This is a genomic window from Lyngbya sp. PCC 8106, assembly GCF_000169095.1.
In the GTDB taxonomy this organism is placed as follows: Bacteria; Cyanobacteriota; Cyanobacteriia; order Cyanobacteriales; family Microcoleaceae; genus Capilliphycus.
In genome coordinates this window covers 57,672-115,342 of record NZ_AAVU01000013.1, presented here as the reverse complement: position 1 = coordinate 115,342, position 57,671 = coordinate 57,672, and the positions used below count along the sequence as shown (strand labels likewise).

Here is a 57,671-nt window from a genome sequence, read left to right as displayed (position 1 = left end):
CATTTAATACCATCCGGACTGGACGGGCAAATACTTCTTTGCTGGATCGGGTGATGGTAGAGTATTACGGGACTCCCACTTCTCTGAAGTCTCTGGCGACGATCAACACCCCGGACTCATCGACGATCATGATTCAACCCTTTGATCGCAAGACGCTGGATATCATTGAAAAAGCAATTTCTTTGTCTGATGTGGGACTGACTCCTAATAACGATGGATCGATTATTCGGTTGAATATTCCTCCGTTGACCAGTGAACGTCGTCAGGAATTTGTGAAGTTAGCCTCTAAATATGCTGAAGAGGGTAAGGTTTCTGTGCGAAATGTGCGTCGGGATGCGGTTGATTCAGTTCGTAAGCAAGAAAAAAGTAAGGATCTCTCTGAAGATGAAGCCCGAGATTTACAAGATCAAATTCAAAAGCTGACGGATAAATACACCGCCAAAATTGATGAAATGTTTGAGGCGAAGGACAAAGATATTACGACCCTTTAAATACGTTCAGACTTCGGGATGAGGTAGACGCTGAAAACATCGATCTTTGCCCATAAAAACCGGAGTTTCATCCCGCCGCACTCATTCATCCGGAAAGCGGCAAGGTTTTGTGAATAAGATCATGTTCTGTTCTGCCTCATCCTTTTTTGAATAAAATTAGATTTGATAATTATTTGAGAAAACTTGATATAAATTTTAAATACAAATCAAAGATTACAGAGAATAGAAAAGTTGACAAATCTCAAATTCATCTGAGATCAAGGATCTAATGTTGATCTAATAAATTATGAAAATTGATAAAAATATAAAAATTTAGACTTGGCAACCCCCTGATTAAGCGTGTTAGACTAGACACAAATAGAGCAGTTAAAGATTTACCTCCGGGTGAAAACTGCTCTAAATTAAGGCATTTGACCGGTTTTCAAGGGGTGCTGTTTTAATCCTTAAAAGGCAATAATTTGTAAATGCCGGGGTTGGAAATAAATTGGTTAGCGAATACGATTAAACAACAAGTAAAAACTGATAATTAACCTATGACAACCATGTTTGACTGCATTATTGTTGGTGCGGGTCCGGCGGGAGGCGCAGCAGCTTATCACTTAGCGAAACGGGGGCATTCTGTTTTGGTGCTCGAAAAAGATACCTGGCCTCGCCAAAAGCCCTGTGGTGGTGGAGTATCTCCCGCGATCGCTCAATGGTTTGACTTTGATTTTACACCCGCCATTTCTACCACCGTCAAGAAAATTCGCTACACCTGGAAATTGAGTGATCCCGTGGAAACAGAGATCGTTAAACCGATGTGGATGGTGCGTCGGGATGTCTTTGATCAATTTTTGATGCAGCAAGCAGTAGACGTTGGGGCAAAACTGCAAACTCAAACAGAAGTTACTGGGATTAAGTTTAAAAGCGATCGCTGGCAAGTCAATACAAACGCCGAACCCCTAGAAGCTAAATACCTGATTGCAGCCGATGGTACAAAAGGGCCAATGGCGAAATGGTTGGGGTTGAAACAGTCAAAACTCCGTCAGAGTCTGATCGCTGAATTCCCTGTATCGGGTCAAATCCCTACCTTTGAATTTGGAATGGTCAAAAATGGCAGTATTTGGGGATTTCCCAAAGCGGATAGCTATTCGATTAGTATTGCCACCTTCCGGGGCAGTGAACCCAAGGATCTGAGCAAAGATTTAACGCAGTACGCCAATAAAATGGGGATGGCGGCAAGCAATTCAATGGTTGATCATCCGATCTGTTTGTGGGATGGAGACAAAACACTACATACCCAAAACGCCCTGATTGCTGGAGATGCTGCCAGTTTAGCTGATCCTCTCTCGGCGGAAGGTATTCGTCCCTCAATTTTGAGTGGAGTTAAAGCCGCAGAAGCCATCGATCAAGCTTTGGGTGGCGCGAGTAATGCCCTCGAAAAATACACTCAGATCATCCAAAAAGAGTGGGGCGCTGATATGGTTTGGGCGGGAAATTTAGCAGGTTTATTCTACCGTTTCCCTGGCATCGGTTACAAAGTGGGTGTCAAAGTTCCCGTTGCCACTCAACTAATCAGTAAGATTCTCTGCGGTGAACTGCGTTATGCAGATGTGATCGACAAAGCCAAGAAAAGTCTGTCTCCTTTTTAATTCAGTTTAATTGATCATCTCAAGGTAGGTAGGTAGGTAGGTAGATACCGCGTTCTAAGTCGGAACCTCTGCCTACCCTTTTTGTTTGGGGCTGATCGAACCTGAGCAGAATTGACACTCCCACGCCGTAAACGGCGGGGATTCTTGGTTCAGCGAGTCCACTTAATACAGATAGGGCGACCTATCTATACCAGAGATGGACTCTCCTCAAGCGTTTTGCTCCATTTCAGAAACCTGTTTGGGTATGCCCTACCCTACAGTTCAAAACCTAAAATCTTGGTTTCTCTGTACTTGTTGCGTTGCGCGCTAATAAGCGTACAAGCTTTCCTGTACGGAACCCCATAACTTCAGTGCGTCAAGGTGCGTTGCCTTTCGGTGACTGGGTTTTTAGTGTGGTTGATTACCCTTTCCACAAAAGAAAGTTTAACATAAAGCCGTCAATCACGGACGGGGCTTGTATCCCAATTTTTTCGGTCAAAAGTCAAGATCTCCCTGCCTCTACAGGAATCATCTAATCGCGGTATCAAAACTAACTCTTATTTTACCAAAAATCTATAAAATCACTTAATTATCTCAAAACCTCAGCAACATTCTCCGAAAAATCACTGAGTACCGCCCTTACAATCAGAACCAAAACAATCCGATATCCCCCTGAAGATTCAATACAAATAGAAGGGAATACTCCATGAGAACCTACTTAAACTTTGGAGTCACCTGCTCAAAACTACATCCAGAAAATATTAAGTTTATTTAAGATCAGTATTTACTGCACCTTTAGTCCTGATATTTTTTAAGAAATATATAATTATAATAAACAGAGTTAAATGGATATCAATCCAGTCACTACAATATCATACAGGAGATTATACCCGATTTATGGAAAATATACACAGTTCTACAACAAAAATTGATGAACAACATCTACTCTACCGAATCACAAAGCGCATTAGTCAATCCTTAGAACTTGAAGAAATTTTAACAGCAACCGTTGCTGAAGTTCGAGCCTTTTTGGAAACGGATCGCGTGATGATTTATCAGTTTAGCGCTGATGATAGCGGTCAAGTTATGGCTGAATCAATTGATGAGAATCACTTATCTTCCCTAAAAGGATTGCATTTTCCAGCAGATGACATTCCGACCACCGCCCGGGAAATGTTTCGCACTCTAGGTCAACGCAGTATTGTCAATATTGCCACCGGACAAATTGGTTGGAGTCCGATCAAAACTGACGAAACCGAAAACTTTTCTATCTCTGAAGAAATTAACTATCGTTCCGTTGATCCTTGCCATATTGCCTATCTCAAAGCAATGGGAGTTCAATCCTCATTAGTGATTCCGATTTTTCATCAAGAAAGTCTAGAATCAAATCGTCAACTTTGGGGACTTTTGGTGTCTCATCATGCTGAACCCTGGGAAATTTCCGAATCTCAATTGCAACTAATTCAGATGATTGTTGATCAGCTTTCTATTGCGATTAAACAGTCTACATTACTCAGTCATACCCGTCAACAGGCCAGGCGAGAAGCCACAATTAATCAGGTTGCCTCTCTATTACATCAACAACCGACGATTCAACTCCAAGAGGCTTTAGAAGCCACCGTTAAAGCCTTAGAAGGGATTGGCGGTAGACTCTATATTTGTGCCAGTGAAGCGCAAACTTCAGAAGTCTGGAGTTGTGGTGAACAACCGACAATGCCGGAATGGGAATCTAGTCCTATTTTAGAAGAACATCCCCTTTGGCAACACTGGATTAAAACCCGATTTCATCAACCAAAAGCATCCCAAAAAAACTTACATACTGATACAGAAGTTTGGGCAATTACTGACTTATATAAAGAATCTTTGTTTAGAGTTTTATGTCCAGCATTTGTTTCAACAAAAATCAGAGGAATACTGATTGTTAGCATTCAGTATCGACAGAAAATGTTGGCAATATTAAGTATTTTTAGAAATGAAATTGATACCGAAATATTGTGGGCTGGACGTTTTGAATCTAATCTTCAACAAATTTTACCGAGACAATCTTTTGAAACATGGCGAGAACTAAAAAAAGGTCAAGCTCAACCTTGGATAGAAGAAGAAATTTCTTTGGCTGAAGGTTTAGCCGCGCAGTTAGCAATGGCAATTGAACAATATCTACTCTACAAAAAAATTCAAGATCTCAATATTAATTTAGAACAACAAGTTCAAGAACGTACCAGTCAACTCCAAAGAACCCTCAATTTTGCTAAAGCTTTAGAACGAGTAACTGATCAAATCCGCAGTACCTTAGATTTGAGAATTACAATGTTTACAATTGTTCGGGAAGTGCGAGCATTAATAAAAACGGATCGTGTTTTGATTTATAAGTTAATTGATGAGCAAGAAGGAGAAGTTATTGTAGAAGCCGTGGGTCAAGATATTTCTTCTGTTCTGGGGATAAAAACACCAAGCGGATGTTTCCCCAATAACTGTGCAAATCAATATCGAGAAGGTAGATTTGGAGCAATCGGTGATATTTATGAAGCCGATTTAATGCCTTGTCATCAGGAGTTTTTAGAAAGTGTTCAGGTTCGAGCTAATTTAATTGTTCCAATTGGAGTCAATCATCAACTTTGGGGATTATTGATTGCTCACGAATGTCATAAGCCTCGCCATTGGCAAACGGAAGAAATTGATTTAATTAGTCAGCTTGCTGATCAAGTCGGGATTGCGATTACTCAAGCAGAACTCTATGAAAAAACTTGTGTGGCGGCTGAAAATGAAAAAGCAAAGGCTCAACAACTCTCTCAAACTTTAGAGGAATTACGTCAGACTCAAACTCAACTTATTCAAACAGAGAAAATGTCAGGATTAGGACGATTAGTTGCTGGAATTGCTCACGAAATTAATAATCCTGTCAGTTTTATCTATGGGAATTTAGCTTATACCAGTGAATACAGTGAAAACTTGCTCAATTTACTCGATCTTTATCAGAAACATTATCCTCAGCCTCCTGCTGAAATTCAAGAGTATGCTGAATCTATTGAGTTAGATTTTATGGTTTCTGATTTACCTAAAATCGTTTCATCGATGCGAATAGGAGCAGATCGAATTCGTCAGTTAGTTTTATCTCTACGCAACTTTTCTCGATTAGATGAAGCTCAAATTAAAGCCGTTAATCTACACGAAGGAATTGACAACACATTAATGATTTTACAACACCGCTTTAGAGGGAATTCAAATTTTCCCGAAATTCAAGTGGTTAAAAACTATGGGGATTTACCTAAAGTTGAATGCTATGCAAGCTTACTCAATCAAGTTTTTATGAATATCATTAGTAATGCTCTTGATTCTCTAGAAGACCATTATAATAAATTGAAAAATAGAAACTTGCCGACTTCAGCTTATTCGCCTAAAGTGTGGATTGAAACTTCGATTATTAGAGAAACTTCTCCCATCAAAGATTGGGTTAAAATTTCTATTCTTGATAACGGAATAGGAGTTGCACCTGAACATTTTCATCATATTTTCGATCCCTTTTTTACCACTAAACCAATTGGTCAAGGCACAGGTTTAGGGCTTTCAATTAGCTATCAAATTATTGTGGAGAAGCATCAAGGTCGGCTTGAGTGTATTTCCCAAACTGAAAAGATAACAGAGTTTATAATCTCTATTCCCATTTACCAATCTTAAATTCTTCTTTGAGATCAGATCTTCGATCTCAGGTTGATTTTAGATTATACTCAATATAGAGGAAATTAATTGATCTTGTGTTGCTTCCTCATCATTCTTCAGCCTTCCACGCCGACTGGAGTATGTCGTCCTTGATCAAACTTAAAACTTATGATGCTCAACACTCATCAATGGAAACAACTACGAGATTGCTGTAAAAATCAAGCCGCTTTTGAACGACTACAACAAATTTTGAGTGAGCAACCTGTACTTCCGATTTCAAATAATGATCAGTCGTCTTATTCTGCTCACTTAGAATTCGATAGTAATCCGATAGAACGCTATAAAACACTATTTCGAGTGATTAGTCGCATTCGAGAATCCCTTGAGCTTAACACAATCTTTACAGCAACAGCAATAGAAGTCAGACAATTATTAAATGCAGATCGAGTTGCTGTGTTTCGTTTTGATCCTGACTCGGGTTATGATGATGGTGAATTTATCTCCGAAGATGTTAATCCTGAATTTGAATCAGTTTTAGCGGCTCGTATTCATGATCATTGCTTTGGTGAACAGTTTGCACCCCAATATAAACAGGGTAGAATCAATGCAATTTCTGATATTTATGCCGCAGGTTTAAGTGATTGTCATATTGATATTCTGAGTCAATTTCAAGTGCGGGCTAATCTCTTTATTCCCCTGCTCAAAGATGATCAATTATGGGGAGGCTTATGTATTCACCAATGTAGTTCTCCGCGTCATTGGTCTGAGGATGAAATTGAATTTGTCACTCAAATTGCTCATCATTTAGATGTTGCTTTACAACAAGTTGAATATATCAATCAAGTTCAGGAAAAGGCTAAAAATCTGACTCTATTGGATGAACGTCAGAAGGAAGCTAAACGCCAAAAAATATTATTTGAAATTGTTAATCGCATTCGTCAATCACTCGATCTACAAACCATTTTTGATACAACAACTCAAGAAGTTCGACAATTTCTCAAAAGTGATCGCGTCGTGGTTTATCGCTTTAATTCTGATTGGTCAGGTTATTTTGTCGCTGAGTCATGTTCCTCTGAGTGGAAACCTTTAACTGATCTAATTCCTAATATTGCAGATACTTGTTTGCAAGAAACACAAGGCGGACGATTTCGACGAGGAGAAATTTTAGCGATAGAAGATATTTATGATGTCGGATATTCAGACTGTCAAATTCAACTGTTAGAGCGATTTTCAGCGAAAGCCTATATTGTCGTTCCCATCCTTCAAGGTGAAAACTTATGGGGATTACTCGCCGCTTATCAAAACACAGCAACTCGTCGCTGGACAGAGGAAGAATTACAATTATTATCCCAGATCTCTATTCAACTGGGTGTTGCCTTACAACAAGCTGAACTCTTAGCCGAAACTCAAGCCTTAGCTAACAATTTAAAACAAGCTCAAATTCAATTAGTCCAAACCGAAAAAATGTCAAGTTTGGGTCATTTAGTCGCTGGAATTGCTCACGAAATTAATAATCCAGTCAACTTTATTTATGGAAATCTTGATCCAGCCACTGAATTCACTCAAGATTTACTTGATTTAGTTGAACTGTATCAACAAGAATATCCTCAACCGACTCCCAAAATTGTTGAAAAAATTGCCGAAATCGACTTAGATTATCTCATTGAAGATTTACCAAAAATTCTGTCTTCGATGCGTTTAGGTGCCGAACGAATTCGTCAACTCGTCTTATCATTACGAAATTTTTCCCGTTTAGATGAAGCCGAAGTCAAACCTGTAGATCTTCACGAAGGAATTGAAAGTACCTTATTAATCTTGCATCATCGCTTAAAATCAAAGCCTGAACGAAGCGCAATTAAAATTATTAAACATTATGGTAAAATTCCTCAAGTCGAATGTTATGCGGCTCAACTAAATCAGGTTTTTATGAATATATTGAGTAATGCGGTTGATGCTTTAGAATCAGTTCAAAATAAATTAGGGGGTTCATTTTTACCAACCATTACGATTAAAACTGGATTAATTCAAAAAACTGAAAAACAACCTAATAATTGGGTGATTATTTCAATTCAAGATAATGCCGGAGGAATGCCCCCCGAAGTAAAAACTAAGATTTTTGATCCGTTTTTTACGACCAAATCTGTTGGGAAAGGGACAGGCTTAGGACTCTCGATTAGTTATCAAATTGTGGTTGATAAGCATGATGGAATACTAGAATGTAACTCTCAACCCGGAGAAGGAACAGAGTTTAGAATTTTAATTCCAGTAAAACACAGCTAAATGAGTGATTGACTAGAGTAACAAAACATATCGTCCAGATAAAATCAGATGACCAACTTAACTCATGCGATCGCACTTATTTCTTTTTATAACAATTTCTGTTAACTTAACTTACCCAATTTCTTGAATATTCAGAATAAAACCCGGTAAAACATCTTCTCCAGATAACGTTGTTGGAGACTCTAATACCTGAACCTCTTGATTTTGATGATAAATTTCAACACTTTTATCAATAGGATTAATTAACCATCCCAAACGAAGACCATTATCGATATATTCTTGCATCTTCTCCTGAATTTTATTTAAACGATCACTCGCCGATCGCAATTCAATACAAAAATCGGGACACAAAGGAATAAATTTTTTGCATTGTTCAGCAGTTAAACTTTCCCAACGTTCTAAGGTTATCCAAGCAGCATCAGGAGAACGGTCTGCACCATTGGGGAGTTTAAAACCCGTAGAAGAATCAAACACTTTACCTAATTTATGTTCTTGATTCCACAACCACAGTTGAGCCGTTAATCCAGCATTATAGCTTCCCGTTTCTCCTCCTGTGGGTGACATGATGATTAAATCTCCATTAGAATTTCGTTCAAATTTCAGATCCCGATTATTCTGACAAAGCTGAAAAAATTTCTCATCTGTCAGTTCAATTGATTCTAGGTTCAGAGTGAAGTTTGTCATGGTGAATCAACTCAACGCTATACATTAGTATAAATTAGAAGATAGGCGATCAACCAAGTAGGGTGGGTGAGATTAACCAGTTGGCGTTTAACCAATTAAGTTATCGTTTTACCAATAAGTAGGGTGGGTGAGATTAACCAGTTAATGTTTAAGCAATTAAGTTATCGTTTTACCAATAAGTAGGGTGGGTGAGATTAACCAGTTAATGTTTAAGCAATTAAGTTATCGTTTTACCAATAAGTAGGGTGGGTGAGATTAACCAGTTAATGTTTAAGCAATTAAGTTATCGTTTTACCAATAAGTAGGGTGGGTGAGATTAACCAGTTAATGTTTAAGCAATTAAGTTATCGTTTTACCAATAAGTAGGGTGGGTGAGATTAACCAGTTGGCGTTTAACCAATTAAGTTATCGTTTTACCAATAAGTAGGGTGGGTGAGATTAACCAGTTGGCGTTTAACCAATTAAGTTATCGTTTTACCAATAAGTAGGGTGGGTGAGATTAACCAGTTGGCGTTTAAGCAATTAAGTTATCGTTTTACCAATAAGTAGGGTGGGTGAGATTAACCAGTTGGCGTTTAACCAATTAAGTTATCGTTTCTCACCCACCCTACAAACTATTTTTTAGAATTTATAATACCTGATAACGCTCTAATGTTTCCTCTGCTAAAGCATCTAAATATTGATAGGTATGCTGTATATCAAAAGCATTATTATCTCCTTTTTCATGATTGCATCTCCAACACATGATTTGTAAATTATCATAGTCAAATAATTTCTCAGGAAATCGAGCTTTATTTAACTTATGATCTAGAGTGACATAATTAGGATGAAAAAAACATGAACCTGCGACATTATTAATGTATTTTTCACCTTGTTTATCAATATACTGATAACCTAGTTCGATTGCTTTTTTCTTTAAATTAGTTTTAAATTCATTTCCATGTTTCATTTTCTGACCACAGTAAGGGCAAGGCTTACCGTGAAACATTGCACGATATTTATTCGGACTAATTAATCCATGTTGAGGATGATTTATTACCTCTAGGGATTGAGCAGACTTCCAGGTTTCAGTTATATCTTTTGACCGATACAAAGTTATGAGGTCTACTGTGTTCATATTTAATGGCAATAAGAAAATTTTACAAAATACTATATTTTTCTAAGGCTTGGTCTGCTAATTTTTCAAATTTTTCTTGATTTTTATTTAGTGTTTCTAATGACTGTTGCGCTGTTTTTTTTGCTTGCTCTGCCTCAAGAATAGATAAGTTAATTGCTCCCAATAAATCTTCTTGATTTACTTTATGTTCAAATAAACTGAAAACTTTATTGTCTGGCTCTAATGAAGGAGAAGAACTTAAAGTTAACTCGACAAGGATATGCCAAGATTCTTTAACCTTATTCCAACCTACATTATGGTAGCCTCTTTCTCTAGCTTCTCGTTGCTTTAATTTCGGTAAAGATTTAAAGCAATTTGTATTTCTCTTTTGCCATTGACGATAATTTAATCCTTCTACTTTTATCATTAGTTTTACCATGAAAATTATTGACTATTTTTTTTGAGATCAGAAGTTATTTTTTTCCAATCGTTTGAACCGTAGTTATTCTTAATATATTCCTGAATAAAATCGAGTTGATGTCTGAGAGAATCTATTTTTGATTCAAGGGTTTTAATCTGTTGACTGGCTTCATCGGTCTGCTGTTTTAGTCCTTGTTTTTGTTCAATAACAACTTCTCTTAATCCGGTAATCCCTTCATTATAGTCTTCTTTATGAACTAAATCTTTCTGTAATAAACTGTTGCTACGGTCTTTCCCAGCTTTTGATAAGCTATCTAATAACCATTTTCCTGCTTGGTAAATCTCTGAGTTTTTGAGATTCATAAATTCTTTGAGTTTTTGATTAGCCTCAGCTGTTTTTTGTCCTTGACAATAGCGATTATAATGGTTAGCAGGCTTAGTAAGTGACAATATTTCTAAGTGTTGAGAGACTTGAATTACTTGTTCGTCAGTGAGCTTTTTTTCTAATGCGTATTGAGCAATACCAGAAGCTTCCCTAATTTGACGAATTAACTTTGCTCGTTCTGTTTTGTTAAGCATATTTTTTTCGTCATGACATTACTGTTATTATTAATACAATAATAACTCAAGTTGTAAATTTACGCAACTTTGACCCATTGCTTTGTTATGCCACTTTTCTTAGTGGGATACATCCCCACTTCCAACTGGGACATTGAATATTAAGGAATATTAACAACGAAGTCATCGGCTTCAGAGGGATTATTGAGTCTGATTATTCTTAACAATCTCAAACTATTGAGAATCGATTCCCAATTTATCCTGTGATAATAAATCTGTCAACCCTTTCAGAGAAAGGCTTTCAGCCTTGATTATTGAGTGTGATACTTAAAGTGGGGAATGTGGGTTCGACCAAATGCTAATAAAAAATTGTAGAGACGCTACAGACAACGCCTCTACAAATTAACTTAATTAACGTTTTATGGGATTTTATTCAATCCCTTCGATGCGGTCTTCAATCTCTTGATACAACTCACGCAACTTATCTAAATTGCTGTCGTCTGTCTCCCAATAACCCCGTCCATTGGCTTCCAACAACGTTGTTACCATGCGACGGAACGAATGAGGATTGAGGTTCATTAAACGCTTTTGCATCTCCTCATCTTTCATGAAGGTTTCATTGGTTTCTTCATACACCCAATTATCCACCGCACCCGCAGTCGCACTCCATCCCACCGTATTCACGAGGCGTTTTGATAACTCACGAACGCCCTCATAACCGTGAGACAACATCCCTTCATACCACTTGGGATTTAACATTTTTGTTCGCGCATCTAACCGCACGGTTTCTGATAGAGTACGAACCTGGGCATTTGCAGTCGTGGTATCCGCAATATACGCCGCAGGTTTCTTGCCATCTTTGCGTAAACTACTAATCACTTTTGTCGGATCAGAGTCAAAATAATGGGAAACATCCGTTAAACTAATCTCGGAAGAATCCAAGTTTTGGAAAGTGACTTCTGCGGTTTTTAATGCCGACTCAAACACTTGACGGTTATCATCCATCATCCCCGGATTATCTGAATTAAACGCAAAAGATTTGCGCTTCAGATACATTTCTTGCAGTTCTTCTTCAGATTCCCAAGTGCTATTTTCAACGGCTAAATTGATATTAGACGAATAGGAACCCGACGCATTAGAAAACACCCGAGTTGCTGCTTGTCGCAAATTCACGCCCAATTCTTCGGCTTGTACTAAAGCGTGTTTACGAACAAAATTCATCTCCAACGGTTCATCCGCTTCGGCTGCCATTTTCACCGCTTTATCTAACAAATTCATCTGATTGATGAACAAATCGCGGAACACACCGGAACAGTTAATCACCACATCAATACGCGGACGCCCTAATTCTTCTAGGGAAATTAACTCTAACTTATTCACTCGTCCTAACGCATCGGGAACCGGTTTAACACCCACCATCCACATCACTTGGGCGAGGGATTCTCCGTAGGTTTTAATATTATCAGTTCCCCACAATACCACTGCAATAGTCTCAGGATAATTACCGCCATTTTCGATCTTTTGACGGGCAATTAATCGTTCAACCACAATCGCCGCAGACTTCACCGCCGCCGCCGTTGGAATCGACTGAGGATCGAGGGCGTGCATATTTTTACCTGTCGGTAAAACGTTAGGATTCCGAATCGGATCACCTCCTGGCCCGGGCAGAATATATTCCCCTTCTAACGCCCGTAATAATGCCCCTAATTCGTTATCTGCACAAACTTGTTGTAAGCAGAATTCCAAATATTCAAACAGAGGTTTGATGGCTTCGGTGTCTACTTTTGTATAACCGAATTCATACAACGATTCGATCCAGGGTTCCTTTTTACCCATGTTGAAGAAATTGAGTTTAGAAACCTTAGAAACTCGTCCTTCTGCATCGGTTTTTTCTTGAACTAACGCCGCAATTGCTGACCTGGAAGCTTCAGTAATATGCTGCAATAATTCCACATCAGCTAAGATGCCATTGTCATTATTGCGGTAAATTTCTTCGAGATTGCGGTTAATACTATCGGCGATAATATGAGGCAAACTCAACAAACCGTCTTCTTCGCGATCTAAACTAGCAATATTAACTAAAGTTGCGATCGCTTCTTCTGCGGTTGGCGGCTTCCCAATCACGTGTAAACCACAGGGCAATAAACGCGACTCAATTTCCATCAAGCGGCGATACACTTGTCCGACTACATTATCACGTTCTTCAGCCGAAAGTTCACCCGCATCGCATTCGGGTAAATTCACATCTTGATCGAGGTTTACTGTCCGAGATTTTTCGATAATGGTGTTAACAATCTGCACACCGCGACCACTATCTTTTAAGGTTTGATAGGAACCAATTAACTCATTTAATTCCTGCAAACCTTTGTACAACCCTGCATTTTCCGCAGCAGGCGTTAAATAAGAAATCGTAGCAGCATAACTGCGGCGTTTGGCAATGGTGGCTTCACTGGGATTATTGGCAGCATAATAATAGATATTGGGAATGGTGCCAATTAAATTATCCGGGTAACAATCCCCCGACATTCCCATTTGTTTTCCGGGCATAAATTCTAACGATCCATGCGTCCCAAAATGCAATACTGCATCGGCTTGCCAAACCTGTTCTAAATAGGTGTAATAAGCGGCAAAACCATGATGGGGACTCGCAGATCGAGAGAACAACAACCGCATCGGATCACCTTCATAACCAAAGGTCGGTTGTACGCCAATAAACAGATTACCAAAGGCTTTTCCGTAGACGAGTAAATTCTCGCCATCAGTGTTTAAATGCCCCGGAGGTGGCCCCCAATTTTCATGCAAACGTTCAGAATAAGGCGTCAAACGTTCGTATTGTTCCACCGACATTCGGTAGGCAACATTGAGTTCCGGACTTTGATATTGGGCGGTGGCGTCGTGGATGACTTCCTGCATTAATTGTTCGGCTGACTCCGGTAATTCGGGGAGATCATAACCGTTATTTTTTAACCCTTGCATCACCTCATAAATAGAACCGAATACATCTAAATATGCTGCGGTTCCAACGTTGCCTTTATCGGGCGGGAAGCTGAAAATAGTGATGGCAATTTTCTTGTCAAGTTTGGGTTTTTTCCGCAGGTTTGCCCATTTCATCGCGCGTTGGGCAATGGCTTCAACCCGATCTTGCAGGGCGATCGCTTTTCCTGTCGCCCCATCACGGCCAGAGACGATAATGGGTTCAATGGCGCCGTCGAGTTCAGGAATTGCAATTTGTAACGCTACCTGGATCGGGTGCAGGCCCAAGTCGCTGCCTTCCCATTCTTCGGTGGTTTGGAATACCAGGGGCAACGCGACCATGTAGGGACGGTTGAGGCGTTTTAACGAATCGATCGCTTTCGGGTGATCTTGACGGGCGGGGCCACCGACCAGGGCAAACCCGGTTAAAGAGACAACGGTATCCACTAACGCCTGGGGTTGAATGCCTTTCGGGGGGTTGTCCCAGAAATATTCGTCAACGGGTTTGGAGAAGTCTAAACCGCCCGCAAAAACCGGAATAACGCGGCCACCCATGGCTTCGATTTCCTGTACCATTGCCACATAATGGGCATCATCACCTGTTACCAAGTGAGTGCGTTGTAAGACGATGCCGACACAAGGGGCGAGGGGATCTTTTTGATCGTCGCTAATATCATCCCGGTCGTTATACCATTTCAAATATTCGGTAACATCTTCAAACATTTTAGGGGCTAAAGGATGCCAAATTCCCATGTCAGGATAAACAACGGGATCGGCATACTTAAACTCACTATCTTTGAGGACGTATTTATCCGCCAACATTAATAAGAAGTTCTCCAAGTTTTCTGAAGAACCGCCTAACCAATATTGGAAAGACATCATAAAGTTGCGGGCATCTTGTGCCTTTTCAATCGGCATATATTTGAGAACTTTGGGCAAAGTTCGCAAGAGTTTTAGCATCCCATCTTGGAAGGAAGCACCCGATTTTTCCTTCCGTTTTTTCATAAATTGGGCGATCGCACTTTTGCTTTGTCCCAATTGTGCCATTGAAAAACTGCCCATTTTATTGAGGCGCATCACTTGGGGCATTGACGGGAAAACCACCGCGACATCAAGGTTATCCCGATGAGGCGTAACGGCTTCTACCACTTTTTCGGCTAAGTCTTCAATGAAAATCAGAGAAGCAATAAAGATATTCGCTTCGGCGATATCTCTTTTTAGATCGTCATAGTTTTCAGGATTTCTTAATTCCTCAATTAGATAACCACTGATTTCAATCGCTAAATAGGGGTTATTTTTATTGATCGAACGAACCGCAGCAGATAATGCACTTTGATATTGTGCTTCTAACACCACGTAGACGACTTTGAGGAGCGCTCGTCCGTTAAGATTATCGGGTTTGATGTGTCTAACAGTGGGATTAACGTATGTAAACATATAAACCTTTCAGTCCCTTTTAATCGGCTTTCTTTAAGTTGAAAATATCAGACTAGGCTGAATTTTGAAACAGATTGATCAGCAGACGATTAGCAGAAATAGGATCGCGAGTTAACCCTTTGGCTTACCGTTGGAATTGCTGGTTTCTGTTTCTTGGATTTGAGTGCTGGCGATTAGAAACTTTAAGTGTTGGATTTCTCCTCAACTTTTGAGATTTCTTAATGGCCATTTCTGTAAAATTGAATTAAGCGTTAGGTCACTTGCGATCGCGCAATATTTCCTATTGTTATTCAATTCCACGAAAAAGCACTATGAGTATTGTTAGCAGAAAACGTTAACTCAAAACCTTTTTTTGCCTGAACTGACATAATTCGATAAGAAAATCTAAAGTTTTCTTAACAAAACTTGACATTTTGTGAGTGATTACTCTTCAAAATAGATAATAAAAATTAACTTGACAAAAAGACTTATGTATGTATTAGATTAAAAAGAGGGAAGATGATTGCTAAAATGCTCGACAATTTGTTTCGTAGTTGCAAGAAATTCTCAGAAACAATCCTAATTTGTATCCGATCTGAGTTTGTTCTTGCTTTAAAGTTCGAGTTATTGCAATTTTTCAGTGGGTGTAGTTTGGCTTTTAACCCATTTAAGAATAGTCATTAATGAAATTTGACCTAAGATTTTGAATCAATATTTGACTCAATAACAGTATTTAAACTTGCTTCCATTAAGCCTTTTGTTTGACCGGAAATACTATAAACTAACGCTTCTCGATATACTCGTTGGGCGTTATGTTGGCTTAAATTCGCCGCCCCACTTGAGGCAATAACCGCCCCATGACTACAACGTATCGCTAAATTAATTGCCCAAGCCCTAAGTTGATATTTTTCTGCTAAACTCAAAGTCGAATTTTGTTGAGCGTGTTGAATTTTTGTCCGACATTGATGGAGTTCCTCCTTTAATAGATTAGCACTGTCTTGAATAAAATTAAATCCTTTTTTATCAAAAGCAATTTCAAGAATATCCAACCCCGCCCTCGCACATCCGAGTGCAAAAAAACTTGCTTTTAAAGCATTTTTTTGATCATTTTCTGTGATCCAACCCGCAGGTTTAAGAGAAACCACTTTTTCTGATGGTAAAAACCATTGAGTTAAAGTCGCGGTAACAGTATTTGTAGACGTCATCGCACACAAAGACATCGGAGAACTGAGTTTAATTTCTCCTTGGGAAGTGTTTATATTTTCAAACGGAACCAACCCAAAAACCGCCCGTCCATCCGGTAAAGTTGCAGCGATAATAAAGTATTGAAAAATAGTCCATCCCGTTATCCAGGGAACCTCTCCATTAATTTCATATCCGCCCCTAACTTCTTTCGCCACAATTGTCGGTTTTCCACTCCGTCTAAGCTGAGAAAAACCAACACCAACTTTAATTTTTCCGTGACTCATTTGGGGAAGATAGATATCTTGAAGTTCAGTATTTGAACTCTGCATTAACATTCCCGCTGCACTTTGATGTTGGGTTTGTAGAAATGCTAACGCCCCAGAATATCGGGAAATGAGTTCTTGAAATTGAGTAAAATTTTCCGCACTGGCTTGTTTTCCGCCCCACTTTTGGGGAACTCGCAAAGCTAAAACACCCAAATTTCCTAACCCTTCTAAAGCATCTTGAAGTCGGTGAGAGGAACTATCAATTTCATTAGCAATAGGAGTAATGTAAGTTTGTAAATAGGCTTCTGTTTGTTGGAGAAAATCAGACACGTTGGATACCAATAAAGTTAGCTATTCTTTATGTTGTGACGCAAAACCCAAAAAAATGCAAGTCGAGTTAATCGAGTTTGATATTAATCTTCATAAAACTATTGATATAAATTTTAAATATTGGTTTATAATTTTAAATTAATTTTTATATTTTTTTGAGGAATTAAGTTTGATATTTAATCGATTTTAATCGTCTTCCTTTGAGCAAATAAGTTCTCATTTTACCTTTTCCTTTAATTTCAATTAATCCGCGTTCAACAAAAAGAAACTCTTTCTGTAAGTAATCAAAAGTTGTTTCAGTGAGTTGAATTTCTCCGGCAATTCCATGAGATTCCATACGGCTAGCTGTATTAACCGCATCTCCCCACAAGTCATAAATAAACTTTTTTGTACCAATGATACCTGCAATAACTGGGCCGGAATTAATCCCGATTCTGATTTCAAGTTTAACATTATTTTTCGCATTAAACTGATTCAAGTCATCTAACATATCTAGTGCCATTTCTGCTATTGCGGCTGCATGATCTTTTCGAGGATTTGGGAGTCCACCAACTACCATATAAGCATCACCAATCGTTTTAATCTTCTCTAACTTGTAGCGATCGCACAGTCGATCAAAATCAGAAAAAATTTCATTCAATATTCTAACCACCTTTTCCGGTTTAACTTCCTTAGAAAGTGTTGTAAAACCCACAATATCTGCAAATAAAATCGTTGCTTCTGCGAAACAATCCGCAATATTAACTTCTCCGTTTTTGAGTCGATTAGCAATGGACTGAGGTAAAATAGAAAGTAATAACTCCTCTGATTTTTTCTGCTCATTCGAGAGTTCAATATTTGCCCTTCTTAATTCAGTCGTGCGTTCAAAGACTCGTTGTTCTAATTCTTCTGAAGTTTGACGTAACCGACCGATGACTAACGTTAAAGCAGAAATTGCAAGTATAGACAGTCCAGTTAACATTATACTGGTTCCTCTCAGTCCAACGTGTACCTGTCGATTAATATGATCTAACGGTTGAGTAATTTCTAAAATTCCGCGTACATCTCCCACTTTCCAATCCGTCTTCGGAGTTCCCGGATAACTATTATGACAAGCAACACAACTCGGTTTTAGAATATCAGCTTGAGTGTAACGAAAGGTAGATAATCCATTAAATTGTTCAAACCGAAAAAAAGTATTATTAGGATTTTGTTTCAAAAAAATCAGGGCTTCTCGTTCAAAATCATCTCTAGCTCCGCCCGTTTCTTTTCGCCAAGGAAAAGGATAATCACTATATAATCGAACTGAAACTCCCGGTTTCATGGCTCCAATCTGCTCCCCTAATTCTATCAAAAAGGTAGCAGGCAAAGGAATAGCCCCAGGATGAATCAGATAATCGTGGCTGACTCGAATTAGATTATCCTTTTTGACTCGACTCACCACTTCTGAACTGTAAAGAGTACGAGACTCTGTAAGTGTATTCGCATAAAGTTTTGCATTTTGAAGGGCTTGAGATTTAATCAGATTAGATGTTAAACGCGACATATTCCAGATTGATCCCCCCACTCCCACCAAACAAAGCAAGGTCAAAACCAAAATAATTCGTCGATAAAGGAGACGAGTCAACTTCAACCCCACCCGAGAAAAGAACGACAGCATAATCCTGATGCTATAAAATAACTCACGGATTAGCAAAAGCATACCGTTCTTCTAATATAACAACTCTCATGGATTTAGCAGTCTAATGACTTAACCGTTCTATTCCTCAAATCAACTGAGTGGGAGCGGGTTCACAGAAGTTTATTCATCCGACAACAAACATCCATAAACCCGCTCTATTTTTACAGAATAAAATCAGTAGAAAGGAAGTTAGATTTCCGTTCTCGAACCATTTTAGAAATTAAGCTTTTATTCTGCTCAATATCTTTAGTTGCCACTAAAGTCCGAATTGAAAATGAGCGCAAAGCATCCGAAACTGATAACGTTCCTTCGGCAGAATCTTTGCGTCCAGTAAAGGGAAAAGTATCAGGCCCACGCTGACATTGACTATTAATATTTACCCGACAAACCTGATTCACCAACGGATCAATCAGTTGAGCAATATCATCGATATATTCTCCAAAAATACTCACTTGTTGACCATAGTTGGAGTTCACAATATACTCAATCGGAGTCTCGATATCATCAAAGGGGATAATCGGGACAACCGGGCCGAATTGTTCTTCTGAATAAACGCGCATTTTTTCATTCACAGGATAGAGAATCGCCGGAAAGAAAAATGTCTCATTAACAGTACCTCCAGCTTCATTAATCACTTCAGCGCCATGCTGTTTAGCATCCTCAACTAAATCAGTCAGATATTGAGGTTTTCCTGGCTCGGCAATCGGAGTTAATTTAACCCCTTCTTCCCAAGGCATTCCCATTTTTAGCTCACTCACTGCTGCCTTAAACTTCTCTAAAAACTGATCAGCAATTTGTCGATGAATGAACAGAATTTTTAACGCTGTACAGCGCTGTCCGTTGTAAGAAAGCGTTCCCAAAATACATTCTTTGACTGCGACATCTAAATCAGCATGAGGTAAAACAATCGCTGGATTTTTGGCTTCTAATGCTAAAATAGTTCGGAGTCGATGAGGTTGGGGGTGTAGTCGTTCGATGCGATCTGCCGCTTTACTCGAGCCAATAAAAGCGATCGCATTAATTTTACCAGAACTCATAATCGGTGGAGTTACTTCTCGACCTGCACCGTAGACAGAATTAACAACACCAGGGGGAAAAGCTTTTTGAAAAGCTTCGAGTAAAGGACGGTTCAATAATGTTCCAGGTCGGGGCATTTTTAAAATTGCAGTATTGCCCATAATTAACGCTGGAATTAAAGTGGTAAACGTCTCATTCAAAGGATAGTTAGAAGGCCCCATACACAACACAACCCCCAAAGGAGCGCGTCGAATTTGACCGATAACCCCTTCCTCAATCTCAAAGCGAGAACAGCGTCGATCTAAATCTTTTAGTGCATCAATCGTGCTAGCAATATAGTCTAATGTGCGATCAAATTCTTTAGCGGAATCTGCATAAGATTTACAAATTTCCCACATGAGAAGATTAATCACTTCAGACCGCTTTTCTTTCATGCGATAAGCAAAGTCTTGGACGTGTTCTATCCGTTTTTGTACCGACAAAGTTGGCCACAAGCCTCGACCCGAATCATAGGCATTTAAAGCCGCTTGCAAGACAGCTAATGCTGCTTCCTCACTCATTAAGGGAAATTGTCCGATCAGGTGGGTATTTAAGCCATTGGATGTTTTTAAGCGTAGAGGTGAATGAACTTCCTCTTGTGGGCCATCCCAAATTCGCAATTCTCCATCAATCAGATACTCTTTTTGATCCAGAGGGGTTTCTAGGCGAAATTCTGAGGGGATAGTGTCTTCAGACGGAAAGAGGTCTTGAATTTTTTGATGTAAGCTCATAATTGCTTGAGTTTAGAGTGATTAAGATAAAAATTATACTCAAGCTGAGATTTACTGTTGTGCTTGATGTTGCTGTTTTATGGCAGTTTGATCATTTAACCCGTGTGTGAACATGAAAAAGTCCAAAGCTGACTCCAGAAAAATACCCAGTGAAAGCCGCCTACAAAACTATAGATTAAACTTTTAGATCTAAATTAAACCGTTAATACGAATATTAGTTAAAGCGTTATCTTAAATTTATTAAATTAAAACCTAAAAAAAGTAGGTTGTTTTAAACAAATTTCAACCCAACACATCCATATCAACAAGGAAAAGATAATGTTGGGTTTCGTTATCTCAACCCAAGCTACAAAATTAGCGCTACGATTAACACAAATCTCTTTAAGTGTTTCAAAGCTCGATCATGCAGATTAAAGTCGAAGTTTCAGATGAATTGGCGATGCGGTTAAGTTCATTGCAAGAGCAGTTACCCCAAATTTTAGAACTGGGTTTGCGGGAATGGAGTGCGGATGTTCAATCTGGATTTTCTGGATTAGCAGATGTGTTAGAATTCTTGGCAAATCTTCCCACCCCAGAGGAAATTTTGGCGTTGAAGCCGTCGGAAGCATTACAACAACATATCAACAATTTGCTGGAAAAAAATAGAACAGTTGGGTTGACGCCTGAAGAGGAACGTTCATGGCAACAATATGAATATGTTGAACATTTGGTGCGGGTGGCTAAGGCGAAAGCATTGCTAAAACTTAAGGAAGCTTAAAAGCTGAACTTGGGTTGGGAGTGTAATGTAATATAGATGGAGTGACAATTATATTCTTGTTACTTGCTAAAATATAGAAAACGAGTCTCCTAATAATCTGATATGGCTACAGTTAAAGAAATTCAAGCAGCAATTCAATCTCTTTCCTCTGATGAATTCAACGATTTAAAAAAATGGATAATCGAGTTAGACTGGGAACAGTGGGATAAAGAAATTGAAGCGGATTCTCTATCAGGAAAGCTAGACTTCTTGATTGAAGAAGCCTTAACCGAAAAAGCACACAATAAACTACAGGAACTCTAGTTGCATAAAACGACTCAACGATTTTGGCAATGTTTTAATGAGTTACCTGACTCCATCCAAAAACTTGCAAGAAAAAACTTTAAGTTACTCAAACGTGACTTAAATCATCCTTCTTTGCAGTTTAAAAAAGTTGGGAAACTGTGGTCTGCTAGAATTGGACTCAACTATCGGGCATTAGCTGTTCAAGATGGACAGGATTACATTTGGGTATGGATTGGAACTCATGATGAATATGACCAAATCTTAAAACGATAAGGGTAAATATGTATATTAAGGAAAAAAAGTAGGTTGGGTTATACGAAGTGCAACCCAACACATTCACAGAAAAACAGAAAAGATCATAATGGGTTGAGGTAACGAAACCCAACCTACAAAACTAGCTGCGGGTTTGTTGGCTCAATGAGCAAGAGAAGAATTTTCTTCTCCCGGTTTTTTAAGAACTTAATTTGACAGAGAGAATCTCAAAGTTCCAAGGCTCACTACTTGCACAACTCCCTCTTTGTCAATGTAAGAACGTGCGCCATCCATCAGAAGGATGTCGTTTACTTGGTAAGCTCCTGTCCAACTATCATCAATATTATAAGAACGGTCATCAGGACGTTTTCCAGCTCTGAACGTGATAAAAAATGGAGCTACACCATCCTTACCTTGTTGATTACTGAAGACCCAACTAAAACCCCCAATCAAGCCTTCTGTGGTAAATCCTCCTACAGGACTGTAATTTGTCTCATAAATAGCCTGGATTTGACCATTCCATGCGTCCGCCGAGATAACCTGAATTTTGAAGTTGTTGTCTTCAGAAACGTAGGTTCCGAGTCTAGGTACAGACATAGTTTCTACCTCTTCTTTTAACTCTTATTTAACTTCTTCACCTTTAACAAAACCATCGAAGTTTGCGAACTTAAGCAGGAAACTTTACTTCTAACTTTACAAAAACACCTCCAATAGCACATCCAAAAGACTTCTGAGGGGATCTCATCCCTTGACAACCGTATAACATTCGTTAAATTGGATGTGTAAAATATCAATCTTTCTTGAAGAATTGATCTACTTTTTGTTTTTGTTTATCTTCCTTCACACATTTACCTATGCCTACCCTCAAACAACGACGAAGAAAGGTTGCCATTCTAACTCAGCAAGGATTTCAGAAACTCCGAAGCGCAGAATCCCAAACTGACCTTTGGAACGATTTCACCAAATCCTGCACGTTGGAAGTTCTCAGCGAACAAACCGGACTATCAACCCACACTCTCAGCAAGGTTCACGCTCGAAAAAAAGGTGTTGATTTACAAACTTTGGTGCGCTATTTTAACGGTTTTAACCTAACTTTATAACCGGGTGATTATATGTCTCCTATTGGAGATGAAGAAACAACTATACTCGTCCCTTTTACCCCCGAAAGCGAAGCGTTAGTCACAGCATCGCCTCCCAAAAATAATGTGTTGAGTTGGGGTTTAGCGCCGGATGTTTCAGTGTTCTGTGGTCGCGGGATAGAATTGGAAACTTTGAAGCAATGGGTTCTAGAAGATCGCTGTCGTTTAATCACGCTTTTCGGTATTGTTGGTATTGGTAAAACTTGGTTGGCGACTAAATTAGCAGAACAAATACAACCGGAATTCAAAGTTTTGGTTTGGCGGAGTCTTCAACCAATATCGCGATCGCATTCTCCCTTGCCTTTTAGCGATTTTATCGATGATTTGATTAACCATTTCTCCGGCGAGTCTCACCCGACTATTCCAGAATATATCAACGCTAAGATACGGCAATTGATGGATATTTTGAGACACAAACGCTGTTTATTAATTTTGGATAACGTTGAATCTATTCTGCCAAATCATACTCCAAAAACAGCTTCGAGAAATGATTCTGATTATGAAGCCTACAGTCAACTCCTAAAACACTTAGCACAGGCACAACATCAAAGCTGTGTGATACTAACGAGTCGAGTCGAACCAACAGAAATTCAACCCTTTATTGGGGAAAATTTGAGAGTTCGTTCTTTCTGTGTGCGGGGTTTACAAGTTGCAGATATTCAACAGATGTTAAACGCCAAAGGCAAATTTCAAGGAACGGATGATGAATGGAAGCGCCTGGTTGACTATTACGATGGTAATCCTTTGATTCTTTCCATTGTTGCCACCATCATTCAGCGTTTCTTTGATAGCAGTCTCACCAATTTCTTCAGCCACAACACCCTAATTTCTGAAAATATTGGTGAGCTATTAAACGAACAGTTGAGCGCTTTATCCGTACCCGCACAACAAATCATCAAAGTTCTGGCAACTCAAAATGCACCCCTTTCTTTTTCCCAGTTGCGATCGCATCTCGCACCCTCGATCTCAGGAAATACCCTGTTAGGAACTCTGGCGTTTCTCAAAGCGCGATCGCTCATATATACAACATCGGCTCTTTTTTCTCTACATCCCTTGATCGTTAATTATTTCACAAGTTAATTCGTTTGTAACTGCGCTTCTAACGTTTTAACAATGACATGAATTTGACAAATAGAAAAAACCCCTCTCCAAACCTCTCCCCTGGTAGGAGAGAGGCTTTAAAACCTTAATTTTTAATTGAGCTTTAAAGAGATTTAATTCCCTCGCCTTGTAGGAGAGGGGTTGGGGAGAGGTCATTGAGATTTAAGTCCCTCGCCTTGTAGGAGAGGGGTTGGGGAGAGGTCATTGAGTTATATCTAGAACTACTCTAGTTTTAAGTATTCAATTGGTTTGTAACTCCGCTTCTAACGTTTTAACAATGCGATCGCGAGTCATTTCTAAATGCGCCAAGGTGTAAGCATCCATCCGATCCTTCTGTTTTTCTAACCTTTGATCCAAAACTTCTCGCAACTGTTTTAACTGAAACCAAGCTAAGGTTAACGCATCTTCAGGAACATTCACTTCACGCAACACCATTTCAGTTAATAAATTCAAGTGTTCACGCTGCAATGATCGCCGCATTCCTGAAACTTCTATTCCTTTATCCGGTTGTAATACCTCAGTCCAGATACTATTTTGCAATGCTTCAAATAATTCTGGCATAGTGAGTATATTTTTGGATGAAGTTTTCAACTCCAAATCTCGTAACCTCACTAAACGAGTCGGGGCTAAAATTTCTTCTAGAATAGATTTCTGGAACCACAAAATGCGATCGCCAATTCGATATTCTAAGGTCGAATTTACATCAGGATTTCCCCAATCTTGCCAACGAGAAGGCGCTAATTGATTGAGTAAACGAGGGGAAAATTGAAATGCTTCTTCAGAAAATACATATTTCTGTAAACTGACTAACGCCTCACGCTGTTGATTTACAGGAATCGGTTCAAAAGGTAATCGTCCATTTGGATCACCAATTCGGTTACGATTAAATGACTGACCCCCAATATAAAGAGTGATATTTTCCGCGTGATTTTGATAGTAACCAAAGATGGTTTCAAACATCCGTCGAACTTGATCATATCCCTCACCTGCACGGGGAGAATGGCTTTCTAAACGCTCCCACATCGCGATCGCATTATCAAGTTGCCATTGCGAATATTGCAGCATATCACTACTCAAATCAAACGTATTAGCAGCCGGATCAAGAAATACTCCCCAAAAGTCTTCATCAGTTGCAAAAGAAAGTTCGGGTTCACTTGATCGTTGAGCAATTTCTTGTAAAATTTGTTCTTCTTGATAGAGAGTATTCGCAAAAATTGGGGTGTAACCATATTCAATTGCCCATTGATCATAAGGCCCAATAATAATCGGAAAATAATCGCCTTGAGGTTCTCCTTTGGGGGCGAGATTGACAGGGACATAATCCATTACTGATCCAACTAATCCCAAATTATGGGTAATATTTGTGTCATTTAATTGCTCTGGTGATAGTAACGTGCTACCATGAAAATTATGTCTGAGTCCCAATGTATGACCGACTTCATGGGCGGTAAGAAATCTTAAATATTGGTGAACATAGTCTTTGATTTGTGGACTATTTGGGTTTACACCTTGTAATAATGACATCGCCATTGCACCCGTTGCTAACTGACGGTTAGACTCAAATCCAAAGCATAAATGTTCTGAAGAAACATCAGAGGATAAATTTGAGTTGGAGTCAGACGTAATTTGTGACAGAGATAACCGTCCTAACTCACAAGGATTTCGATTAATTAGGGAAGTGCTATTTTGTTGATTATTACTTTGTTGATGACTATCAATTAAAAAACCAATTCCCTGATACAACTTAGAAACCGCATTACTTTCAATTACAATATCGGCATCTAAAATTTGACCCGTTAACGGATTAGTATGAGAAGGGCCATAGCCATTAAATAAAGGTTGAAAAGACGTAGACCAACGAATTGTATTATAGCGCACGTCTGCCGGGTCCCAAGTGGCATCATCAGGCATTTGTTTAACTTGAACTGCATCTTTAAATCCGGCTTTTTCAAAGGCTTTATTCCACATTAAGACCCCTTCAGCAATCGCCTCTCGATATTCCAAAGGAACGCTATTTTCAATCCAAAACACTATGGGTTTAACGGGAGGAGAAAGAGCAGCATTCAGATCTTGTTTGTCTAAATTCCAGCGATTAATATAACGCACAAATGGAGAACGACCTGTCGAATTAGAAATATCTTTGTAGGTACTCGTGAAGTATCCGACTCGTTCATCAGCAAGCCGAGGACGATAACTATTTTCGCTTGGAACTTCGATGAAACTATAGCGAACATTAAGATTAAAAGCACGACTATCGGGAAGCGAAGATAAATTTCTTCCCCGACTTCCACTGTTTTGAGAAAAGCCAAAAACTGACTCTATCTCAATATTTAGTGGAAACGTTTGTACCTGAGAAATATAGGATGTTTCTGCGTCAATACTATAGTTTGAACCGATAAATCTAGAGAAATAATTGCCTAAATTAGATAAATCGCGATCGCTGGTAATAACATTGGTTAAATCAATTAGTATGCTTTGACGCTCGGGATGAGTGCTGAGAATCGGAAGTGAATAGAGAACCGAATCACTAACTGAACGGCTAATAGAACGGCTTTGGGGATCATTCGGTTGGGTTCTAAAGTTAATATTTGGAACCACAAGCTGAACTTTCTTATTTTGAAGTCGCCATTGAAATAAAAACTCGTTTAAATCCAATCCTCGAAAGATTCCTGCTTCACCAATTCCCGATTCTAAACTTATAAAACAGAGATAATTTTTTTGAAATTGTTCAGGGGTGAGTTCGAGATAAACTTTTCCCGTTTCTTGATTGTGATAAAGTGTAAATAATCCTTCTTGTTTTTGACTATTTTGAACAATTTCCTCAAAGGTTTGGTTGACGGCTTGTTCCTGAGCAATCAGCCAAGAGGGGAATGCAGTAGCGGCGTTGAGCGGATGAATGTGTAAGCCTGATAATGCAAAAATTAGCAGTATCGAGAGACTAAACAGCGTAAAAAATGTCTTCACTTTTGTCATTCCTAAGAATCCAACTTAATATCAATAGAAGGTAGGAGGATGGGATTTTCAAAAAACACAAAATATTCAGCACATTAGCACAGATTCAAGGCATCATTAGAAATAGAGGGGTAATATAGCAATACTCATCAAAACTTCCAAGTTTCTGATCAGAGCTTTTCATTGGCTCGATTTCTATTCACAATTCTAACTTGCAATCCGGGTTGTGTCCCAACTCTAACGACTTGTCGGCCAAGAAATCTGTTGCTTTTGAGCCAATAGTTCTGCAACTGCTGCGGCGCCGTATTGATTGAGGTGACTCGGATCAGAGTAATATTCATGAATATCCAACCACTCAAAAGCCAGATTGACAAAAATTAACCCCGTATCCGCTTCAAGTTGCTGCATATGTTCGAGAAACTTTTCTTCATAAGCAGTCCGAACCGAATCGAGATACTCTTGAGTCAGAGGCATATTGACAAACACAATCTCAACATCCTGAGACTGTACATATTCAACTAACTTTTTCAACGCATTGGTCTGTACCCCACTCAATTCAAACCCTTGATAATCGCGATCATAGTAACCCGAAACTTGAGAATATTTTTGATAGTAAGTTTCTGGATCAAACCGAATCGACAAGGGAAGAAAACCATTACTTCCTAACTGGGGAGTCTCCAACGTCGGATTATCTTCAGCATCGGGAAGATCGGGAAGTTCCTGAGATTGTGTGAGTAGATTTTGGTGATTAACCAGCGCTAGCAACCCCTGTTTAAGTCGATCTCGTTGGGGATAGGAAGCCGAAATTTCAATCAATCGTTGATCAAACCAATCTTGGATTTGTTTAATCACAGCCGAGGGATTTTGACCCAACTCCTTTAACGTTAGGAGAGTTTGTTTGAAATCAGAGGCAGATTTCAGTTGTCGAGTTGGAATTCTAAATGTTCCTTGAGCAATTTCTTGATATCCTGTCGAAGCAGTAATCGTCTCATAGGTGCGATCACTACGACCCCCATTCAGCGCCCGCACCCCATCCGCAACAATAATTAATTTCGGTAACTGTTCAGGAGGTAAAATCCGCCGCACAATTAACTCAACCACTTGCGCCGTCGCCCCATTTACCCCGAAGTTAAACACCTTGAGTTGGGGATAACCCGCTTCTGCTAATGCCTTTTCTAAAACCTCTGGATCAATCCCTCGTAACGCCCGAGAACTCCCGACAATCAGAATATCAGGCGGACGTTTTTCTGTGGCAATGTATTCTTGATAACGAGCAAACTGTTCATCAAGTTGAGGACTATTAAACGACGGATACAACAGTTGAGAAAGTTGACACGCCTCGACATTAGAAGCCGTTTGACAAGCATTGAGTTGAGTTTTATTTTGAGGTTGGCTGAGAAATTCTGAGCGATTAAAAACCTCATTTTCCTCGGGAGATTCAGCCGTCGGGGGAGTGGTCGTTTGGATCGCGGAAATCGGCTCAGAGGTTGTCGGGGGTTCAGGCGGAGAAGGCAAATTTTGGGCGGCGATCGCCATCTCCAACTGGGGGTTATTTTCCAAAAATTGACCCATCGCCCAATCCACCTGGACAGCCAGCAAGCAACCTAAAGCCCCCCAAATTAACGCTAATCCGGTTTTAGAATAGGAAGAACTTTCCGATGCCTCTATGGGCGTAAGAACCGCCTCACGACTGACAAACAAACCTGTAGCGAGCAATCCTTGTTGTAGTCGCATCGAGAGTAATTCTAGGGGATCACTCCATTCCAGCCCCCGATGATCTGAGGATAGGGATTCGTGATCTTCGAGTTCATCAGAAGCCAGATCCGGACGCCAAACCAATCCCTCAGTTTGAGTCACTAAATCTCGATGATCACTCTCAGAAAATTCATTGACTTGTTCATCGAGTGTCGGACTACGCTGAGACAACGCCACACCATAACGCCATAAGGGGTGTTTTTGACCCGCTCGCCGACCATAAATTCGCACACCTGCAACGCCCTCAATTTTATGGGTGCGTAGAAATTGCGCCAGGGGGAGAGCCACTTTGGATTGAGAGGGACAGGTTAGTGCTTCTGTCATCACGTGTAGAAGTTTCCCTTTCCGCAGCAGCAATACCCGGACTCCACCTGTGGCGAGTTGATGATCGAGATCGGGGTTAATGAGTTGATTGAGAAGAAAAGTGAGAGCTTCTAGGTTTCCCTGTTGAGCAAGCGTCAGAGGATGATGTTGTAAATCTGGATGCTGATCAGCCGGGAGATTGAGCCAATCAATCCAAATTGGAGATTCTACGGTCTGGGCGGGGTCTTGAGCATCAACCCCATAAACGGTAGCGGCGAGAATTCCTTGGGGGGCGAGAGTATCGAGAATTGGAGCGATCGCCGCCATCACTTTTGCTTGGGCAGGGGCGTTTCGTTGATTTTTTGGGCGAGGGTGAGTAGGTTCGGAGGAAAGGTTCTCGGAAGTGAGAGTTTCACAAAATAAATGGAGGGTAGATTCTTTGAGGGTGGCGCGCACCTTAACGTTGGACTCCTCTAGCTTTTGATTGAGGATGCGACCAATAGCGGCCTGTGAACCCCAATGCGCCCAATTTTTGAGAATTTCGACCGGAGGGGTGAGATCAATGCGTAACATCCAATCAGGCCGGGGTTCTCCCTGAACTTGCAATAAAATACAAGCATCCCGAAAGTTTTCTAGCTGCAATTGTCGCAAGCGTTCGGCGATGGGTTCAGCCAACAGAGACGGATCTGGACTGTAAGCCGATTCACAACGTACCCACAAACGACGGGTTGAGGTTTCTGTGGTTGCCCTGGCGGAACGTTTTTTAGAGCGTTCTTTGACGCTGACTTTAACGCTGACTCCTAAATTTCCCAGAATTTCACTGAGATAACTGGCGATCGCTTGGCTGTGACCACGACGGGCGAGGGTTTCTGTCGAAACGGTTAGAGGCGCTTGAATTGGCTCTGAGGGGGTTAATTCCGAGGGTTTGGTCTGGGTGGCGGTTGCTCGGGAATTCCCGGCGTTAGAGGGATTTTTGAACTCACTCCGATTGCTTGAGAGTTGTTCGGTTATGGGGGAAAGTTCTCGTTGACCGTTCGATCCCGTTGCAGGAGAATCACTGGGTTCATGGGTTTGGGCGATCGCTTTTTGAGGTTCACGATCACGGGTAGCCATCTCCAACGGTTGGGCTTCTTCCGGTTCCAGGTTTTTACTAGAGACAGACTTTGCTTCTGCTACGGGATGTTCGAGAGGTTCATCCTCTGTTGTGGGGGGACGACGACTCCAAATTCCGCCGAGTTTCTCCCAGACCGATTTTTGTTCTGTTGGGAGATCGGACTCAGATGGGGGTGAGGGTAATGTCAAGGGTTCATTCGTCGCAGGTTGAGAAGAATTACACTCCAGTTTGACCGTCCATTCCGGACGTTTGGCACCCGGTTGACGACCACTGAGAAAGACTTTATAAACAGGAGGGGCTTCCGGAGGTAATAATGTACTCAAACTGGTTTGTTCGAGTGCGATTGAAAACTGAGATACTGCTATTTTTTCACGGGGACACGGAGTTGATTCACACAAAACGTGCAGGTGATTTCCCCGTAACCGGACTTGCATCCGGACATCTGACAGTCCGATTGCTTTTTCAGTCCATTGTGTTAGTGTTGACCAATCTTTCGCCAAGACGCTCCCAATTGTACTAAACTCGACCCACTGTTTCGTCTTCGATAATACCGTGCTAGAGCTTAGAGTTGTAGTGGTTGCTGGTGTATGAGTTCTTCGAGCCTTGCCATACAGCTTTCCGGAGGATTAGAAATCCGAAGCTGGTTTCGCACTCCCCAACTCCCTAAAACCAGCTTCTTGAGCAAAATTTAGTTAAAATAATTTTAAAGAAATCAAAGGAAATATCTATGCAATCTCGCGATCAAACCCCCTCGGAGGCTTCCCCCGACGACGAGACTCAGGGGATGAAAATTCCATCGGACTTCCTGCTGAGTGTCGCAACAGCGCCATTGATGTTGGTGTTGATGGGTGGTAAATTTATGTCGAATACGATGCTAGAAATGAGTCGGAGCAGCGAAGCCGTCTTTCAAGGTGAGCGTCTTCCCGTTCTCAATTTTCCCCATCCGAGTTCCCAAGAAGAAGAATAAACGCGATCGCCGGATCAGGTCATTCTCGCTCTAAAATTTGATGGGTAAGCAAATCGGGCGATCGCCAAGAGGAGGATTTCCCCAACGATTCACGGGTCAATGTTCACGGGTGACGCTCAAAGCAGTTCCCCGTTGTCAAAAAATCATTGGGTTTAGACAAGATTAATCCAAAGTTTAGGAATTTAACCTTAAAAATCTATGATTTTCGGGAGATTAACCCCTACAATAAGGCATAATCTTGCCAAACAGGAACAGGCCCTATGAGTTCACTGCTCCACCCTTCAGATCAGGTCTCTAACAAAATTGTTTCATCCAACGGTACATTAACCGAGAGCGATTTATTATTGCGGAATCGCCTTAAAATAGTGGAAGATTTGTGGGAGTCAGTCCTGCGTCAAGAGTGCGGTCAAGAATTAGTGGATTTACTAAACCAGATGCGCTCAATGACCTCTCCAGAGGGACAAGCATCTCACTTTCAAGAGTCTAACGTTTTACAACTGGTTGAACAGCTAGATATCAATGAATCCATTCGTGCGGCTCGTGCTTTTGCACTCTACTTCCAGCTCATTAACATCGTAGAGCAACATTACGAACAACGCGAACAACAACAGGCTTATACAAAGGGACTATCAACTGAGAAGCAACCCCTTTTTCCGGCGGATCAAAAAAACTCGGTTTTTGAAACTCGCAACCAACGGTTCTCCGATGAACGAGAATATCCGTTGAATCTCTCTGATATCTCAGCCAAATCTCAAACCGAACAGGAATTAGCCACTTTTCACTACCTGTTCCCGATGTTGCGAAGCTTGAACGTTCCTTCCCAACTGATTCAGAGATTAATCGATAACTTGGATGTTCGCTTGGTGTTTACCGCACACCCTACAGAAATCGTTCGTCATACGATCCGCACCAAACAACGTCGGATCGCCAAAGTCCTACAACAACTTGATAACGTCGATCAAAATACCAGTTCGTTGAGTGAAAATAAGACCCACGATCAGACTTCAACGTTGTCATCGTGGACCGATGAACTGTATGAACAACTCACAGAAGAAATTCGCTTGTGGTGGCGTACCGATGAACTCCATCAGTTTAAACCCACAGTCCTTGATGAAGTAGACTATACCTTACACTACTTCCAAGAAGTCTTATTTGATGCGATTCCCCAACTCTATCAACGCATCAAACACGCCTTACACGCCTCCTTCCCCTATTTAAAGCCCCCTAGATACGATTTTTGTAAATTTGGCTCTTGGGTGGGGGCGGATCGCGATGGAAACCCCTCTGTCACTCCCGAAGTGACCTGGCGAACAGCTTGCTATCAGCGCCATCTGGTTCTGGAAAAATACATCGGTGCGGTAGAGTATCTCAACGGACTCCTGAGCTTATCCCTGCACTGGAGTGATGTTCTCCCTGAATTACTCGAAGCCCTCGATCGCGATCGGGTACAACTCCCAGAAATCTACGATAAACTGGCTATCCGCTATCGTCAAGAACCCTATCGTCTGAAACTCGCCTACGTTCAAAAACGACTCGAAAATACACGCGATCGCAACTGGCGACTTTACAATAGCGATGATGTCACCCTAGAGCGGGAAAAACTGGTTAGCCCCGATAAGAGTATGGGGAGTTTTTACCAATCTGGCAGCGAATTTCTCGATGAACTGACCCTAATTCAGCGCAATTTACACGAAACCGGGATTGAATGTCGAGATCTCGAAGATCTTCTCTGTCAAGTTCAAATTTATGGGTTCTCTCTGGCTCGTCTCGATATGCGTCAGGAGTCGTCGGTTCACTCCAACGCTCTCAGTGAAATTGCCGACTATCTAGAAATCTTACCCAAATCTTACAACGAACTCTCAGAAGCTGAACGTTCCCTGTGGTTGTCTACAGAACTGCAAACCCGTCGTCCTCTGATTCCGTCTGAACTCCCCTTTTCTGAGAAAACCTGCGAAACCATTCAAACCTTCCGAATGATGCGGGATTTACAACGGGAATTCGGCCCAGAAATCTGTCAAACCTATATCATCAGTATGAGTCACGAAGTCAGTGACCTACTGGAAGTTCTGCTTTTGGCCAAAGAAGCTGGACTCTATGATTCAGCAACCGGAATTCCTAATCTGCAAGTGGTACCGCTGTTTGAAACCGTAGAAGATCTCAAACGCGCTCCGATTGTGATGAAGAATTTGTTCGATTTACCTCTGTATCGTGCCATGCTCGGCGGGGGTTATGAACATTACCAGTCCAACAACACTCCAGAGTTAGATCGCTCCCTCCAAGAGATTATGTTGGGCTATTCCGATAGTAACAAGGATTCGGGTTTCCTCAGTAGTAACTGGGAAATTCACAAAGCTCAAAAAGCCCTGCAAAAAGTGGCAGAATCCTATAATGTGAGTCTCCGCATCTTCCACGGACGAGGCGGTTCAGTGGGACGAGGAGGGGGACCCGCTTACAAAGCGATTTTAGCTCAACCGGGTAAAAGTATTAGCGGTCGGATTAAAATTACTGAACAAGGTGAGGTTCTCGCGTCTAAATATTCACTCCCGCAACTGGCTCTTTATAACCTCGAAAGCGTTTCCACCGCAGTCATTCAAGCCAGCCTACTTCATACCGGGTTTGATGAGATTGAAACGTGGAACCAGATTATGGAAGAATTATCGGTGAAATCGCGATCGCATTATCGCGCCTTGATCTACGAACAGCCTGATTTGGTGGAGTTCTTTGATCAAGTCACCCCGATTCAAGAAATTAGCCAACTGCAAATTAGCTCTCGTCCGTCTCGACGTAGCGGTGACAAGAAAAAAGATATTTCGGGTTTAAGAGCCATTCCCTGGGTATTTAGCTGGACTCAGAGCCGTTTTCTGCTTCCTTCTTGGTATGGAGTGGGTGCGGCATTACAAGAATTTGTTCAAAAAGAACCCGAGGAACATATCAAACTGTTGCGCTACTTTTACTATAAGTGGCCGTTCTTCCGCACAACGATTTCTAAAGTGGAAATGACCCTAGCGAAAGTGGATATGCAAATTGCTCACCACTACGTTAGAGAGTTGAGCGCCCGTGAAGATTTGGCTCGCTTTGAGGTGTTGTACGAACAAATTTCTCAAGAATTTCAGCTTACCCGTCAACTGGTTCTCGAAATTACCGAGCATGAACGCTTGTTAGATGGTGATCCCACCTTGCAACGATCAGTCCAGTTACGCAATGGTACGATTATTCCGTTAGGTTTCCTGCAAGTGGCTTTGTTGAAGCGTTTACGTCAGCATGGAGTCGCCAGTGCGCCCGGAGTGATTCATTCACGCTATAGCAAGGGTGAACTGTTACGCGGTGCATTGCTTACCATTAATGGTATTGCTGCTGGAATGCGAAATACAGGCTGATTTCAGCGAACAGAGATCAGTAACCAGTCAACAGTGTGTATGGTGATCAGTTTGGTGAGCAATTGCCTGTAAACTTTTCACTGTACCCTCTGAACTGGTCGCTGTTTGAGGGTGACTGTATAACTGTTCCCTGTAACCTGTAACCTGTTGACTAATTTTCTTGCGAGACCGAGAAAAACGTGTTATTGATAAGAGGTGATCGAGCTGGAGTGAAAAGGTATCGATATCGGTACGTGGACATTGCACTCGGATTCAGCAACGCTAACGGCACACAAAACCCATCCGTTGGTCAATTTGACTTCAGTAGACTGAGCAATCACTATTCATGTATTCAAAACTGGTTCCACTCAATATACCTAGTGGCTGGGCGATCATTCATAATGCTTTCGGAGATGAAGATCCCTTAATTCGAGACGGTGGAATTGTCAATTCTCACTTTTACAATGAAGATTTACTGTTAATTAAGCCGATCACTTTAGAGGGAACAAGTTCAACTGTCGATCAACAGGGTTATACGTTTAAACTCGGTTGGTTTCCTCATGGAAATCCTCACGGTTGTTATCGGTTAACTTTGTGGAAAGGAGAAGCCGAAGGTGCTGTTTTTCAGTACGAGTCTAAAGAACGTCAAACCATTCGTCGAGTGATCGAACGCTGTTTTCAATTAATCACGAACGGGGTTAATGCTGACCAGATTAAAACCGAAATTCAAGCGGATGCAAAAAGCCTCGAAAAAAATCACCGTATTTTTTCAGGAACCCGCAAACGAATCTTTGATAACCAGAAATTTGTAGAAAAGAAAAATCGGCTTACTTATAGTCAGGTTGGTTTTTATTGGCCTGTTTACTATGAAGTCAGTAATATTATTTGTCTGGAGCCGAAGTTAAATCAGGTGAGGGATGATATGATTACACCTGACAATAAAAAGCTGTAAATTTTCCAGCGTATAAAAAAATAGCCTAAGTGGTTTTTAGGAGATCAATAGAATTATGATTGCTTCTGAACAAAATCCCCAAACAGTCACGAAAGAAAATCTCCCGGATCGACCTCTATTTGAGGTACTGCTAGAGTTCTTTGACGAAGATGGTTGGGTTTTTAAAGAAATCGAACATCGGAGAGTTTTAGCACTCGGAATTGAAGGGAATAATGGTCGATTTGACTGCTACATGATCGCTCGCGAAGAAGAAAAACAATTAAGCGTTTATTCTGTATTTCCGGTAAAAGTTCCTGAATACAAACGCTACAATGTGGCGACGTTTATCACGATGATCAACTATGGGATTATCATCGGAAACTTTGAAATGAATTTCTATGATGGGGAAATTCGCTATAAAACCAGTTTAGATGTCGAAGGTACTCAATTGTCCTCAACGTTGGTGAAGCATTTAGTTTATTCTAATGTGACCACAATGGATAAATATCTACCGGGGATCATGTCTGTGATCTTTGGAAATTTATCCCCCGAAGAAGTGATTTCTCGCATGGAAAACTAAGCATTATCGAGACAATAAACCGAGAGGTGGATGATTTTGAAATCCCCTCTTAGGTTCTAGTCTTTAAGCCTGGAACGAGAATGTTCTAACATTAGTAAATGTTCCGCCCGAGCGATCGCAAGATAGGTCTTTTCAATTGCATCAGGATTCACCGAAATCGAAGTCACTCCCCAACGGACTAAATAATCAATTAACTCTGGATATAATACCGGAGCATCCCCACAGATAGAACAAGGAATTTTCGCTTTCCTCGCCTCTTTAATCAGTTTTTGAATCACTTTCAGCATTGCTGGATGTAACTCATTGAGATGAGAAAGTTGACAAGTTTGATTGCGATCAATACCCAAAAGAAATTGAGTCAAATCATTGGTTCCAATTGCAATTCCTTGAACTCCCGCTTTGATATAATCCGAGACTAAAAAGACAACAGAGGGAACTTCCGCCATAATCCAAACTTGAAAATGAGGATTGCGGGTTAATCCAGTTTTCTCGATATAGCGACGATAAATACAAAATTCCTCAACCGATCGCACAAAAGGTAAAATCAGACGAATATGATTAAAACCCAACTGATTGAGCTTTGATAAAACTGCAAGTTCCAACTCAAATAAAGTCGAATATTGGTCTTGACAATGATTATCGCAGTGAGAGACAGTCGTTAACGCCGCCAACTCAGAATTTTCCCCATTCCAGAACGGTCTAACCTCTTGGTGAAACTCCCGTAAATCCAAAGCCCGGTAACATAAAGGACGAGGTGCAATTGTCGATGCAAGCTGCTGAAGATCAGCGACCATTCCCTCAATAAATTTAGACTGATTTTGAGGGTGTAACCACTGACGAAAATCGACTGAAGGATTCTCCGAGTTTAACAAATCTAAAGCCATCAGTTCCGAACGGACTAAGCCCACTCCATCAATCGGTAAGTCTTTGAAATTTTTGAGTCGTAGAAAAGAACTCGATTGACTCACATTAACCATCAATTGAGTCGCAATCGGCACCCGTAACCAATTCTCCGAAATAATCGGTTTTGTCTCTAAATTTGTTTCTAACGTCGAAAAAGGCTGATCAGTCGTCATATTCTGACTCAGAATCCGATGAACTTCTCCACGATCCCCATCAACGAGAACGGATTCTCCCATTTTAATCTGCTCAGTCGCGGATTGAACTCCAATCACCGCCGGAATTCCTAGCTCTCGCGCTAAAATTGCACCATGTCCGGTCATTCCTCCCTGTTCGGTGATTAAACCCGCCGCCCGTTGGAGTAAGGACAGCAATTCCGGTATCATGGTTTTCACGACCAAAATTGCTCCGGTTGGAAACAGATGGGTTTGAACCTGAGAAGGAGTGGCGAGTATATAGGCTTTCCCCACGATTCGCCCGGAAGATGCGGCAATTCCTCTAAGATCCCCCGAAGATTTTTCAGAGTTAATCTCCGAGTCAATCCCAGAGTTATTTTTGGGGATGGAATCAGCATCAACAATACAGACACGGGAAATAAAAAATTCACACGACTCACACATGATCCACTCAATCAATCCAGATTTTCCTAAATGTGTTGCGATGGGTTTGACTAATTCCATTAAGGATTGCAGTTGAGCGGGTTTGAGTACGGATTCTTGATACTCTGGCCCTAATAATTTGGCTTCTATCGGGCTGTGCAGAGGGGATAGAGTACATTGAGCCAACCCACTCCATTGACCCTCTAGATTGCTGAGTTGAGTGCTTGTAGAGGATTTTAAACTGTAACCAATTGTTTTATAACCGAGTTTTTGGTGTTGCAGTTCTTGAGTTTGGGGGTTGATTTGATAATGATCGGGGTGAGTTTGTCCCCAGAATGTCGCTAATTCTAAGCCCCAAGTCGCCTTAATATCCCAAACTTCAGCATCAAAACGAACTGAACCTGAAGCGATCGCCTCCGGAATCGGTTGTACTAAAATAGTCGGTTGAAGATGTGCCAGTTGGATATTGTTGCGTTGCCAATACAATAAATTTCTCGCCCGAAATAACTCCGCCCAAGCTTGTTTAATCCCGAGTTCAACTGTATCGAGTTTTGCCCAACTCATCACCGGATCAAATAATCCATTGGTGGGGATCAAGGGAAATCTTAAACTGGGATGAAAGATCAAAGCCTGAGCGTTAAGGGTATTCAGTGATGATTGCAATATTGATCTAAATTCTGAAGATAAGCTGGATGTAATGATTTGATGACGAATCCGTTGGGCGATCGCTTGTAGTTGTCGCGGATCTTTGAGATCAATATGTAATGAAGATGTTGGAAAGTCAACTAATATAGGTTCTTGCCAGTCTATTGTTTCCAAGAACTCCCGATAAATTTTGGCACTCACCACAAAGCCAGGGATAACCGGATAACCCTCTTGAATCAAGTCACCCAAGTAAAATCCTCTATCCCCAACAATTGATCGGTCTGTGGGGCGAATGTTGTGCAGCCAATGTAAATTTTCCACGCCATCAGCAGTAGTTAATAGACTGAAAGACACCTTAGTATATTTTATTATTACAAAGTCGCTTTTATTGTAGCGAAAGCCCTCGCCAATAGTCAGGCTGGATTAATCAATCAGACATCAATCTCTCCGAAAGTCAGAAGTAGTGATCTTGTTTGTCTTCTTAATCGGTTTTATTAAATTTTTCCCATTCACTAAAACAGTGTTTTCGTTAAAATTGATTCTCTGGCCTGAAAAGAGTGGTGTGAGTTTACCATTTGAAGATGAATATCCTGTGTTTGAAGGGAAGTAATGATTAACCATTTTAATCTTGGAGTTCTATTTTCCTCACTCCTAATCCGGGTAAATCATTGGGAATTAAACATCCTTGTTTCACTGTAGCACCCGTAAAGGGATCATCAATTAAATTGAGGTGGGAATCTAAATCCAGATAGTCAACAAGCGAGGCTAAATGAGAGGCGGCTGTATTGGCTAAACTACTATCAGAATAACAGCCAAACATCACCTGCAACCCAAACGCTTTGGCTGTGTGTACCATCCGCAACGCTTCCGTTAACCCCCCCGATTTCATCAGTTTAATATTAATCCCATGAACAAAACGAGCCAATAAAGGAATATCCCGACTATTGAAACAACTTTCATCTACAAAAATCGGCAAAGGAGATTGAGCATAAAGCTGAGGAAGCTGTTGTAATGCGATATCAGCCGCTAACGGTTGTTCAACATATTTAACCCCGAACCCGGCTAACCAATTACACATTTTGATCGCATCTGAAAAATTCCAGCCTCCATTTGCATCCACATACAACACTGTATCAGCAGGGGCTGACCTTTGAACCGCCCTGAACATTTCTTGATCCGCTTCGATCCCTTGGGGGCTACCCAATTTCACTTTCAAGACTCGTACATCGAGATAATTCAACCAATCTCTGACTCTGGCTTTCGCCCCTTCTGGGGTATTAATCCCAATTGTCACCGAAATCGGAACACTGCGATCGCGATCCAACCCCCATAACCGCCACAGGGGTAATCCCACTTTTTTTCCCAACCAGTCGTGAAACGCAATATCCAACGCCGCCCAAGCCCCCGAGGGAAGTTGACTCTCTTGCAAAATCAGTTCAATCCGTTGTCGATCTAGGGGAGTTAAGGCTTCTAGCTTGGGAATTACGGATTCTAAAGCCATCACGAGCGTTTCCGTCGTTTGAGATTGATCGCCGATCGAAAAAGGCGAAGCTTCTCCCCAACCTTCGATCCCATCTTGTTCGACTTTCAGCCAAATATTCGTTGATCCGGCTGTGGTTCCCCGACTAATGGTGAGGGGAAAACGTTTATGAACCGTGAAGGTTTGAACTTGAAGTTGCATAGTAGCGCTAGTGGCTCAATGGGGTTGGTGGTGGGAGGATAAGCGATTACACCTATTGCTGTCTTTCGCTCAATATCAGCTTTGACCCTTACTTTAACGCCGAGAGCTATTAATTTTATGTGACACTCATCACCTTTGCGACTTCTAGGGTGTCACAAGCTCAAACAGGTTTCCCTCACGAGAATACTTCGGAATTCTCACAGGATTTCGAGAATGTCATCACTTCTATATTTGGGGTTGTGATTGATACTAGATCTTGTAGTTCGGTGCATCCTAAAAAAATGTCAAATATGTTTAACCTCAAAGCGATCTTGTTCTCAATGCGTCAACGATTCAACCGAAATTCTAAAACGGATTTAACGATTTTGAGCTTACATCAAGTGATTCAACATCAAAATCAAATGCTACAACAACTGCAATCGGAAAATAAAGAATTGAAATATTTGGCAAATTTAGATGAGCTAACTCGACTCGCTAACCGTCGCAAGTTTTATGCTTATTTATATGAAGAATGGGAAAAATGCAGTGAACAATCTTTATCGGTGATTATCTGTGATGTTGATTTTTTTAAAGCTTACAACGATACTTATGGTCATCTTGCTGGAGATGTTACTTTAAAACAAATTGCAGAAGCTATTCAAAAGGCTGTTCAAGAAATTCTTGATCCCAATTCTTTTCTTGTTGCTCGTTATGGTGGTGAAGAATTTGCGGTAATTCTTCCTCAGTTAGAGACTGAACAAGCTCTAGAGATTGCTGAACAGATTCGCTCCCATGTTGCTGCTCTCAAAATTCCTCACAAACAGTCAAAAGTTAGCTCCTGTGTTACTTTGAGTTTGGGAGTTGCGACTCGGAAACCGGAGGATAAATTATCACCTTTAGAGCTGTTGATGAATGCGGATAAAAGTTTGTATAAGGCTAAATCCAAAGGACGTAACCGGGTTGTCTATAGCTATTTGCAACACAGAAGTTGTGAAACTAATGCTTTCTGTTCCTGCTGTGAATCAGCTTGAAGTTTAGAAGTCCTAAGATTCAGATTATCATCTGATCAAGTTTGCTCGTTTTCCTCACACAATTATCTGAAATCACATCTACCTTTTGTGAAAATATGAAAATCTTTAATTAACAAATAATTTGAAATTGATCTCTAAATTTAGAGCAAAGATTTACTGATTCAAAACTGGATTAATTCTAAATTGACTGACAATTTGAGGTGAACGATTAATAATCGTAACCGGAATGGTTTCAACCTCCTCTTGAGTATAGGGTTCAATTCCATAAACTGTCACTTGTAACTGTTGAGTTTGGGAATCAATTACAAATTCTGTCCAGCCAAATGTATGAGCCGCTACATATGATCCCTCGATTAACTCTACATCAATTTCTGAATCTTCTAACCCAATGGGATCATAACCAAAATTCACAATTCGATCATCTAAAACCTCTTGGATAAACTCATTTCTTGCGGGTTGAGTGTCCAAACCAAAATAAACATCTTTGAGTTCAGGAGACAGTAAATCATCCGGTGTTAATGCGACAGTAGCAGCGCCAAAAGGTGCCGCAATTTGTTCGTTTTCTAATTCTAACTGTACCGCAGTCGGTTGAACCGTAATTTCAAAACTATTGGTTTGAATTTGAGGTTGTTCAAAATCGGTTTGATAGGTGAGATTATTGACAATTGTACCATTTGCCTCTCCCGATAAAAATACAACATTATCAATCCTATTTTCATCAATAAACTGTAATAAATCATTGCGTTCATCAGCATAGCCTTCCCATCGATCTTCCGCCTCAAAAAAGCCTAAATTTTGGATGGGAACCGGGGAAAAAATAAACTTCCAAGTAATTCCTGCACTCTCTGATGCTAATAAATCATTCTTTAATTCTTCTAATTGTGCTGCTCCTAATAACGTTCGATTGGGTGTAAATGTTTGTTGAAAAAATTGATTAACTTGCGCCTCTGTGGGAACGTCAGTCAGTGGGAATAAGCTTTCATCTCGGAAAGAACGAGTATCTAAAATAAACGCAGCCCCAGCTTGTCCATAAGGAATTGCTCGATACAGTTTTCGCTCATTTGCTGTGCGAGGATCTCCTGTTTCTCCATAAAATAAGTTCCGTAAAGGTTTAGAATTTTGGAAGGCGTTTAAAGCAGTTTCAAACAAAGGTGTATCATTCACAAATTCTCCCTCTGTTCCAAAAATAGCCTGAGTTAATAAACGACTCGTTGGCGCAACTCCTCCAGCAAAATTATTAATTAAATCTTGATCATCCCACACTGAAAAAATTGGCGTTGATGACCCTAAATTAGCTAAGGGATTAATTCCAGATCGTTGAGAAATTGTTTCGTTATATTTTGTGTTAAACTCAAGAGCAGTAATCGCTTGAGAAACTTTAGGTAAATCGGGGGAAATTGTATTGGCTGAAATTGTATCACCCAATTGTACAAAAAAGTCTAAATTGCGTTCAGGAGCATTAATTAAAGCCGGATAAGGAGCGAGTTCACCTTGAATTGTTCCACTGACTCCAAATCTTAACCCCTGTTGAGTCTCTATTGGGGGAACGGTTCTAAAACTTCCTACTTCACGAGTTCCTAAAGCATTGGTAACGCGATAAAAATATTGAGTTCCGGGTGCTAAATTCCCGATTTCAACTTTAACGGGTTCAATAATATTATTAATCGGTTGGATTTGTGATGTGATAATTTGAGTAAAGTTGGGATCAGTTGAAACTTCAAACTCTATTTCTCCTGAAACTGTATTTCGAGTTAATAAAATTGCTGAAGTTTGAGTCACATCTCCCACACTCACTTGGTTAGGAAAAGGAGAACCATCTGGAGAAAGAAACGCGCTAAAATTTCGATTTTGAGCCGCACCAATATCAAGATAATGTTCTATTCCAGTCAGTTCATCCCGTTCAACGGCGACAGCAACATCGGGGTTTTGAGATAAATAATAATTGGGATTATATAAAAGACTGGGGGCGCGATCTTCAAATTGACCAAATTTAACAAAGTGTTCAATTGCGGTTAAAATCCCCTCATTCACAATTGTATTCACATCGGGATTTTGAGTTAAATAAAACAGCGTATCAAATAACGGACTGGGGTTGCGTCTTTCAAATTGACCAAATTCGATAAAATGTTGAAAACCGTTATTAATAATCCCTTGTGTCACCGCATCCCGAATATTAGGGTTCGCCGCGAGATAGTCGAGTTCGCTATACAATGGACTCGGTTGGCGGACTTGAAACTGACCCGACTCAATAAAATGAGCAAATCCACTCTCAATGATCCCCGCTTCTACTGCTGCTTCTACATCGGGATTATTTGCCAAATAAAAGGCTTCATTAAACAGATCTTCTGCATTTAACATAGCGGAAAAATAGGAAATTTTAGACGGGGATCATTGTCGTGCGGGTTCCATACAGATCTATGTTTCTAATCAATAACATTAATCAACCTACCCCTCTTTAAACTCAACTTTAGAGAACCTTGGCGATCGCCGTGCGATGACGAGGGCTATTATAATTTAAAGTGACAAGTTGAAAACCCGTATCTGTTAACGTTTGTTCTAAATTTAAACTAAAATATTCATCTAAATAGGGTTCAGTGCTTTTGAGTAACGTAAAAACAAAAGGAGGCATTCGAGTAATCACTTCTGAGTGGGGGTTCATATCCATAACCGCAATATACCCACCTGGACGCAAAATCCGTCGCGCTTCTTGAAAAATTTGTTGCGTCGCAACTTGAGGCAATTCGTGACAAATTAAACACAATGAAACCAAATCAAAACTCTTTTTCGGTAAATTTGTCGCTTCTGCGGGTGCATGAACCCAAGTCGGTTGAGGATATCCTTGTTTTTGCCACTTTTGACTATTGTATTGAGCAACGGCTAAAAAGTAGGGAGACAGATCAACCCCAGTAATTTTGGCTGTTGGATACAGGTTTTGCAGGGTCAGGGTACTCATTCCTACACTGCACCCCAGGTCTACAATATCCTGTAAATCTGTCGGTAAATGAGCTTGTAAAACGTCGTTGTAACTCTGACGCAGACGGTGATCCCCTTCAACCCCCGCTTCTGGCCAGATTTTGGCATGAACCGCATAGGCGGCGACTTCGACTTCCACTGCTGCTTGCCAACTGAGATTTCCCTCGTCATAGGCATGAAACGGACGCAGATAATATTCAGGATAGTTTAATTGGGGATTGTGAACTTGATTAAATTCGTTGTCCCAATTGCGTGAAAGCAGGGCTTCAGCTTGTTGACGCCAGGGAACTCCCAGCTTTTCGGCTCGCTCAATCATCATCTGACGGGCTTGATGTTTGGCAAGATTAAATAAAGGTTTAACCGCTAGAAATCCATTCACGAAACGGGATGCGAGTCCAGGTTGAGTCGTTTTGCTGACAGTCATGGTGGTTTTTAGATGGGTATTGAGAGACGGGTGATCAACTCAACCCTATAGTCTGTCATCCCAGTGGTCAACCTGGCAACTGCTTTAACTGGCGATCCGCCGAGTAGAGTGGTTGGCGATCGCAGAAATCGAATCAGAATCTCTAGACTCACTTCGGAGTCCATCTAGAAAGTTTTGTTCTTGCAAAATCTCTAGCAAGTCAATATCAGTTTCCAATAAACAAGCATGGCCACTTCTGGGTAAAATGACTAAGCGAGTATTCGGGAGATGTTTCACCAATGATTGGGCTTCTGTTACCGAAGGTAGGAGTAAATCTGCCGCCCCGGCGATCACCAGAACAGGTTTTTGGAGTTGGCGAAGTCGAGCGGTATCGAGGGTAAATGATTGGAGTAATTCTAGTCTCCAGGCTGAAGTTTGCTGAGGGACAGATTTCATCGTTTGAATCAGGGCTTGGCGATCATCAAGTGAGATTCGCCCCAAAGAAGCCAGGAAAGGTAATATTGTTAGTACAGAAGTTGGATAAAACCATCCCGGCATGGATTGGGTTAATAATGATCCCCACTGAAGCCAGGGCTGTTGTTTAAACGAAGAAGCAGGATTGACTAAAATTAAGCGATCAATTAGCTTCGGTGCTTTCACGGCGATATTAACCGCCAAACACCCCCCAAAGGATTCTCCACACACATACACCCCTCGTTCTGGGTTTGAGGTCAGTTCAGCTTTAATTAAGGCGATTGTGCGAGCGGTAAGGGTATTCCAGTTAGACCGATCCTGCAAGGGAATACTAAGACAACGAATATCAAAAACTTTGGATAATTGAGGAATCTGCTTGTGTAGGAGTTTACCCGTCCCATCCATTCCTGGTAAAAAAATCAATAAGGGTAAATCTGGTTGGGGGGGGTTGGGTTGAAGAAAGCAGATTGTATTTAGGTTTGGGTTGGGTTCCACGAACTGACTGGGGATCATGTTTGTTTTTTTGATGCTTATTGTCCACAACAGAGATCAGTCTGACGATACGCTTGGCGAATGGTTCTTAGAGAATATCGAGAACTGGGCTGTGTGCGGAGAATCTAAGATGATTTCTGTAGTAAGTTTGCAATTTCACTCTCACAATATGCTGTTAGATTGGCAACAAGTTCTCGGGCTTGTTTACCTCGATATTGTTGCTGCTGTTGGGGTTTAATCCAATAAGGACGACCGACTAGAATATTTGTTCGTTTGTAGAGAACCATCGGATGCCAACCGGGACGATCAAACAGGGGTTCGGAGGGGTCAAACCAGTTTAACAGGCGTAATGGGATGCCTGATCGGATGATTTGTTCGTCAAAAGCAGCGATCGCTACAGGTAAAATGGCCAGATTTTCAACGGGAACTCGCCAAGCTAGATGAGCAAATCCACGATGAAAAGACCCGATGTGATGGGGAGATGTGACTTTGACCATCGGTTGAGCGCCTTCGGGAAATACACCGACCATTTCTTGATTTTGCAACAGTTGGCTGGCTTGATGCAAAAAATGTTGGGAGCGCTGGGTCGGTTCTTGCAGGGGAAAAGCACCTAAGGTTGTAACGACATCTTTTAATACGGGGACTTGACCCATGTAGTGATGACAAGCAAAACGAATCGGATGACCCAGAGCAGCAGTTAATACGACTGGATCAAGAAAGCTACGATGATTGCTGACGACCAGTACCGCACTCCGAGTCGGAATCCGATCTTCATTGTGCAAGAACATTCGCGTTCCTAGTGCCGCAAGTAACCACTGCGAAGTTTGCACGGTTTGATCTGAAGACATAATTAAGTAGTGTGTGGGGTAAGTCTCAACTTCAGCCCAAGAGCTGTATCTTAATATAACTTTACATTGCTGTTTATTATATCATTCTTGAGATAGATTCATAAGTTTAGATTTTATGGGCGAAACAGATCGTTAGTCTATTATTAACTCGGAACAAAATTTAAGAAAGTATTAGAGTCTAAAAGTTTAGTTGAAGTTCCTAATGGTTGTTCTGGTCAAAAATATGACGTTTTTTCTGATGTTCAGCACTTATCTCTAGTCAAAAGGCAATCAATACCGTTTAATCCCTAAGCTATGATTAGAATGAGTTTGGAGTCAGAGATTACTCTGTTGTTTGACAGCAGAGGCATCTATGGCTGTTGGTCAATTGAGTTTGACCCAATATAAAGTGCAGAGAAGTTAGGGGCGGAACGGGTATTCGGTGAATCCGCTGTAGAAGTTAGTATATCTAACATTCAACAGTAAAGCTGTAGTCAACCCCGTCCTCGTTTTAATTTCTTCTGATCCCATCAAGATTAGGGATATCCAACGGGAATATCTAAATGGAACCAAAAAAGACAGAAAACTTGTTTACCCTAACAACCCCCCTCTACTATGTTAACGATGTGCCTCACGTCGGGAGTGCCTATACTACAATGGCAGCCGATGCTGTCGCGCGATTTCAGCGTTTGCAAGGAAAATCCGTACTCCTGATCACTGGAACCGACGAACATGGCCAGAAAATTGAGCGGACAGCCGAAAGTCTCAACCGTTCTCCCCAAGAGCATTGCGATCAAATTGTCTCTAGCTTTGAAAGTCTGTGGCACAAACTCGATATTCAATATGATCGCTTTAGTCGGACAACAGATTCTCGCCATGCTGCTATTGTTAAGGAGTTTTTCGGGCGGGTTTGGGATCAAGAAGATATCTATTTAAGTCAACAACAAGGTTGGTATTGTGTAGCTTGCGAAGAATTTAAGGAAGAACGAGAACTGATTGATGAAAAATACTGCCCAATTCACACCAATAAGCAAGTTGAATGGCGTGATGAGCAGAACTATTTCTTTCGGCTTTCTAAATATCAAAAGCAACTTGAAGCCTTATACCAAGAGCAACCTGACTTTATTCAGCCCGAAAGCCGTCGCAATGAAGTCTTGAATTTTGTCAGTCAGGGTTTACAGGATTTCTCGATATCTCGGCTGAATGTGGATTGGGGTTTTCCGGTTCCCGTTGATCCCAACCAAACGATTTATGTCTGGTTTGATGCGCTTTTGGGTTATGTTACGGCTTTACTTGATCCTGATCGTGAGGCGACATTAGAGAATGCTTTATCAAAAGGGTGGCCGATTAGTCTACATTTGATTGGTAAAGATATTTTGCGTTTTCATGCCGTTTATTGGCCGGCAATGTTAATGTCTGCTGATATACCCTTACCCGGTCGTATCTTTGGACACGGATTTCTAACCAAAGATGGTAAGAAGATGGGGAAAAGCTTAGGTAATACACTCGATCCTGTAGAGTTAGTTCGTCAGTTTGGATCAGATGCAGTTCGCTACTATTTTCTCAAAGAGATAGAATTTGGACAAGACGGAGATTTCAATCTGACTCGATTTATCAATACGGTGAATGCTGATTTAGCCAATGACCTGGGAAACTTGCTCAATAGAACACTCAGGATGGCTCACAAATACTTTGAAGGTCGCATTCCCCACGTTAGCGGTGCTGTAATTCCAGAGGATAATCCCCTAAAATCTTATGGTGTAACTTTAGGTCAAACTGTGGCTCAAGGCTATGAGCGTTTAGCATTCAGCGAGGTTTGCGATGCCATCTTAAATCTTGTTCAAGCCGGGAATAAATACATTGATGAACAGGCACCTTGGGCTTTATATAAGCAAGAAAAGCTAGATTTAGTTGAATCTGTACTCTATTCTGTACTGGAATCTGTTAGACTAGCAGCTTATCTCCTGTCTCCCATAACTCCTAATCTCAGCAATGGGATTTATCATCAGCTTGGATTCTCAATTGATTTCAATGACAAGACCGCAATTGAGACAGCAGCAACTTTTGCAACTCATGCTTTGTGGGGATTCTTGCCTCCCGAACAAGTGCTTGCTGAACCCCAACCTGTTTTTCTGCGCCTAGAACTCCCTGAAACCGTTTTGTCATAGCCAGCATGATCGTTAAGCTTTACTTAAGATAACACACTTGTCTTCAATCTGGCGACTTCACAACTGATTCAATAAACAATCTTTCGATAATAAACGAGGTATAAAATTATGTTTCATCCCATCAAAAACGGCGAAATTTTCACGCCTGAACAAGTTCTCGAAAATCGGGGTCGTGTTGCTATCTTTATTGATGGTTCCAACCTGTTTTATGCCGCTTTACAACTGGGGATCGAGATTGACTACACCAAACTGTTGTGTCGGTTGACTGGGGGATCACGGTTGTTGCGTTCATTTTTCTACACCGGGGTTGACCGCACGAATGAAAAGCAGCAGGGGTTTTTACTGTGGATGCGGCGCAATGGCTATCGAGTGATTGCTAAAGATTTGGTTCAGCTTCCTGATGGTTCTAAAAAAGCTAACCTAGATGTCGAAATTGCAGTTGATATGCTGGCTTTAGTCGGTTCCTACGATACCGCTGTTTTGGTCAGTGGTGATGGGGATCTCGCCTATGCGGTGGACTGTGTGAGTTATAGAGGGGTGCGGGTAGAAGTGGTGAGTTTGCGATCGATGACCAGTGACAGTTTGATTAATGTTGCTGATCGCTATATTGATTTAGAAAATGTCAAGGAAGAAATTCAGAAAAATCCTCGCAGCCCCAATCCTTATCCCTACCGCCCACTTTCGAGTATGAGTTTAGTTGATCACCGACAAATGGAGGGATCGTAAAATTTCCAGCATGAATAATCGGTGGGGTTTTTTCAAATCAACAACTGTTGAGGATCAAGCTCAACCTCTATTCTTCCCGAGAATTCCCACAGGTTTCTCTGGGAGAATTCTATCAGTATGGGTTGGGATGATCATTTTCACTGGACTTTCAGGGTGTACCCCTCCAGAGCCACCTCAAAATGATATAACTCCTACTCAAACTGAACCTGAAGAAGAATTTGACAACAGCTTAACCCTCGATGATGTCACCCTCGAACAAGCCAACGAGAAGGGGGAGTTGTTGTGGCGAGTCAAGTCTAAGCAAGCCAGTTACAGTAAGGATAATCGAATTGCCAATGTAACTCAACCCGTCGGTGAACTGTTTCGCGATGGTAAACTTCTCTACAAAGTAGAAGCTGAACTCGGAGAAATCTACCAAGATAGTAAGCGGGTTGTTTTACGCAATAATATTGTTGCGACGGATGTGGATCGGGGATTGGTTCTACGAGGTAATTTTTTAGAGTGGATTGTTGATCAGGAAATCTTGGTGGTTCGCAATGGGGTGACTGGAGAACATGAACAGGTTGATATTATCGCCTCTGAGGTACAAGCGTTTAACCGAGAAAAGCGGATCGAGTTTTGGAATCAGGTTGTGATTAATGTTAAAGATCCGGTTCTGCAAGTCCGTACCGATCATGTGACTTGGGAGTGGGAACAAGAAAAACTGATTGCTGATCGTCGGGTAGAAGTCGATCGCTATCAAGATCAAATAGTCAGTGATCGTGGTGTCGCCGGAGAAGCGATCATTGATCTCAAAACCCAACTCGCCGACCTGAAGAAAAATGTGCAAATTGCATTGTCAGAACCCCCTTTACAAGTGGCCAGTAATCAGATCAAATGGCAGTATGAAGAACAAAAAATCGAGTCTCCTCAACCGATTACCATTGTTCATCGAGAAGAACAAGTCACGGTCACAGCAAATCAGGGATGGGGTGATCTCAAAGCCCAACAATTTGATTTAGTTGGAAATGTTGTGGCGATTGGTCAAAAGCGTCAAGCTCAGTTGAATACGGATCAGTTAACTTGGTCTACATCCGGACAACAGTTTCAAGCTCAAGGAAACGTTGTTTACCGCCAAATTGATCCGCCTTTGACTTTAAGGGGAGATCGAGCAGTCGGTGAGTTTACCAGTGATACCATTGTGGTAACTGGGGGTCAAAGTGGGGGTCAGGTTGTGACTGAGTTTGTTCCTTAAGAGGAGTTCTCTAAACAACAAAACCAAATCAATAAAAAGGGGTACAACGGTTGTTATACCCCTTATTAAATTTATGAGATGTTACTCAAGTTGAGCTAGAGATCAACGGCAGCTCATTACTCAGCCGTTTGCGGTAACAATTCCCGCTTTTCTTTTTCTCCTTGGGCAACCGTCACTTGACCATCCCCATCCACATCGACAACGGCTGTATCGCCTTCAGTGATGCGACCTGAGAGAATTTCTTCAGCCAAGCTATCTTCGAGTAAGCGCATAATTGCCCGACGTAAAGGACGAGCGCCGTAGCTGGGGTTGTAACCTTCCTCAACTAACCGCTCATTGAACCGATCAGTGATTTCGAGCTTAATGCCTTTTTCCGTTAGACGACTAAAGACTTCGTTGAGCATAATCACCGCAATTTCCTTGACCTCATCCTTCGTCAATTGACGGAAGACAATAATCTCATCGAGACGGTTGAGGAATTCTGGACGGAAGTATTGCTTCAGTTCTTCGTTAACCAAGTTACGAATCCGATGATACTGAGCATCAGATTCATTTTCGGAGAACTCGAATCCTAAACCACCGCCACCTTTTTCGATCACCTTCGATCCAATGTTGGAGGTCATAATGATCAGGGTGTTTTTGAAGTCTACCGTGCGACCTTTAGCATCAGTCAAGCGTCCGTCTTCTAAGATTTGTAGCAACATATTGAAGACATCGGGGTGGGCTTTTTCGATTTCGTCGAATAGAACCACCGTGTAAGGACGCCGACGCACGGCTTCAGTCAGTTGACCACCTTCGTTATACCCGACATAACCGGGAGGCGAACCGATCAGCTTAGAAACGGTATGACGTTCCATGAACTCAGACATATCCAAGCGAACCATGGCTTCTTCAGATCCGAAGAAGTAAGTCGCTAACGCTTTGGTGAGTTCTGTTTTACCGACTCCAGTGGGGCCGGAGAAGATAAAGCTGGCAATTGGTCGGTTGGGGTTCTTTAAGCCCACACGAGCGCGACGAATGGCGCGAGAAACGGCTTTGACCGCTTCTTCTTGACCAATCAAGCGCTGATGCAGGGTGTCTTCCATGTGCAGCAGCTTTTCGGACTCAGACTCGGTGAGTTTATTAACCGGAATTCCCGTCCAACTGGCTACAATGTGGGCGATATCTTCTTCCGTTACCATCGGGGAATCATCCTCTGTGGTATTGGTTTCAGATTTCTTGGTTTGGGCGATCTCTCGAATTTGAGACTTGATTTTCATTTCGCGATCGCGAAGTTCTCCGGCCCGATCAAAGTCTTGGGAACGAACTGAATCGTCTTTTTCTTTGAGAACCTGACGCAGTTCTTTATCGAGTTCTTTGGCGGCCGGAGGGAGTTGGGAGTTAATTAAACGGACGCGAGATCCAGCTTCATCGATCAAGTCAATCGCTTTATCGGGTAAATAGCGATCGCTGATATATCGATCGGACAGTTTCGCGGCGGCTTCTAGGGCCTCGTCCATGATTTTCAGCTTGTGGTGCTGTTCATAGCGCTCGCGCAGACCATAGAGAATTTCAACGGTTTCACTGACGCTGGGTTCACCGACCATCACAGGCTGGAAACGACGTTCTAAAGCCGCATCCCGTTCGATGTGCTTACGGTACTCATCGAGGGTGGTTGCACCGATACATTGCAATTCTCCTCGCGCCAAAGCGGGTTTGAGGATATTGGCTGCATCAATTGCTCCTTCGGCCGCACCCGCACCGATCAGGGTGTGAACTTCGTCGATCACCAGGATGACATTACCCGCCGAGCGGATCTCATCCATAATTTTTTTCAGCCGTTCTTCAAATTCCCCTCTATACTTGGTTCCTGCGACTAATAAGCCGATATCGAGGGTGACGACTCGCTTTTCTTCTAAAATGTCGGGAATGTCGTTTTGGGCAATTCGTTGAGCTAATCCTTCGGCGATCGCTGTTTTACCGACCCCTGGCTCTCCGATCAAAACTGGGTTGTTTTTCGTCCGGCGACCCAGAATTTGGATCACCCGTTCGATTTCTTTCTGACGACCGACGACGGGATCAAGCTTCCCTTCGGCTGCCATTTGGGTTAAATTTGACCCGAACTCATCTAAGGTCGGGGTCTTCGTGCGGCTACCACTGGCTCCGGCTGTCACCTCGGCAGTTTCCCCGAGCATCCGAATCACCTGAGTTCTGACTTTCGAGAGGTCAACTCCTAGATTTTCCAGGACTCTAGCGGCTACCCCTTCTCCTTCACGGATCAGGCCAAGAAGGAGATGTTCAGTACCAATATAGTTATGCCCCAGTTGGCGAGCTTCTTCTAGGGAGAGTTCGAGAACACGCTTGGCACGGGGGGTAAAGGGAATTTCGACGGCGACAAATCCCGAACCCCGACCGATGATCTTTTCGACCTCAATGCGAGCGTCTTTGAGGTTAACCCCCATAGACTTCAGCACCTTTGCCGCAACGCCTGTTCCTTCTCCGATCAGACCTAGAAGAATCTGCTCGGTTCCGACGAAGTTATGACCCAGGCGACGTGCTTCCTCCTGGGCTAACATGATTACTTTAATTGCTTTTTCTGTGAAGCGTTCAAACATGGCAAATTTCCACCACCTGCTGCATACCCGTACGCTAATTTTAGCGTGACACTTTCAACTCCCGAAAAATTAAATGATCTTAAATAATGTTTAATTTTTCTGGGGTAGCCTCTAGGTCGGGGCTGAATCGTCTGATGCAACTGGAAAAATCCAATTGAGGAGTAGACTAACAACCTTTTCCTTTTAGCCTGTGAAGATTTCTCTTCGTTAAATCTGATTCTTATCTGTTTATCCGTTGATCCTCACTGGGCAGTTGTGCTGATTTCTCAGGAGCAAGTTTGCCTAATTTTAAGAATCTATTCTCTGTCTAAGGTATCCAAAGAATTACTGTAACGGAGAACACAGACAAGCCCGTTAAACTGATACTCTAGGATGAATTTCAACGGAGGTTGAAGTCAACACCGAGTGTCTAAGTTGATAGAGCCAACCTACTTTGAACTGAATTTTCATTCTGTATAGAGGTTGTCTCTTGAGTCACTCGTTAAACACAGTTTGTTTTAGATTTAATGATGGATTCTAGCACAATCACTTCGGGAACTGTCCGGGTTTCTTTGTTGAACGGATTGCTAACCTAACGGATTAGAGATGTCCCACAAGCTTGCCCAACGTCAATGAATCAGCGATTGTCGAACCCATCGGAATCAATGGAGTCAACTGATGCTGAATGCAAATTTTCTTAAGCTTCCTTTTCATCTTAATGTTTTTTAGAGTAAGGTTGGCGTGAACGATCACAAATCTGCTGATACCAACTCCCCAAAGTGCGGCTAAACTCTCGATGCTGTAAGCCGCTTCTCCAAAGAATAAGAGCATCTTCTCCGGTATCAGAATAATAATGGCGTCGGCATCCGGCTTCTTTAAACCCAAATTTACGGTAAAGAGCTAGGGCTTTGTCGTTGGAGACTCGGACTTCTAAAGTCGCTCGTTCAAGTTGACGATGCCAAGCTGATTTCAGTAAGGCATACAGCAACCCCTGTCCTAAACCCCGTCCCTGATAATCGGGATGGATCAAAAGTAAAGTAATATGAGCTTCCTCTAAAATTGCCCACAGACAGCCAACTCCAACAAGAGTCTGATCAGCTATTAAAGGAGAATCTTGCATCTCAAATCTCAAATGCCCACCTGCGGAAGTCATTGCACTCTCGTCGTGACAAACCACCCAGGCAAGCAAATCACTATTGGGACTTTCCAACTCCCGTTGATAACCGGACTGTGTCCATAGTCCCCCTAAACACTGTTGATCAAGTTCAGCAGCAGCCGGAAGCTGCTCAGAAGTTAAAGATTGAAGTTCTAACCAAACCACGTTGAAATCACTCTTGCTATGTCGGGTGTCGGCTCAATTTTAACGATCCGTCGGGGCAATTTTCCGCTCTCCGTTGTTAGAAAATGTTCCGTTGGAAAGCGAAGCGAGATCATTGCTTAGTCTAGGTTTTGATGTACAATCAAATTGGTCATTGACCCACCTGAGCGCGCACTGCCCAGTTCACAGAAGCTGAAACCAACTGTACGCTAAGTCAGTGTATGGGGTGGATGCCCAGAAAAGATTCAAACAACCGGGGAGCAAAGCTGACCTCGGTTAGCCGTGGCAATGACCCTGTAAAACCGGAAGTGACCATACCGTTGTGCCGGTAGTGGCTTACCGAGATTAACTCAATATACATCAAGTGGAAAACTCAGGACTCCAATATCTACCTCAATCAACACAGATCTCCGAAACTCGCTCACCGAACCAGGAACTTTTACCTCTGAGCGCTCGGGTGAACGATCACGATCACCTAGAGATTGGTGGCTGTGATGTCAAGCTTCTGGTTGAACGATTTGGCTCACCTCTATACATTGTAGACGAACAAACCCTACGTGCGGCTTGTCGCCAGTATCGAGAAGCTTTAGCGCGTTATTATCCAGGTGAGTCTCTTGTTCTCTATGCCTCGAAAGCCTGGAGTTGTTTGGCGATTTGTGCTTTAGTCGCATCAGAAGGCTTGGGTTTAGATGTGGTTTCCGGAGGTGAACTCTACACGGCGATCACCGCTAATGTTAATCCCCAGACGCTCTATTTACATGGGAATAATAAATCTAGAGATGAGATCCTTCTCGCGATCGAGACGGGTTGCACGATTGTGATTGACAATTGGCTGGACTTACAAATGCTGGCTCAGTTGTCGGAACAGAGATCAACTCAAGCTCCGATTCGAGTGATGGTACGCTTGACGCCGGGAATTGAATGCCACACCCATGAGTATATCCGCACTGGGCATCTTGACAGCAAATTTGGCTTTGATCCCAATCAATTTGATGCGGTGTTTAGTGCCATTGCTCAACAACCGGGACTGAGTTGTGTGGGTTTACACGCTCACATTGGTTCTCAGATCTTTGAACTGCAACCTCATGGAGATCTAGCCAGTGTGATTGTTGAGGCGATCACCAAAGCGAGTCAATATGGCTTAAATATTTCTGAAGTGAATGTGGGCGGCGGATTAGGAATTTGCTATACAGAAGCTGATGATCCTCCCAGTATTGAGACTTGGGCGAAAACCGTTTGTCAAGCGATGGTTAAAGCCTGTCAACAGCAGAATATTGAACTGCCCAAGCTTTTGTGTGAACCTGGACGATCTATCGTTGGGCCAGCTTGTATTACGGCTTATACGGTGGGTTCTCAAAAACAAATTCCAGGAATTCGTACTTATATTGCTGTAGATGGGGGAATGTCGGATAATCCCCGGCCGATTACCTATCAATCGGTTTATCGAGTCGTGCTAGTCAACCGGATGTCTGCTCCTTTAAGCCAAACCGTAACAGTCGCCGGAAAACATTGTGAGTCGGGGGATATTGTCATCAAAGATGCTCAATTACCGCCCTGTGAACCGGGTGATATTTTGGCGGTTCTGGCAACGGGAGCTTACAATTACAGCATGGCTTCTAACTACAATCGCTTATCTCGACCTGCGGCAGTTTTAGTCTCCGAAGGAGAGTGTAACCTGATTTTAGAACGAGAAACCTATCAAGACCTGATTCGGCAAGATCGTTTACCAGAACGACTCGCTGCATTGTAAGGGAAAATAAAGAACGGTGCTGAGTGCGATTCACTCAAAAAGGGATTGAATTGGAGGTCAAGCGTTACGAACAAGGTGACGATTTTGGGGGTATTGTTATTCTCTTAGAGGAGAGTCTAATTTCATCTTCCGGCGGCAGGAGACCCACGACGATAGGGACGTTGGAGTTGGGAGGAATGCCGCACAGGGATTTCTGGTACAATACAAATGGTCGTGCGACCCACCCGAGACAATGGATTCAGACAGCAAGAGCGAGCGCGCGTCCAGTTACACTGGCGGCGCAGACAAATTGGTAGACTCAGGAATTGATGACAGGGCAATGGGCATAAACATCCCTTGAGTCAACAGTTAAAGAGAATTCCAGTTTGGATTCGTCTAACCGCAGGACTTGCGGGGATAGTCTGTGGAGCGACTTTAAGACCTGAAGGGAATAACTCTCGGAGGGCAGGTGCGCTCGCCCCGCTCGGGAAGAAGCAGAAACCCAAATAGCGATATTTGGGAATCCCACGCCATAAAGAATGTTGGCGTTGGGAGGATGTCAATAGCTCAAATCATTCTCAATGATTTAACAGTTCCCAAAAGCACTCGACCTTCTAACAATTCACTTTGTACCATATACAAGACCACTTAGTTCAATCTCATCAAGTTCAATGAAATCGGGTCCTAGTAATGACCCTGGCTGGATGCAGTCCTGGTTAGTTCATAGTATTGATATTGGACTGGTCTTTGCTGTCGCGTACATGGTGCTAGTCATCATTGGAGAGCGTCGAACGCTGTGGATGGTCAGGGGGTTTATCATCCTGATGCTGGCTACAGCGATCAGCAACTGGGCAAATTTGAGACTGTTATCAATCGCCCTCAATAGTCTGGTGACGGGTTCTGCGGTAGCAATGGCTGTAATGTTACAGTCGGAATTTCGCCAGTTTCTAGAACAATTGGGTCGAGGAGAAGTTTTACAACTGTTTGGACGAGGGCGTAAAGCGATTCCCGAACCCGATAGCGTTATTGATCAGATCGTGGAAGCCGTTAAAGAGTTATCTCAAAACCGTACAGGTGCTTTAATTATCATCGAAACGGGAAGTCCTATTGATGAACGGGATTTTTCCGTACCCGGTGTCAAGCTTAATGCTGAAGTGTCTAAAGAACTACTACAAACTCTGTTTCAACCCAAAACTTTACTGCATGATGGTGCGGTGTTGATTCGAGCGTCTCGCGTTTCGGCCGCAGGTGTGATTTTACCTCTATCGGAACGGATGGCTTCTCGACAACTCGGAACTCGTCACCGAGCGGCGATGGGGATTACAGAGCGAGTCGCTAAATGTTTATGTATTGTTGTATCAGAAGAAACCGGATCAATTTCACTTGCAGAAAAAGGTGTTCTGAATCGACCCCTAACGAGCAGTAAACTAAAGGAACTACTAGAGGCTCGCTCGTTTCCGTCTGGTGATGACAGAAAAACAGCTCCCATCTCAATTGGAAGTCTTAAACGCCAGATTGGATCAAAGGGATGGGCATTAATATCGCGGGTGTTTCGTCTTCGTTCATCAGCTTCTCGGGAGAAACAATGACTGCAAAGCAAAGGGTTGTATACGAGTTACCTGCCGACCTCGATCCCAACCGACTGCCTAAACATATTGCCGTCATTATGGATGGTAATGGTCGTTGGGCTAAACGTCGGGGATGGCCGCGTACAATGGGTCATCGTCAGGGGGTAGAAACGCTCAAAGAACTGCTGCGCTGCTGTCGGGATTGGGGGATTGAAGCATTAACAGCTTATGCGTTTTCTACGGAAAACTGGGGCCGTCCGCTCGAAGAAGTGGATTTTTTAATGGCTTTATTTGAGCGTGTACTGATGCGGGAACTGCGCGAGATGATGGAGGAGGAGGTGCGAATTCAGTTCGTCGGAAATTTGAATGCTTTACCGACTTCTTTGCAAGCCAAGATTGAAGAATCTAAGCAGTCTACGCGCAACAATCACGGCATTTTATTTAAC

At 41.8% G+C, this 57,671-nt stretch carries 40 protein-coding genes (2 of these 40 cut by a window edge); 21 read left to right on the top strand and 19 right to left on the bottom strand.

The genetic code is table 11. The features are described 5' to 3' along the window. The 4 genes from frr to L8106_RS11005 all read left to right on the top strand — a co-directional run. Positions 1-491, top strand: the 3' portion of a protein-coding gene (gene frr, locus L8106_RS11020; protein WP_009784367.1) for a ribosome recycling factor. Its footprint begins 58 nt before the window's first position; 491 of the gene's 549 nt are visible here — the last part of the coding sequence; its start codon lies off the left edge, out of view; the stop codon is at positions 489-491. Positions 492-1,033: 542 nt separating this feature from the next. Next, positions 1,034-2,122: a geranylgeranyl reductase family protein gene (locus L8106_RS11015; protein WP_039896012.1), complete on the top strand. Its 1,089-nt coding sequence runs from the start codon at positions 1,034-1,036 to the stop codon at positions 2,120-2,122. 876 nt (positions 2,123-2,998) lie between these two features. Beyond that, the gene (locus tag L8106_RS11010) at positions 2,999-5,776 is read left to right on the top strand and encodes a GAF domain-containing protein (RefSeq protein ID WP_009784365.1); all 2,778 of its coding nucleotides are present in this window, start codon (positions 2,999-3,001) and stop codon (positions 5,774-5,776) included. Between the two features lie 150 nt (positions 5,777-5,926). After that, positions 5,927-8,038: a GAF domain-containing protein gene (locus tag L8106_RS11005; RefSeq protein ID WP_009784364.1), complete on the top strand. Its 2,112-nt coding sequence runs from the start codon at positions 5,927-5,929 to the stop codon at positions 8,036-8,038. A 111-nt stretch (positions 8,039-8,149) separates the two neighbouring features. Here the strand turns inward: L8106_RS11005 and L8106_RS11000 are convergent, their stop codons facing one another. The 8 genes from L8106_RS11000 to L8106_RS10965 form a co-directional block, all read right to left on the bottom strand. Beyond that, positions 8,150-8,722: a Uma2 family endonuclease gene (locus L8106_RS11000; RefSeq protein ID WP_009784363.1), complete on the bottom strand. Its 573-nt coding sequence runs from the start codon at positions 8,720-8,722 to the stop codon at positions 8,150-8,152. A 628-nt stretch (positions 8,723-9,350) separates the two neighbouring features. Continuing rightward, the gene (locus tag L8106_RS10995; RefSeq protein ID WP_009784362.1) at positions 9,351-9,839 is read right to left on the bottom strand and encodes a hypothetical protein; all 489 of its coding nucleotides are present in this window, start codon (positions 9,837-9,839) and stop codon (positions 9,351-9,353) included. 22 nt (positions 9,840-9,861) lie between these two features. Then, positions 9,862-10,245, bottom strand: a complete 384-nt coding sequence (locus tag L8106_RS10990) for a hypothetical protein (RefSeq protein ID WP_039896046.1) — start codon at positions 10,243-10,245, stop codon at positions 9,862-9,864. 17 nt (positions 10,246-10,262) lie between these two features. Beyond that, positions 10,263-10,817, bottom strand: coding sequence for a hypothetical protein (locus L8106_RS10985; RefSeq protein WP_009784360.1), 555 nt, complete (start codon positions 10,815-10,817; stop codon positions 10,263-10,265). 408 nt (positions 10,818-11,225) lie between these two features. Then, complete coding sequence (locus L8106_RS10980) at positions 11,226-15,206, bottom strand: magnesium chelatase subunit H (RefSeq protein WP_009784359.1); 3,981 nt, start codon at positions 15,204-15,206, stop codon at positions 11,226-11,228. Between the two features lie 674 nt (positions 15,207-15,880). Continuing rightward, entirely contained in the window at positions 15,881-16,966 is a 1,086-nt protein-coding gene (locus L8106_RS10975) for an acyl-CoA dehydrogenase family protein (RefSeq protein WP_009784358.1), read from the bottom strand. A 163-nt stretch (positions 16,967-17,129) separates the two neighbouring features. After that, on the bottom strand, positions 17,130-18,647 hold the full coding sequence (locus tag L8106_RS10970; RefSeq protein ID WP_232228463.1) for an adenylate/guanylate cyclase domain-containing protein: 1,518 nt from the start codon (positions 18,645-18,647) through the stop codon (positions 17,130-17,132). Positions 18,648-18,787: 140 nt separating this feature from the next. Next, complete coding sequence (locus L8106_RS10965; RefSeq protein WP_009784355.1) at positions 18,788-20,413, bottom strand: NADP-dependent glyceraldehyde-3-phosphate dehydrogenase; 1,626 nt, start codon at positions 20,411-20,413, stop codon at positions 18,788-18,790. A 403-nt stretch (positions 20,414-20,816) separates the two neighbouring features. On the opposite strand from L8106_RS10965, the gene L8106_RS10960 reads away from it, so the two are divergent. The 3 genes from L8106_RS10960 to L8106_RS10950 all read left to right on the top strand — a co-directional run bounded on the left by L8106_RS10960 (position 20,817) and on the right by L8106_RS10950 (position 21,728). Next, positions 20,817-21,170 carry a hypothetical protein gene (locus tag L8106_RS10960; protein WP_009784354.1) on the top strand — a complete coding sequence of 118 codons (354 nt, stop codon included), beginning with the start codon at positions 20,817-20,819 and terminating at the stop codon, positions 21,168-21,170. Between the two features lie 102 nt (positions 21,171-21,272). After that, the gene (locus tag L8106_RS10955) at positions 21,273-21,473 is read left to right on the top strand and encodes a hypothetical protein (RefSeq protein ID WP_009784353.1); all 201 of its coding nucleotides are present in this window, start codon (positions 21,273-21,275) and stop codon (positions 21,471-21,473) included. Further along, positions 21,474-21,728: a hypothetical protein gene (locus L8106_RS10950; protein WP_009784352.1), complete on the top strand. Its 255-nt coding sequence runs from the start codon at positions 21,474-21,476 to the stop codon at positions 21,726-21,728. A 186-nt stretch (positions 21,729-21,914) separates the two neighbouring features. Here L8106_RS10950 and L8106_RS10945 read toward each other — a convergent pair whose 3' ends face one another. Continuing rightward, positions 21,915-22,304: a hypothetical protein gene (locus tag L8106_RS10945; RefSeq protein ID WP_009784351.1), complete on the bottom strand. Its 390-nt coding sequence runs from the start codon at positions 22,302-22,304 to the stop codon at positions 21,915-21,917. Between the two features lie 257 nt (positions 22,305-22,561). Between L8106_RS10945 and L8106_RS10940 the strand changes: the two genes are divergently transcribed. Then, positions 22,562-22,807 carry a hypothetical protein gene (locus tag L8106_RS10940; RefSeq protein ID WP_009784350.1) on the top strand — a complete coding sequence of 82 codons (246 nt, stop codon included), beginning with the start codon at positions 22,562-22,564 and terminating at the stop codon, positions 22,805-22,807. Between the two features lie 12 nt (positions 22,808-22,819). Continuing rightward, entirely contained in the window at positions 22,820-23,926 is a 1,107-nt protein-coding gene (locus L8106_RS10935) for an AAA family ATPase (protein WP_009784349.1), read from the top strand. A 261-nt stretch (positions 23,927-24,187) separates the two neighbouring features. Here the strand turns inward: L8106_RS10935 and L8106_RS10930 are convergent, their stop codons facing one another. Beyond that, positions 24,188-26,920 carry a zinc-dependent metalloprotease gene (locus L8106_RS10930; protein ID WP_009784348.1) on the bottom strand — a complete coding sequence of 911 codons (2,733 nt, stop codon included), beginning with the start codon at positions 26,918-26,920 and terminating at the stop codon, positions 24,188-24,190. 216 nt (positions 26,921-27,136) lie between these two features. Next, complete coding sequence (locus L8106_RS10925) at positions 27,137-30,505, bottom strand: DUF1574 family protein (RefSeq protein ID WP_050779107.1); 3,369 nt, start codon at positions 30,503-30,505, stop codon at positions 27,137-27,139. A gap of 293 nt (positions 30,506-30,798) precedes the next feature. On the opposite strand from L8106_RS10925, the gene L8106_RS10920 reads away from it, so the two are divergent. The 5 genes from L8106_RS10920 to L8106_RS10905 all read left to right on the top strand — a co-directional run bounded on the left by L8106_RS10920 (position 30,799) and on the right by L8106_RS10905 (position 35,905). Continuing rightward, positions 30,799-31,038, top strand: coding sequence for a hypothetical protein (locus tag L8106_RS10920; protein WP_009784346.1), 240 nt, complete (start codon positions 30,799-30,801; stop codon positions 31,036-31,038). A gap of 40 nt (positions 31,039-31,078) precedes the next feature. Then, a complete protein-coding gene (locus L8106_RS34205; RefSeq protein WP_255348882.1) occupies positions 31,079-31,204 on the top strand; it encodes a hypothetical protein in 126 nt (41 codons plus the stop codon). Positions 31,205-31,298: 94 nt separating this feature from the next. Next, on the top strand, positions 31,299-34,415 hold the full coding sequence (gene ppc / locus L8106_RS10915) for a phosphoenolpyruvate carboxylase (protein ID WP_009784345.1): 3,117 nt from the start codon (positions 31,299-31,301) through the stop codon (positions 34,413-34,415). Between the two features lie 325 nt (positions 34,416-34,740). Next, entirely contained in the window at positions 34,741-35,346 is a 606-nt protein-coding gene (locus L8106_RS10910) for a hypothetical protein (protein WP_009784344.1), read from the top strand. 55 nt (positions 35,347-35,401) lie between these two features. After that, positions 35,402-35,905, top strand: a complete 504-nt coding sequence (locus tag L8106_RS10905) for a YbjN domain-containing protein (protein ID WP_009784343.1) — start codon at positions 35,402-35,404, stop codon at positions 35,903-35,905. 56 nt (positions 35,906-35,961) lie between these two features. Here the strand turns inward: L8106_RS10905 and L8106_RS10900 are convergent, their stop codons facing one another. After that, positions 35,962-38,403, bottom strand: coding sequence for a putative PEP-binding protein (locus L8106_RS10900; RefSeq protein WP_009784342.1), 2,442 nt, complete (start codon positions 38,401-38,403; stop codon positions 35,962-35,964). 268 nt (positions 38,404-38,671) lie between these two features. Beyond that, complete coding sequence (locus L8106_RS10895; protein WP_009784341.1) at positions 38,672-39,730, bottom strand: dipeptide epimerase; 1,059 nt, start codon at positions 39,728-39,730, stop codon at positions 38,672-38,674. 281 nt (positions 39,731-40,011) lie between these two features. Between L8106_RS10895 and L8106_RS10890 the strand changes: the two genes are divergently transcribed. Next, positions 40,012-40,740: a GGDEF domain-containing protein gene (locus L8106_RS10890; RefSeq protein WP_009784340.1), complete on the top strand. Its 729-nt coding sequence runs from the start codon at positions 40,012-40,014 to the stop codon at positions 40,738-40,740. 153 nt (positions 40,741-40,893) lie between these two features. Here the strand turns inward: L8106_RS10890 and L8106_RS10885 are convergent, their stop codons facing one another. The 4 genes from L8106_RS10885 to L8106_RS10870 form a co-directional block, all read right to left on the bottom strand. Beyond that, the gene (locus L8106_RS10885; RefSeq protein WP_009784339.1) at positions 40,894-43,098 is read right to left on the bottom strand and encodes an alkaline phosphatase; all 2,205 of its coding nucleotides are present in this window, start codon (positions 43,096-43,098) and stop codon (positions 40,894-40,896) included. Between the two features lie 109 nt (positions 43,099-43,207). Next, positions 43,208-44,137 (bottom strand): class I SAM-dependent methyltransferase, encoded by a 930-nt coding sequence (locus tag L8106_RS10880; protein ID WP_009784338.1) that lies wholly within the window; start codon positions 44,135-44,137, stop codon positions 43,208-43,210. Positions 44,138-44,221: 84 nt separating this feature from the next. Further along, positions 44,222-45,103, bottom strand: a complete 882-nt coding sequence (locus L8106_RS10875) for an alpha/beta fold hydrolase (RefSeq protein WP_009784337.1) — start codon at positions 45,101-45,103, stop codon at positions 44,222-44,224. Between the two features lie 104 nt (positions 45,104-45,207). Further along, complete coding sequence (locus L8106_RS10870) at positions 45,208-45,930, bottom strand: 1-acyl-sn-glycerol-3-phosphate acyltransferase (protein WP_009784336.1); 723 nt, start codon at positions 45,928-45,930, stop codon at positions 45,208-45,210. A gap of 542 nt (positions 45,931-46,472) precedes the next feature. Here L8106_RS10870 and metG point away from each other — a divergent pair. The 3 genes from metG (at position 46,473) to lptC (ending at position 50,037) form a co-directional block, all read left to right on the top strand. Further along, on the top strand, positions 46,473-48,077 hold the full coding sequence (gene metG / locus L8106_RS10865; RefSeq protein WP_009784335.1) for a methionine--tRNA ligase: 1,605 nt from the start codon (positions 46,473-46,475) through the stop codon (positions 48,075-48,077). A gap of 108 nt (positions 48,078-48,185) precedes the next feature. After that, entirely contained in the window at positions 48,186-48,803 is a 618-nt protein-coding gene (locus L8106_RS10860; protein ID WP_009784334.1) for an NYN domain-containing protein, read from the top strand. A 127-nt stretch (positions 48,804-48,930) separates the two neighbouring features. Continuing rightward, positions 48,931-50,037 carry an LPS export ABC transporter periplasmic protein LptC gene (gene lptC, locus L8106_RS10855; RefSeq protein ID WP_039896037.1) on the top strand — a complete coding sequence of 369 codons (1,107 nt, stop codon included), beginning with the start codon at positions 48,931-48,933 and terminating at the stop codon, positions 50,035-50,037. A gap of 116 nt (positions 50,038-50,153) precedes the next feature. Here the strand turns inward: lptC and L8106_RS10850 are convergent, their stop codons facing one another. Both L8106_RS10850 and rimI read right to left on the bottom strand, forming a co-directional pair. Next, positions 50,154-52,631 carry an ATP-dependent Clp protease ATP-binding subunit gene (locus tag L8106_RS10850; RefSeq protein WP_009784332.1) on the bottom strand — a complete coding sequence of 826 codons (2,478 nt, stop codon included), beginning with the start codon at positions 52,629-52,631 and terminating at the stop codon, positions 50,154-50,156. Positions 52,632-53,325: 694 nt separating this feature from the next. Continuing rightward, positions 53,326-53,931 (bottom strand): ribosomal protein S18-alanine N-acetyltransferase, encoded by a 606-nt coding sequence (gene rimI, locus L8106_RS10845; RefSeq protein ID WP_009784331.1) that lies wholly within the window; start codon positions 53,929-53,931, stop codon positions 53,326-53,328. Between the two features lie 361 nt (positions 53,932-54,292). On the opposite strand from rimI, the gene lysA reads away from it, so the two are divergent. From lysA to L8106_RS10825, 3 genes are all read left to right on the top strand, one after another. Next, a complete protein-coding gene (gene lysA / locus L8106_RS10840; RefSeq protein WP_009784330.1) occupies positions 54,293-55,678 on the top strand; it encodes a diaminopimelate decarboxylase in 1,386 nt (461 codons plus the stop codon). 650 nt (positions 55,679-56,328) lie between these two features. Beyond that, positions 56,329-57,246: a diadenylate cyclase CdaA gene (gene cdaA, locus L8106_RS10830; protein WP_039896004.1), complete on the top strand. Its 918-nt coding sequence runs from the start codon at positions 56,329-56,331 to the stop codon at positions 57,244-57,246. Beyond that, positions 57,243-57,671, top strand: the 5' portion of a protein-coding gene (locus L8106_RS10825; protein ID WP_009784327.1) for an isoprenyl transferase. 321 nt of this gene lie beyond the right edge of the window; the window shows 429 of its 750 coding nt (coding positions 1-429); the start codon lies at positions 57,243-57,245; the stop codon falls past the right edge of the window. The genes cdaA and L8106_RS10825 overlap by 4 nt, the downstream gene beginning before the upstream one ends.

Coding starts and splice junctions, on each gene's coding strand:
- L8106_RS11015 (WP_039896012.1), top strand. CDS start 1,034: ATGTTTGACTGCATTATTGTTGGTGCGGGTCCGGCGGGAGGCGCAGCA.
- L8106_RS11010 (WP_009784365.1), top strand. CDS start 2,999: ATGGAAAATATACACAGTTCTACAACAAAAATTGATGAACAACATCTA.
- L8106_RS11005 (WP_009784364.1), top strand. CDS start 5,927: ATGATGCTCAACACTCATCAATGGAAACAACTACGAGATTGCTGTAAA.
- L8106_RS11000 (WP_009784363.1), bottom strand. CDS start 8,722: ATGACAAACTTCACTCTGAACCTAGAATCAATTGAACTGACAGATGAG.
- L8106_RS10995 (WP_009784362.1), bottom strand. CDS start 9,839: ATGAACACAGTAGACCTCATAACTTTGTATCGGTCAAAAGATATAACT.
- L8106_RS10990 (WP_039896046.1), bottom strand. CDS start 10,245: ATGATAAAAGTAGAAGGATTAAATTATCGTCAATGGCAAAAGAGAAAT.
- L8106_RS10985 (WP_009784360.1), bottom strand. CDS start 10,817: ATGCTTAACAAAACAGAACGAGCAAAGTTAATTCGTCAAATTAGGGAA.
- L8106_RS10980 (WP_009784359.1), bottom strand. CDS start 15,206: ATGTTTACATACGTTAATCCCACTGTTAGACACATCAAACCCGATAAT.
- L8106_RS10970 (WP_232228463.1), bottom strand. CDS start 18,647: ATGCTTTTGCTAATCCGTGAGTTATTTTATAGCATCAGGATTATGCTG.
- L8106_RS10965 (WP_009784355.1), bottom strand. CDS start 20,413: ATGAGCTTACATCAAAAAATTCAAGACCTCTTTCCGTCTGAAGACACT.
- L8106_RS10960 (WP_009784354.1), top strand. CDS start 20,817: ATGCAGATTAAAGTCGAAGTTTCAGATGAATTGGCGATGCGGTTAAGT.
- L8106_RS10955 (WP_009784353.1), top strand. CDS start 21,273: ATGGCTACAGTTAAAGAAATTCAAGCAGCAATTCAATCTCTTTCCTCT.
- L8106_RS10945 (WP_009784351.1), bottom strand. CDS start 22,304: ATGTCTGTACCTAGACTCGGAACCTACGTTTCTGAAGACAACAACTTC.
- L8106_RS10940 (WP_009784350.1), top strand. CDS start 22,562: ATGCCTACCCTCAAACAACGACGAAGAAAGGTTGCCATTCTAACTCAG.
- L8106_RS10935 (WP_009784349.1), top strand. CDS start 22,820: ATGTCTCCTATTGGAGATGAAGAAACAACTATACTCGTCCCTTTTACC.
- L8106_RS10930 (WP_009784348.1), bottom strand. CDS start 26,920: ATGACAAAAGTGAAGACATTTTTTACGCTGTTTAGTCTCTCGATACTG.
- L8106_RS10925 (WP_050779107.1), bottom strand. CDS start 30,505: ATGCAAGTCCGGTTACGGGGAAATCACCTGCACGTTTTGTGTGAATCA.
- L8106_RS10920 (WP_009784346.1), top strand. CDS start 30,799: ATGCAATCTCGCGATCAAACCCCCTCGGAGGCTTCCCCCGACGACGAG.
- L8106_RS34205 (WP_255348882.1), top strand. CDS start 31,079: ATGGGTAAGCAAATCGGGCGATCGCCAAGAGGAGGATTTCCCCAACGA.
- ppc (WP_009784345.1), top strand. CDS start 31,299: ATGAGTTCACTGCTCCACCCTTCAGATCAGGTCTCTAACAAAATTGTT.
- L8106_RS10910 (WP_009784344.1), top strand. CDS start 34,741: ATGTATTCAAAACTGGTTCCACTCAATATACCTAGTGGCTGGGCGATC.
- L8106_RS10905 (WP_009784343.1), top strand. CDS start 35,402: ATGATTGCTTCTGAACAAAATCCCCAAACAGTCACGAAAGAAAATCTC.
- L8106_RS10895 (WP_009784341.1), bottom strand. CDS start 39,730: ATGCAACTTCAAGTTCAAACCTTCACGGTTCATAAACGTTTTCCCCTC.
- L8106_RS10890 (WP_009784340.1), top strand. CDS start 40,012: ATGTCAAATATGTTTAACCTCAAAGCGATCTTGTTCTCAATGCGTCAA.
- L8106_RS10885 (WP_009784339.1), bottom strand. CDS start 43,098: ATGTTAAATGCAGAAGATCTGTTTAATGAAGCCTTTTATTTGGCAAAT.
- L8106_RS10880 (WP_009784338.1), bottom strand. CDS start 44,137: ATGACTGTCAGCAAAACGACTCAACCTGGACTCGCATCCCGTTTCGTG.
- L8106_RS10875 (WP_009784337.1), bottom strand. CDS start 45,103: ATGATCCCCAGTCAGTTCGTGGAACCCAACCCAAACCTAAATACAATC.
- L8106_RS10870 (WP_009784336.1), bottom strand. CDS start 45,930: ATGTCTTCAGATCAAACCGTGCAAACTTCGCAGTGGTTACTTGCGGCA.
- metG (WP_009784335.1), top strand. CDS start 46,473: ATGGAACCAAAAAAGACAGAAAACTTGTTTACCCTAACAACCCCCCTC.
- L8106_RS10860 (WP_009784334.1), top strand. CDS start 48,186: ATGTTTCATCCCATCAAAAACGGCGAAATTTTCACGCCTGAACAAGTT.
- lptC (WP_039896037.1), top strand. CDS start 48,931: ATGATCATTTTCACTGGACTTTCAGGGTGTACCCCTCCAGAGCCACCT.
- L8106_RS10850 (WP_009784332.1), bottom strand. CDS start 52,631: ATGTTTGAACGCTTCACAGAAAAAGCAATTAAAGTAATCATGTTAGCC.
- cdaA (WP_039896004.1), top strand. CDS start 56,329: ATGAAATCGGGTCCTAGTAATGACCCTGGCTGGATGCAGTCCTGGTTA.